Raw genomic sequence first — 57671 nt, forward strand, 5'->3', positions numbered from 1 at the left:
CTTCCCAAAACAGAATGAATATTATGGATAAATCAATTTTTCTTACAGGTACTTACATATTACATATCAGGCGATAGTAGCATTGAACTAAATGTAAATTCATGACAAAAATCGCTAATATACTGAGAGGTCAAACAAATTTTACATTTGTTATCCATTGATGAAACAAGTCTTTGCACCAGCCTGCACAATGCCGGTGCAAGGGCAATACAGGAATGGGAATCCATTCCAATATTACTAATCAGCAATACTGGAACGGATTCCCATTTCTGCCTGCATTTGTTGTTGCCAATATCTGACTAATTGTAATCAGTCAGACAACTTGCCATGCTGGCAAACATATCACTCACATATTATTTTGTCTGTGGTTTTAGAATCCCGGCCCAGGAATTAATGAGTATTAAGAACCAGGCTCATGAAGCGCCAGTCTGGCTGCAAGGCGACGGGCACTTCCGTTTCTGCATAGGCAGGACAATCGGTGAAGCCAGCTGCTTCATACAGGTGATGTGCAGCCTTCATAAAAGGTGCCGTATCAAGAAAAACCTGTTGGTAACCAAACTTGCGGGCATCAGCCAGTAATTGTTGCAACAAACTGTTCCCCAATTGCAGGCCCCGAAAATCTGGCAAGATATACAGACGTTTGATTTCAGCAGTGTCAGCGCGAAGGCGACGCAAGCCGCCCATGCCCGCCAGCTGGCCGTCAACTTCTATCAGGTAGTACACACCTTGTGGCGGACCTTCGCCACAGATTTTGTCAAGGGCAGCGGGCACATAATCAGCCAGTGGCATTCCCAGCAAATCCTCGACATCGACGGAAAAGGTTTCCTGTATGCCGCCCATCACCCAGTTCATGTATTCAATGTTGATGCGTATCAACGCCTCCCTGTGGTGCAGCACATCGACCTGAATGAAGCTTGTCTTTGTCGTTGAATTTGTCATTACCTGTCCCCCGGATAACCCAGGCAATGATAGCAGAACCACCCCTATCGGCAGTCATGCCTTGCCCGGGTTTATGGCATCAGGGAAAAGGCCCAGCCAGCGAACACGTACTACGCCTGCACATCCACGTTATTGCCGAGCTTCTGCGAGGATGAGGTTGCACTGACTGTACTGCTGCTCGTCGTGGCTTTGGCACTCTGGACCGCCTGCGTGATCTCATAGACCAGTTCCTCTGCTGCAGATACCGTACCATCCTTGTTGAGGTCTTTGGCGTCATACGTCTTGGTGCTTGACGCACCACTGGCTCCACCTGCATTACCTGCCCCTCCGGGACCACCGGCTGGTGGTGCGCCTTCTGGTGGTTTACCGCCGTGTGGCCGATCCCCTTTGTGGGATTTAATGTCAGCTTCTATGTCAGCCTGGGTGATCTTGCCGGTTTTCTGGGTATCGATTTCATCAAACTTCTTGGCGGCATCTTCTGCCGATATGCCTTTGGCTGTCAGTCCTTTGACAAATTCATCCTTGTCCAGGCTGCCATCACCATTGCTGTCAAATTTTTTAACTATTCTGGCGGAAAAGGCCGAAGGATCAAATGCCCTGGCCCCGCCTGCTCCACCGATTCCATTGACTGACATAGTAGCTCCTTGTAGATGAATATCGATGTAGATACCGATAAATTGAACATGCTTCACATGTCTTGAGTATCGGTCATGAGGTAAAAATCTGAATGAACAGAAATGTAAATCCGCGTAAAGTTGCGTATCGCAATGTAGGGGCATTGGCAATGAAGATTCTTGTTGCCACATGGTCATTGACAAGATGTCAGTGCGACCAGGAGAATGTCGCCCAGTTCATTGGGCAATACAGATGAAACGAACCCGGTATTGGTGATAAATCGTGGAAGTGAAGTATTGTTAGAAGTATCGTTAGAAGTATTGTTATGATAAGCAACTTGCAACCTCCAACGAAGGAGACTTTTACAAGTGATGCTGTAAAGTCGCGCCCGCCTTAACGGTGAACTGACTTCAGAAACAAGGAGCGCTCTTCTTTTTCTTTCACCAGTTGCGTGCGAAAATCAGCAACCAGTGCACTGAGCTCAGCCTCAGTCATACAATGGAATTGCCGCGACTGTGCTTTGAGCAGGTTTTGCTCTTCGATAAGCATGGACAGGCGCTGTCCGTTCGGACGCGGCTTGATGTCTTCATCATGTATCCAGGCAGAACGCAATGCCAGCAACTCGCTCACAAGCGCCTTTGCCTGTGCAACGATCTGTTCTTGCCGCATGACTGTTTGATCTGCTTCAAGCATGGGACTATTGTTGAAATCGACTGCGATTAATTGAGGAACAAAGTTATTCTAAGCCGATTCTTGCCTTGCGGGAAGTATCAGCGCGGGCAATATTTTATTGATGACCAAAAAATAGTCCTGATCATGTCGGCAAGGCTTGCTGTACATCATTGAACAGCTCATCGGCATTCTCTATACCGACATGCAGTCTGACCAGCCATGCAGGATCGGCCAATGTTGTCATGTGGTCAGGCATGGGGGATACGGCAACCAGGCTATGTACACCACCCCAGCTATTGCCCAGCCTGAACAGTTTCAGGCGGCCGACAAACTCTTCCACCACCGTCAACCCGGCCTGCCTGAAGCTGAAAGACAATAAGCCGCAACCAAGCCGGTAATCACGCCGCCACAAATCATGACCGACAGCACCTGGCAGCGGTGGGTAGTTGAGCTGTGCTATCGCCGCATGGTTTTGTAACAAAGCAGCAATCCGCAAGGCCGATGCGAATTGACGCTCCAGGCGCAGCGCCATGGTCGGCAAACCGCGCAGGGCAAGAAAACATTCATCGGGCGACACATAGTAGCCCAGCAATTCACAGGTTTGACGCAGGCTATGTATCAACTCAGCATTGCGCACCGTTACCGATCCCATCAACAGGTCCGAGTGGCCGCCTACATATTTGGTCAGTGCCTGCACGGAAAAATCAACACCTGCATCGAGTGGTTTAAAACCCAACGGTGTTGCCCAGGTATTGTCCATCGCCACCATCACACCATGTTGCCGGGCCACCTGTACGATGGCCGGTACATCCTGCATCTCCAGCAAATTCGAAGCCGGGCTTTCTGTCCAGACCAGACGGGTGTGCGGCTGTATCATCGCTGACAAATCCGCAGCACTGTCATACAGGGCGTACTGCACACCCCACTTGCCAAACAGTACACGCATCACCTCCAGGCTGGGGCCATAGACTGCGCGCGGCAATAACACCTGGTCACCAGCAGACAGGACGCTACTATTGACCAGTACGATAGCTGCCAGGCCGGAAGGCACCAGCACGGTCTCGCCACCACCTTCAAGCTCCGCCAGTTTGATGGCAAGGGCATGCTGGGTTGGCGTGCCGTTTTGTCCGTAGCTATAAGCATGCTCGATGCCACGATTCAAAAAGCTGGCAACATCGGGATAAAGTATTGTCGATGCATGGAACACGCCCTGCGACAAGGATGCAAAACCTTCAGGCACATCCTGCGCAGGCTGGACGAGTTGGGTGACTTGGCTGGACATGGCAGCTTTCTAGAATTGAACGTCGTCAGCAGCACATAACTGCAATGCTGTGCCAGGGCTGGCAAACTCACTCCACACCCAATTATGGTGGGCAATGATCTGCGGCGCTTCCAGCACCGGCCGGTTACGTGTGGTGTGGGCATCCTGCACCACAACGGTCTGCAAACCCAGACTGACGCAACGCCTGACATTGGTGTCTATGCAAAACTCGGTGGCGTAACCGCAGATGACAACCCTGGTGATGCCTTGCTCTGCCAGATGCTTCTCCAGTGCGGTATTGCTGAAGGCGTCGCATACCGATTTGCTGCTGACATAGTCTTGCGGCTGTGGTGCAATCGCTGCAGGAAATTCCCAGGTCTTTCCACCTGCTGCCCAGGCAGTGCCGGCTTGCTCATGCTGCACATAAATCACGTCAATACTGCTGGCACGCGCCTTCCCTATCAGTTGGCGAATTCGCTCCAGTACCGCATCACCCTGGTAAGCAACGGGCGCGGTAAAAATGGCGTTCTGAAAATCGATGATCAACAAGGCAGACTTCGTCATGTACAACTCCAGCAAAAATAGTTAATGTTGAAAGGGCAACAGCCTTGCCATGTCAAGACGTATTGTTTTGGTGCGTGTTTGGTGCCTGCTACGACAACCAGTTTTTTTTCAAGATCCCTGCCGCGCCAGCGACATCACCCTTCTTCAGTGCCTGGATAATCGCAGCATGTTCTGTCACAGATTGACGCGCCACCAGTTGATTGCCAAAGTGGGCGAGTTCTATGCGTTGCAAACGTGGCAGCAAGCCGGCCAGTAATTTTTCGATTTCTGCATTGCCGCTCTTTTCTACGATCACGGCGTGGAATTGCCGGTCCAGTCGCGCAGCCAGGTCCGCATCCTGTTGTTTGATGGCCTGTTCCAGTGCCTTGTTGAGTTTGCCCAGTTGCGCCAGATCTATTGCCGACAAGTGTGCCGCTGCCAGCTCAAGGGCCATGGATTCCAGCGCTGCCACGGCAGGGTAAAGCTGCGCAGCCTCGTCCATGTCAGCGGCGGCAACCTTGGTCCACTTGTGAAAACTGGTGATCACCAGTCCTTCATCTTCCAGCCGCCGCAAGGCTTCACGCACGGGTGTGCGTGATACCCCCAGACGCTCGGCGATGTCATGGTCACGTAGCAGTTCTTCCGGAGCAAGTTGCAGACCGATGATCCATTGCTTGATTGTGTGATAGACCTCGTCACGCGCCAATGTACGTGTCATGGCCTGTACAGTCAGAGGTATGGGCATGTCTTTATCATTCTTGCAGTATGTAATGTGTAATATACTACTGTATTAAAAAAAGATCTGCAACCAGGACATTTTCTGCCCTGGCGGTCAGGAACACCTGGATAACAGATAAGTTCAGGACTTACACAAAACCACCCCAAAAGCTTGCTGCTTAGCGTATTTCCAATTTGTCATACCCGCGCAAGCACGGCATACATTCCTGATCAACTTCTCCCGCCTCACTGTCAGCGCAGTTGGCCAACGATGGATTCCCGCTAAAAACAGGTGGGAATAACGGTTTGGAGCGCACTGTGCTCATTGCGATGCATGCATCGCCATTGCAAAAACCGCCCGAGACAATTTCGTGCAAGTCCAGAAGTTAACAGTCTGAAAGCAATCGGCCATACCTTATTTCGGCGTATGGTTGGCAAACCAGTCCAGGATAATTTGCGTGCGCTGAATCGACAAATCACGAACAACCGGCATATGCAAGGCATCATCCATAGGTTTTGCAAGTACGGTCCTGATGGGCTCGGCATATTCGACCACGCTGGCATAGTCATCCAGCTTGAAACGCCCCATGATGGGATACAGCTTGGCATATTGCGGCAGAATGAATTGGATGCAATTATCCCAGGTTGGACAATCGGGGAAGGTCTGCTGGCTAAACAGCAGGATACTGATCAAATCGTCCGGATGCTGTGTGTAGCTTTTTGCGATATTTTGATCGGAAAAATTGTAGCGCACAAAGTAAATTTGCCCATCGACGTTTTGACTGGCGCGCGGAAAACCAGGATCAGTGCCAACGATTTTCAATTCTGCCATGCCTTGCGCATCGGTCACCAATGAGGCAGGGCTGAAGGACAGGGCATTTTGCGGTACGGCGATATTTTTTATTCCAGAGGTGCCGCCAGTACCCATCGTATTGCTTGTGTACTTCACAGAATCTTCCGGCGACATCAGCGTTGCCTGGAGGCTGATATTGGCCGCAGGCTGACCAAATTTAGTGGCATATAAGCGAACCAGCGCTGTTTCGCCGTTTGGCCCCGATTTAACGCCTGGGTTCATTCTAAAGACAAACTGATCAGCCCGCAGATTATAGCCATGGATATTTTCTGCCAACCAGATAATTTGGAAAAATGCATTTTTGCCCACGAGGCCCAAGGGCATCGTCAGCACCCCCTGTTCTGCCTGCTGCAAAGTCAAACCGGGTGGCAGTAAGGAAGGATTGACTTTCACAGTCAATATGCCGCCGCTCACTGTCATCAATTCCGCCATCTGGGCCGGGTCGTTTGGCAAAGCGGCGATAGTAACCGCATTGTTCAAACTAATGCCCGTCCCCTGACTTTGATCAAAATAAACCAAAAACAGATCACCCAACGCATACAAGGCAACCCCGAAACCCTGCGCTGGGTCGTTATAGCCGGGCTTATTGGTGGCGAGCGAGTTGCCCAGATTAACGGTGATCAATACTTCCTTGCTACCATTACTATCGCTAAGCACCTGCGTGCAGAACGGGGCAAAATTACATTGTGTGTTGCTATTGGGCAGCGCAATCGGCGCCATCATGCGTGATGGCGTGTAAAACACCGGAACCGCCGTAGCCTGTGGCCCTATCGTTCCAGTTAACAGGCCAGTTGGAAACTTGGTATTAATATTCGGCGGCGGCACTGGTGACGGCGGCGGCATCAGCGTCGTCGCCAGGATAGTGCTGCGATAGGTATCGGCGTCGGCCTGCCCCAATAAAATAGTGAGCCGATTATTCACATACGATTCAGTTGGAATCCAGCCCCGGTTGGCGGGCGCGCCCTTACTATCAAGGTTCATGAAATACTGAGTCATGGGCAGTAATTTTGCGGTGATACTTGCAGGTACGCCTTTTTTCTCTAATGCCTTCAGGGTATCGGCAGTGAATAAATAGATCACTGGCGCATTATTATGCGCATTCACCACAAAATTGATGCTTAATTGTTTCGGCGATTGTTGCTGGAGCAGGCTGAGAAATTTAGATTGCGGTTTTGCCGCAGTCGTCCAACTTAAGTTGGTCAGGCTTGATTGATATACCCCGCAACCACTGCCCGAGCTTCGCGGGCCATTGATTGCCTGGGCCCACACCGCGTTATACGAGCCAGCGACATAGTCACCGCGGACAAAATCGCTGATCGACGCCGGGTTGGCGCTAACACCAGCCACTTGCAGGCTCAATCCCCATATTTCGCTGGTATTTTGCTGATCCGGGTCGAGGTCAACCAGTTTCGGTGCCGCCATCGCATACACGGCATTGACTGCTTGTCCAATCACCGGATCAACAGCAGGGTCTGTGGTTTCGTCGCCGGGACCATAGACGACCTTGGTGACAACGCAGCCTTGAAAATCAAAAATACCGGTGCCGTTCGGATTCCAGTAAAGCTGTAACTTTGCGATCTCATTGTTCGCATCGGTATAATTGTCCGGAGTATTATTCACCGTGCTCGGATCAGCCAGAAAGCCGCCGCTAAAATGCAATCTTGGGTATGTCAAATAACTCATGCCAGTTCCTCTCATTATTTTTGAACTCGGTTTTTACCTTTTAGGGCCACCGTTGGCGGCGCACATCGGGTTGCTTGGCAGTACACCCGTGTTGCAACCTTTGGTTTTCAGATTCAGTAAATTGAAAATGTGAGAAAGCCCGGCTGGCGGTAACTGAACTTTCACTGCCTCATTCAGTGACTGACCCCGACTCTTGCCATCCAGATTATGGCAACTGAAGCAATTGTACGGATTTTGAATATTGGAGACGCCATTTTGCACATAGGTTTCCATGCTATTGTTTGCGCCCGACAGCGACCCGACCTGTGCCTGCATTGAGGGCGGCAATGTCCCTCTTGCTGTCCATACATTGCCAACCAGTGAATAATTGGCCCACAATTTATTGGCGTCGCCCGCAGGCAACGCGGCCAGCATTTTTTGTATGGATAAATCCAGCGCCTGCAAATTGGCGGTACTTGGCTGTATGACGAACTTTTGGGTATCCGGGTCACAGATATAGCCAGGCGGCGGGGTGGAACCACAATTCAGGTTGTTGGGCATGGTGCCAAGAGTCGGGTCACCCCAGGGGTGCATGGTGCAAACCTGGGTGGCTTTGCCTTCGGCATAATGATTGGTAGTACAGTTGCCGCCCGTGCAGTTGGGATTATAAAAAGTCCAGTTTCCACCTAAAGGTGGTTTGGCCTCTGTGTTGGAACAATACGGCGCATTATTGCGGTGTTCAAAAGTACCCCAGATAAACTCCGGCTGGGATGGTGTCTTGCTCACGATGTGCATGCCCACCAGTCCAAGATCTACATTCTCCATACAGTTTTTATCGGGCGCCTTAACCGAGCCTTTGGTGCTATAAAAGGTCTTGCTCGCCAGTTCGTCGGGCGTCAAAATTTTCCACGCGGTTTTCAATTCCGTTGATCCGGAAGGAAACGCCAGATTCGGGTACAGATTCGGAATGTCTACCACTTTGTAACCAGCCGGATCGACCAGATCGGGCGCCAGGCTTAAACTGCACTGCGCCTGATACAAGCCACAACCCGTGATGAAGTCATAAGCTGGTTTATTGACCGACACGCCGTAAAATACCCGATTCAGCGATTTGTCGATCAATGGTTGCCCTACTCCCGCCTGCAAGGTCAGATTGGAAAAGACATAATTCTGTTTTAAGTTCTGCTTTAAGGTGGATGGCCCTTTGCAATAAGTCGGTTTGGGAACTTTTCCCCATGCAGTCGGGGTTTTGCCCGGATCAACAAAAATGCCATAGCTAGGCATAAAGGTTTCAAATTGCAGAACCTTGCTGCCCGTTGCTACCGGTTGCACCAGATATAACATGGTCTGCCACATATACTGTTGAAAACTGCAGTTATCGGTATTCTGTACATCGACTGGCAAGGACGGGTTGCTGACCCATGTGGGACTGGCATTGCAGCTTGCGCTACCTTGGGTCTGGCTCTGTTGGGCCAGGCCAATTGAAGGAAGCACGGCAATGGCGCCTGTGACGGTAATTGCCATTGCAACGACAGCGGCCGAGCTTATTGAGAGACAGCGCTGCGGGATGATTTTTTTCATGAACATTCCTTTCCTTGCGATAAAGAAACCTGCTGACAGAAGACAACCTCCTGCATATCCATTTACACCAACGCCGTATATCCAGGCCGCTCTGAGACAGTGCAGTGCAGCTCCCAACCATCGATCAACTGCCGTTTTTGATCATTCAGAAAAGAGTCAAGCATCGTGGCGCCCCCTCCCGGCATTGACGCAGGTCAGGTCTTTGTCAGCACCATTTTTTTCGACGACCAGTCATGCTGAAATGGCAGGTGATCGTTTAGTTGCTCTCTACTGAGGAAGACCGTCTCGCTGCCGGTGATAACGATATCCGGGTCAATACCAGGGGAAGCATCGGCTGCACTTTGGACAACGCCGGGTAAGCTAATAGTGGACATGGCTTCTCAAGTTTAATCGTGCGTCAAATAGGGAACGACTACGTTTAATTTCAATTTTCTTGAAACTTTTCTTGAAGCAATTGCTGGAACCTGAGGGTAGGAGGCTCCGTTAAAACTGTGATGCAAATCTCACCAATAGGATATGTGGCGAGACTCAACGACAAACTCAGGGATGAACAGGTTATGATGCAAAATACACCATTATTTATATTTAATCAATTGATTTTTTTAAAACAAATTTCAACTGCTGATTGCGTACCTTCTAGACGGCTGTGTGCCAGAGAGGGGAAAAGGCGCAACGATATCGATACGTTGAGTTGGCAGCAAATTTATTGTATCGACGTTATGGTTGGCGGACCGGGTGAACGCTCTCTTGCGGCGCCTGAAGAAGGCATTGCGGATGCAACTGAAGCAATTTCGGCAGGGCTGCATTGAAGCAAGGTATTGCGAAAAATTGACGCAGCCCTCGTCAGGCCACCATATACGTCAGGATGGCGCGCTGCACTGGCAGCAAGATCTGCTTTTGGTGATAACCAAAGAACCTGCTGCAAGTAGCCGGGTCAAAACCTATTTCACGGCCAACAGAAAATGGTGGTGTAGGCAGCAGCCATGGATGGCCCAGGCTGGCCATGTGCTCTTGTGTCAATGACCAGGCATTGTCTTCAAAACTGGCGGGCCAGCTGTCGGTGATGAGTACATCAAGCTCCATGTCATCAACCTGCTCTGTTGCCGGCAAAGCGTGGTAGCGTACCTGCCCGGAGGGGCGATGAAATTCCTGCGGACAAAAATGATGAACGGAAAAACCCAGCACCTCTGCCAGTTCATGCCATGAATGCAGGACATTGGTCAATGGTCCCCACAGACCTATCCTGAGTTTGCTGATATCACCGACCTGGTCATTGATATAGCAGGCGTCGGCCAACACTTCACAGGGATGACCAACACCTGACATGGCGTTGATCACCGGACGACTGGATGCCAGGGCAAATTCCTGCAGACGCTGGTGATTCGATTCACGCACCACATACAATTGATAATACGGGTCAAGATAGGCTGCCAGATCGCAGGCACGTTCGGATGTCTTCAACAAATTGGGCAACTCCGTAAATGCCAGCCCGAGCTCGCGAAAAGCCGCAATGAAGCTTGTGCGGGTTCGTATGCCATTACCCTCAAATGACCACGCCACAGTGCCATTGAGTGATGCGGCCGGCTGGTTTGCCAGCGCCCAGATGGCATGGATATCGTTTGCCTTGAGATCAGGGATTTGTATGAGCTTCATAGAATACGGGGCCGTGTCAGCAGCCGGGGATGAATCAAAGAGTACTATTCTACCTTGCCACATGCTCGACGATTGCTGCGATGCTGGTGAATCAACACGGCGCCACCGTCCTGGTCAAGCATGACAAGACTTGCCGACCAGGTTGATTTTTCATCTGCCCCGTTTTCGAGCGCAACGCCGTGCCGTTTCAAATGTCGCTGCAATTTACGTGTATTACCAATACTATCAAGACCAATAGAAAACGCATCAAGTTGTATGACCGCTCCTGGCAACGCGAAATCCCTTGCCTGCAAATTACCTCGGTTTCTGCCCCGCAGCCTGAGCTACTGTCGCCGACAAGGGTTCTGGTGACCTCTCCAGCAAACGACTGGCCGGACTGACGGGCATGCTCAATAGTGTGGCGCCGTGCTTAGCCGTACTGGCGTCTGTCTTGTTATCAGCACCTGCATCGAGCACCTTGCCTGCCCCGCACATCTGCTGCGCCAATTGCCTGACCTCCTGCAATTCAGTCTCGGGGGCATGCCGGCGCTCCATCGAAGTGGTGAGCTTTTCCCAGTCTTTGGCATAGGTTTGTACTTCACTGCTGTTCAAGGGGCGTTGCCGCTCGTGATTCAAAGACGGTACAGATGACGCCATGCCGGCATTATTTGCCGGTATCTCAAAATTGTCATACAACTTGGCCTTGCTACGATCAAAAACCTGTAAGTGTACAGACTCTTTAAGCTGCGCAGTCTCTATGGCCTGCAAGGTCTTGGGCAAACCGTCAAAAGCCAGTTTTTCGATCTGCGGCGGGACCCAGCGTGGGTTACCCTCTGCCTTGCCGTCTTCAAATCGCTTGAGCACACCCAGGTGACTGACTTCCGGTTGCACAGCCACTGCCCTTACTATCACGCGATACCCGGCATCCTGCAAGCTGGTTATCTGATTCAGCGCCGCCTTGGTATTGCCCAGCGTCGTGTCAAACACGATATTGCGCCTGTTTTCTATTGCCGATGCGAATAATTCACGGCCCCAGGCGCCCGCGTCTGGTTGCGTCAAGTCTGCCGCGCTTTTTTCTGTGGCCGGATTTGTTTGCCATTCACGGTATCTGGGATGCACATCACGCAACTCATCTATATCGATGGTCACTGTTTTATCCGGGCCCAATTCCCGCATGGACATGTTGGATAACTGACTTTTCCCTGCCCCGGGTTGCCCCCCCAGGAAAATGGCAACAGGCTGCTCGCTTTGCCCTACTGCGCTGGTCGTATTGAGCATGTCTCTTTCAATGAATCGCTTGAAAAGCAGATCGTGCTCATCCTGCGACAATTTCCCTTCATTGGCCATTATTGCCCCCTTGGGTTCAGGTCAGCATCTTGCCCCGCAGTTTCATGCTGTAGCTGTGCCCGGCGGACTTCCACTTCATGCTCAGCTTCTTCAACCGTCATCAGTGTCACACGTTTGCGTGCAGCAAAAAGCGCCAGCAATTCATCCTCTACCCTGACCATCAGACCCAGATCCGGTACATTCTTTTTTCGCTCGGCACTGAGTATTTCCGAGCGCAAGCTGATCAACGCACCGATCATGTCCTTCGCTTTGAGAGTTGCTTCTTCGAAACGCATTGTTTGTTCAAGATCGTTCATTTTTATATCGCCATTCAGCTTTGTTGCTCATGTTGCTTATGTTGTTTATACATGCATCGCTGCCTGTATAGCCAGATATGCATGCCAGGTCAGTGATTTTACTTTATATTTGCACAATATTTTCTAAATGTACTCTCAATGACCTGTTTCTTGCGCCAACTCACGCATTGATACGACAGTTTGCGAGCTGATTTGCGTCAACCGTGGCCATCAGGCTACACTGAATACCAGTTGAAATGCCCGGAACGGGCAAATAGCGGGGACACACACATGACATCATCAATGTGAATATAACGTGAACACACCAGCCTACACGCATCAGATCGGCAGCAAAACGTTTCACTTCCGCGATCTCAAGGACTTGATGGCCAAAGCCACGCCGGCCCGTTCCGGTGATTACCTGGCCGGTGTGGCCGCGAGTGACGCGCAGGAACGGGTGGTGGCGCAGATGTGTCTGGCCGAATTGCCGCTGACAATTTTCCTCAACGATCTGCTGGTTCCATATGAAGAAGATGAAGTCACGCGCCTGATCGTGGACAGTCACGATGCTGCAGCCTTTGTCCGCATCAGCCATCTGACGGTCGGCGATTTTCGCAACTGGCTGCTCAGCGACGAAGCCGACACAGCAACCCTGAGCGCTATCGCCATGGGCATTACGCCCGAGATGGCAGCCGCCGTCAGCAAGATCATGCGCAACCAGGACTTGATACTGGTCGCACAAAAGTGCCAGGTCACCAGCGCCTTCCGCAACACTATAGGCTTGCCCGGACGTCTGTCGAGCCGCCTGCAACCGAACCATCCGACGGACGACGCCACCGGTATCGCCGCCAGCCTGTTTGACGGCTTGCTGTATGGCTGCGGCGACGCCGTCATCGGTATCAACCCTGCTACCGACAATGTGCCGCAAGTCATCAGGCTGCTGGGCATGCTCGATGAAATCATTACGCGTTACCACATCCCCACTCAGTCTTGCGTGCTGACCCATGTCACCAACACCATTGCCGCCATTGAGCGTGGTGCGCCGGTGGACCTGGTCTTTCAATCGATTGCCGGCACTCAGGCTGCCAACCGCAGCTTTGGCATCAATCTTGACCTGCTGGCGACCGCCCAGGCTGCAGCCCTGTCGCTGGGGCGCGGTACTGTCGGCAATAATGTCATGTACTTTGAAACCGGCCAGGGCAGTGCCCTGTCTGCAGTTGCCCATCATGGCATGGACCAGCAAACCTGTGAGGCCCGCGCCTATGCCGTCGCAAGACGCTTCCAGCCACTGCTGGTCAACACCGTCGTCGGCTTCATCGGACCGGAATACCTGTACGACGGCAAGCAAATCATCCGCGCCGGTCTCGAAGATCATTTTTGCGGCAAACTCCTGGGCCTGCCCATGGGCTGCGACGTCTGCTACACCAATCATGCCGAGGCAGACCAAAACGATGTCGATGTCTTGCTGACCTTGCTTGGCGTAGCCGGCTGTAGCTTTGTCATGGGCGTACCAGGTTCTGACGACATCATGCTCAATTACCAGAGCACATCCTTCCATGATGTACTGTATGCGCGTCGCGCCCTGCAACTGGCGCCTGCCCCTGAATTTGAAGCCTGGTTGCGTCACATGCATATCCTCGCCGCAGACGCGCCGTTCAGCCTGCAGCAGGATTTGCCTGCGTTGTTCGAGCAAGCCCTGTTGCGCTTGAAATGAAATTGACATGAAATCCACATGAAGCGGACCTGGAGCTGAATCCATCATGAGCAAATCCAAGCACCCTGTCCACGCCAATCCCTGGCAAGCACTGCGCCAGTTCACTGCCGCCCGCATTGCCCTGGGCCGTGTCGGCAACAGCCTGCCCACCACACCGCAACTGGATTTCCAGCTCGCGCACGCCCGCGCCCGTGATGCCGTCCATCTGGCGCTTGATGTAGAGGCACTGGCCGGTCTCTTGCGCAAATCAGGTACAGTACACGCCCTGCAATGCCTCAAACTGCATAGCGCCGCCGCTAATCGTCACAACTACCTGCAAAGACCTGACCTGGGCCGCCAACTTGACACCCCGTCTCGCCAGCAACTGTTGGACCTGCCCGCGCCTGCTGTCCCGTATGACCTTGGCTTCGTGATTGCCGATGGCTTGTCCGCCCTGGCAATAGCGCAAAACGCCGCAGCTTTTTTAGAAACCATGCTGCGCCGCCTGCCACTTGACGAATGGCATATCGCCCCGTTCACCATCGTCAGCCAGGGTCGGGTCGCTGTTGCTGATGAAGTCGGCGAATTATTACAGGCCAGGTGTACCGTCATCCTGATCGGTGAACGCCCCGGCCTGAGTTCCCCTGACAGCATGGGCATCTACCTGACCTGGGCACCCAGGGTCGGTCTCTCCGACGCCGCCCGCAACTGCATCTCCAATGTCAGGGCTGACGGCCTGTCGTACGAGACTGCCGCCGACAAACTGCACTACCTGTTGACACAAGCCCGCCTGCGTCAATTGTCGGGAGTGGAATTAAAAGATGAGACGACAGTTGAAACAGGTATCCAGACTATGTCACAAGCAAATTTCCTGCTTGGTTCGTGGTGAGTCGCCCGAAAAGCACAGAACAGCAACGCTGTGATTGTGCACGGTCAATCTGCGTCTTGATATGATCGATACCTGGCGTCGCATCAGACAGGAAAGCTGCTTGTCCCGCAAGCAAATGATTTCTTGAAACGCAAACTGGTTACCTCATAACCGAGGTGCTCATAAAACAAATGTGCATTAAGCAGTTTTTTGTTGCTGGTGAGTTCTACCAGACCGCAGCCTTTGGCCAGCAAAGCCTGTTCGCCTGCTTCAACAAGCATACGACCTACGCCGCTACCACGTTCTTTTGCTGTAACCACCAGTGCAGACAGACGGCCAACTGGTGCCGGGCGGTGTAGCACCGGCATCATATGGATAGTCAGTAGTCCAACTACTACGCCATCCTTGACGGCGACGAGAATAAGCTCTTTTTGCATCAAGCCTTGCAACCGCTCAACAACTTCAGCAACAGATGTCGGAAACCCCAGCTCATCGAGCAATCCGGCCAATGCCAATGCGTCTTCGAGAATTGCAACGCGGATATGAATGGCTGGCCTGACTGCTTGCATAGATATCTCCGTAAGGTGTGATTACTGTCCCAACTTTAGCACATCAGCTATTGGAGATGGTCGGCCAGTTCAAACTCAATGAGCTGGTGCAGACTGCGAAGTCAGAACTCAAGGCAGTCCAGAGCCAGAACAAAAAAATGCAGCGAGCCTGCCTGCTATCCCCATGAACCGGATCATGCGTTGAACCCTGCATTGAAGGGCCAGCCAGATGAGTCTGAAGGGGCAAAGGCTGCTCAATACTGTTAGCGAAACAATGGATTTGTGGCATGCCAATACCAATTTCAGCTATAGTTTAAGGCAGACCGCATTAAGAGGAAAATCATGAACACTGTATTTGCCGCCCCCGTCTTTGACACTTCAGTCATTTATGAAGGCAAAGAACTCTTCAAGGGCAAAAGCGCCGCTGAGAACTGGGCAAAAAAACTGGGGGCAGAACTGGATTGCGCCGCGACCGTGCAGAAAATCGGCACTGGCTGGGCTATCTGCGGGAACGTTGACGGCGATGACTGCATCTGGGCGATACATGGGCAAAGGCTCAAGCGTATCAATGAACAGGGTTAACCAGTCTCTGGCGTATCACATCGCCAGCGTCTTGTTATTCAAAAACTGTCTGTAGACCGTTTTGAATTGTTCGATATTGCGATTGTCGTCCTGTATCAGCAAGTCACGCACTTCACAGTTTTGTCCATCTGTCTTGTAGACCCAGAAATCCAGTATCACCTCCGGATGTTCTTGCGAGACGATGGATACACCCTTGCCGCCACCAATGATATTGGCATACTGATAGACGATGAATCTGGCTTTCAGGATTGCCGGGTCCAGTTTCATGCCATCAAGCACCTTTGCCGCATTTTCTTCGCCTGGCTCTATCTTGTCTCGCGCATTGACATAGGTATCAAGAAACTTGCGCAAATGAATCACTTCGGGAGCTTTGTAGGATTTGCCGTATTTGGCCAGTTGCTGCGCATTGAGCACCAGCTCTTTCGTCTCTTGTGCGCGTATCACCAGCGGCAACAGGAACAGGGCAAAGAAAAAATATTTATAGACTTTCATGATGACACCTTCAAGGAAGGCGTCATTGTAAATGAGCAATCCGGGCTGACATCATGCGGGCCCGTGACTTTTACAGCTTGTTGCAATGTTTACCGCGGTCAGGCCAAAATTCCCGCCCTCCCCCGCTAAACTTTTTACATTCCCAGCGATTTGAGCAATTCTGAATTGTCGTCTTCAGCAATTGCGGCCGGTGCAGATGCTCCCTGTCCCTGGCTTGCCTGTTGCTGGTCCAGCAGCGTATCGGGGTCAGGCACATCGTGGGCTTCAAAATCATGGAGTTTAATGAACTCGGTACGATCTATCGCCAGTTCCAGATAAAAGATATTGTTCTTTTCTGTAAAGAAGGACACACGGCGCAATTCCGGTCTGTCCAGCGGTGTATCGACACTGAGCATGACCTGCTTGGTCAGTACCAGCATCTTGGGCTGATTCTGGGTGATATTGGTTTGCAGTTCGCGACGTACCTTGCCGGTAAAATCACCGACGATCTGGTTCATCAGCTCACCAAGGATATTGGCGACTTCATCCGAAGTAAACGAAGTGGCCAGCTCAGACTTGGGCATCCCCATGGTCAGCATGTATTTTTCATAAATTTCCAGCGCGGTGTCGCCGTCAAAATTGAGCACCACCAAACCAGAAAAACCACCATCAAACAGCACAAAGCAACCAATGTCCGGCTTCAGGCCTATCTTGGTGATGCGTTGTACCATGGCAGAGTAATGCACCTTGCTTTGCGTCGCGACATTCAATACGCGTATGACCGAGTTGCACAAACTGGTTAATAAATCTTCGGTACCGTATACCACTCCATCTTCTCCCGCAGCCATGGTTGACTCCTGATTATTTTGCATGATTATGACTCCGTCTCGCCCTCAGGGGCAGCAAGTAATCTCCGTTCACTGCCACAGGCAGCTGACGGCTCCCATAGTAGCCCGGTAGGTCGCAGTGAAAATGCCAGTCGACTCAAGGCCAGCTTGCTCAATACCGCATCAGCTGGTTTTGTCGGTACTGGTCCTGATGAACCAGATCAGTCTCCAAGACCAGACTCGCTTACAAATCCTGCACCGCATTAACGATCAAGGCGGTGCAACACCATCCCTTGCTTACCTGCCGGACATATCTGAGAAACGAAACAGCATGTCCCCCTATGGCACAGACCGTGCTGTCCATAGGAATAATGAAAGAATACTGAAGCATCGCCCCCCCGTCCACATGTTTCAAGCTGACTTTGCGAAATGTCACCTCTGAGCAAGGTGTTGATATTGACATAGTTGCCAAAACACAACCAATCACGAGCCAGTTGCGGTGTGCCAGGTGATATGCAGACGGCGTGTCCTGTTGTCCGTCATCTGCGGCATCCATGTACCGCACAAGATGTCGTGGAAATGAGCGATGCCGGTAGTGATTTGTGCAACAGACACGCGAAAAATATTTTATTCACATCACAAAAATTTTTGCACCAAACCAGAATCAAAACGCAGCATTGGTGGGCAATTCAAGCGATTTTGCACAAGCAGGAAGAGTTTTTTACTGAAGAGCATCACCTGTAACGCACCAACTGAATGCATTGATCCTGTTATGTTTTTTGGAAATAACGCCTATAAGAATTATTGATTTTTTTCAATGCTGCATCGCAACGTATAGTTGCTTCATCCACTTGATGCTGTGGTCAGAAATAAAAGCAGCACAGCACCAAATTCATCCATTTCTTATTTTCAGGAGTTTTTATGTCCCCGCATTTCCGTCTTTATGCAATAGTGACAGTTTTCGCATTTGCCTTGGTTGGCCTGCCTGCATTTGCCAAGGAAGCGACCAATCCATTCACAGATTCCGGATGTGAAGCCCCTTCTTACGATGCGCGTACCCTGACCGACGAAGTAGAAGGCCAGGTCAAATTCGATTTTCTGCTGGACAAACAAGGCGCGGTCGTCGATGCGAAACTCGTCACCTCCAGCGGCTTTCGCAAGATAGACAAAGAGTCCCTTCGTGCCCTGAAGGCATGTCGCTTCCAGAACGGCGCAACGGCAGGCTGGAATACCGTGGCATTTACCTGGACATTGAAGTAAACCGCCGTGCTGCGCCGACATATCCTTTGCTGGCGCAGCATGCTTTGCCCTGCAAGCAGCTTACATGAAGAGTCGGGCATCTGGGCGCACTGCTGCATCATCAGTCAGTCGTCGCTTTGACAATCACGATTATCTGGTCGCTCCCTCTGTGATGAAAGGTCCACAGATGGCGCTCAGCATGTGGATCATCCAGGTCGAAATAACATGAGCAGTCCGGATTCCAGATATAAATATCCTGCTCCCCCTGCATGCCGCCAAACACCTGGTCAAGCAAACTAAAGTAATTCGCATTGATGGTGGCATTGCCGCCAGATATTTTATCAAGCGCATCCAGGTAGAAGCTTGTGAAACTGGGATCGTCATCAGGTAATGAATAAGGATCGATGATGTTCTTGGGTATCTCGCGATCACCAAACCAGAACGGCACCCTGGGGAAATTTTTTGACTCACCACCCAGCAGTAATCTGCGCTTTTCAAGATCACAACCGGGACCTAGAAACTGCCGCGCCGACATGGTCACAGCTGTTGCCAGCAAATCCTCACGCAGGACAAAGGGTTGAAATTGCAGAGCCGCCCCGTCTGCATAACGGGGTAACAGATTCAGTGCCGCTACATGGTCAGCACACTGCTGCTCCAGTATCTGCAATGCCAGTCGAACTGCCTGCCTGTGAGCGTCCAGCATTACACAGGCACCTGCAGGAAGACGTAAAGGAATCAGTTCCAGTTCATCACTGCGTATGCCAAGCCGCTGAAACAAATCAGCAAGCTCACTGATTGGTTGCATGCCTGCTTGCTCACCCACCTGATAACTGTTTTGGTCTGCCGACATAAACCCTTAGTCGCCACTCTGCCCATGATGTCTAGTCGCCTATTGTAACAAGCCACATCTGCTTATTCCTGTTTCTCTACCTGTAAAAACACGAAGTTCACCTCTCCTTATTGATACTTAGCGTTACATAAAGATGTGTTTTTATAAAAATTAGATGTTTTTAAGTGAAGAATTTTCTTAAATTTGCAAAATAATTAACTTTCACCATACCTCATTTGACATTCATTATCATTTAACTTCTTACAAAATGGTGACATAGTTAGCACAAAATTGATATATTAAAATCCCCCCTGATGTAGATACATTGAGTTACAATCATCTGCAATACGAAACAAATGGTGTCACAGTGAATCGATTGATTTGGCGAATGTTGTCGCCTGCCAGCAAACTGCTGGAGGAGGACAGCGCAAAAAAGCATGAGCTGCCAGGAACCTGGCTGGCCAGCCTGCGCTGGGCGTGTCATTTGCGCCTGGCTGACGACAATAGCAAGCTCAAAAGCAAATGCCTGTTTTTGCTGCGCAGCGGACTCCGTCCGCGTGCCAGCCTGACCTGGTTCAACTATCTGCATCAATCCTATTTGCGCAAAGCTGCACACACCGACATCGCCCTGCTCGACGCCATACACAGACCATTTTTTGACCGCCAGATTGATACGCGCAGCCGCCTGGATTTGCTGAAGAACCATTTCCAGCTATCCGGCTCTCTGTTTGGTAAAAACCTGGCCCAGCAACTGGCACACGGCACGGAACTCGACATTGCCACCCTGCAGGGCAAAAACCAGGAAGAATTTCGTCTTTGCCTGTTCCGTGCCTGTGATTTCAAACGCGAAGGCGGCCTGACCCTGGGTCTGTTCCTGGATAACTGTCTATTGCAAAGCCTGAGTTTTTCGTTCGATCGCAGCCAGCACCGCATTGTCATGCGTGTCGGCGGCATACAGGCCTGCAAGCACAATGCACGCGAGCTGATACGCAATTGCACCAAGAGCCTGCACGGCATACAGCCACGCCTGCTGCTGATCGAAGCTCTGCGTTGCATTGCCCGTGAAATCAATTGTGCCAGCATAGAATGCATCGCCAAAAAGAACCACATCTACCAGTCATGGCGCTACCGCTTCAGCAAGTGCATACGGGCCGATTATGACAGTCTGTGGCAAAGTGCAGGTGGTCGTCAGCACAGCAACGGCAATTTCCTGCTACCACTAGCCGCTGAAGAAAAACCCTTATCAGAACGCCCTGCCAACAAGCGTAGTGAATACCGCGCCCGTGATGAGTTGACCCGTATCATGCGCGAGTCCATTGCACGCAGCCTGCCGGTGATGTAAACAGGGTCATACTCAGCAGCATCACCAGCACCTTCAGCATCTATTGTCAGCCTTGGACTCACCAACCTGCCTGGGATTACTGACTGAAATGCCCAATTGGCCGTAGTCCTGCGCATGGCAGAAAGCCGGTCCGCAAATTTCCCCTCATTTCGGCAAACAATGCCCGGCATTCAAAAAACGTGGCAGTCTCGACAATATACTGCTGGCGCTCCCCTCCCTTTATTCATCTTGTAGCCCCACCTGACACAAACTTCGACTGCCAGTAAATATCTGTGCAATAGTGCAATGACAGACTCGCGACCATACACCCACTTCATCACAGCGCCAAAGCTACACAATTTTTAACAATTTAGTATCAAGTCCTGTTTTTATTGTTTTCTAGACAGCAATATCGTGTAAACTTCAATACATTCAGACAGTTGCCCCGAGCGACAGCTCTGCACAAGCACAACCTATTGCATTACAGACGGAGACCCAGCCTGATGACAGCCTTGCAGGACAGCGGCGCTAGTAACAAGACAGTAATACAAGCTGGCCTGCTGTATTTTGTCCTGGCGGTTGCGGGCATCCTGTTGACACGTAGTGATGATAGTATTGCCATCCTTTGGTTTGCCAACGCCCTGGCAGTAGCGTATATGTCTGGGCAGACTACCAGCTTGCGCATGCAGATACTGGGGGTCTGCACAATTGCAAGCGTGACTGCCAATCTGGTGTCGGGTAACGACCTGGGGGCATCAGCCCTATATAGTTTTGCCAATGTGCTGGAAATCTTGCTGGTCGTCTACACCATAGAGACGGCAGGACTGGCCAGGCAGTTTGAACAATCAAGCAATCAGTTGCTCAAGCTGATCACGCTGGGCTTTTTCTTGCCTTGCGCCTGCAGCGCTACCCTAGCCGCGGCCCTGGCGTCCTGGTACGGGCTAGGCGAATTCAACATGATTTTTACCAAGTGGTATGTCGACACTGCGCTTGGACAAACCCTGATATTCCCGTTGATGCGCTTATGGCTGCGACCAGAACCGCGATTTTTGACTGACTGCATCAACTGGCGGCGCTTTTTGTCGGCTGCGACTACCACCCTGGCAGTTGTCGTCCTGGCAGTGACCTACCTGCCCTTTCCGCTATTGTACGTGCTGGTGACGCTGACCTTTGCCACACAAAAACTGGTGTATGAAGAAGCGCAATTGCTGCTGGTGCTGGCGGTGACCTGCCTGGGATTGCTGGCGACTCCGGCCGACATCATGCCATTGAATGTCGCTGGCAGCTGGCAAACGCTGTTCATTTACCTGCCCATCATCATCACTATCATCCCGCCGATGCTACTGGCAGCCAGCCTGAATGAAAACCGGGTCAAAGAAGCCGAACGCCTGCGTGTTGCACAAGACCTGGCCCGCAGCCAGACCAATCTGCAAGCCACGATAGACCACATGCCGGCACTGATCTGCTTTGTTGATACAGACATGGTCCTGCGCTTTGCCAACGATGCCTATTTCAAGTGGTTCCACGTTGATGGCAAGGTCTCTCTGAACAAACCTGTACGCGAAGTGATAGGTGAAGAAGTATTCCTGATCCACCTGCCATATATAGAAGCCGCCCTGCAGGGCCGGCCACAATTGTTTGAAAGAGTCATGCAAGACCAGCAGGGCGAAACCCATTACCTGCTGGCTACCTATATCCCACAATATATCGATGGCACGGTGCATGGCATGTATTCGTTCGTGACAGACATCAGCCCGCTGAAACGGTCACAGGCACAAGAAATGCGTACCCAGGCCAAGCTCAAGAGCATTTTTGAAGCTGCCGGCGAATTTGCCATCATATCAACCGATCTGCAAGGCGTCATCCGCTATTTCAGCCCCGGCGCCGAACGCATGCTCGGTTACAGCGCCCTGGAAATGGAAAACCGCCAGACCCCGCTCATCATCCATCTGCCAGAAGAAATCGAGGCACGCAGCGCCCTGCTGAGCGCCGAACTTGGCACCAACATACAGGATTTTGAAGTTCTGGCCGTCAAGGCGCGCATGGGCAAACCCCAGGCCCAGCAATGGACGTATGTAACCAAACAGGGGCAACAAGTGCCAGTTACCCTGGTGATCAGTGCCGTCCATAATGAAGACCATGAGATAGACGGCTATCTTGGCATCGCCATCGACATCAGCCGCCAGAAACAGTTGGAAGCCTCGCTGATCGCCGCCCGCGATCAGGCAGAAACAGCCAGCCGTACCAAATCCGGCTTTTTGGCCAACATGAGCCATGAGATCCGTACCCCCATGAATGCCGTACTGGGCATGAGCTATCTGCTGAGCAAGACTGACCTCACCCCGACCCAGCGCAACTACCTGGAAATGATACGCTCCTCAGGCCAGTCCCTGCTGGGCATACTCAATGACATCCTTGACATATCCAAGATAGAGGCTGGCCGCATAGAGTTGTCACCTACTCGCTTCATGTTAAAAGACATACTGAGCGCCCTGGCCAATATGATGTCCGTCAATGTAGGCGAGAAGCAACTGGAATTGTCCATGGGTGTTGATGCCGGTGTCCCCAAGGAACTGATAGGCGATGCCCTGCGTCTGCAGCAGGTATTGATCAATATCATTGGCAATGCCATCAAGTTTACCGAACGTGGTGAAGTATCACTGCTGGTGCAACAAGCCAGCAGCAATGAGGCCGGTTTAATGATACAGTTCATCATACGTGATACCGGCATAGGCATGACAACGGAGCAACAAGGCAGGCTCTTCAATGCCTTCCAGCAGGCTGATGCGTCAACTTCGCGCCGGTTTGGCGGCACCGGGCTGGGCTTGGCGATTTCCAAGCGCTTTGTCGACCTGATGGGTGGCAATATTGAAGTCAACAGCACGGCGGGTGCAGGTACAGAATTTATCGTCAGCATCCCCATGCAACCCGTACCGGAAACCGCTGACAGCCTGCCCGCCTTGCCAGGCACAGCGCAAAACGATACAGATCTGGAGAGTGCCGTGAACCACCTCACCGACCGTTCGCATAAAAAAATACTGGTCGTTGATGACAACCACACCAGCCGCAATTACATTGCCAAAACCGTGCAAGCCTGGGGCTGGCAGGCCGATACCGCCGAATCCGGTCCCGACGCCATCACCAAGATACGCCGTCAGGTCATCGAACAGGGCAAAGATACGCTTGACTACCGCGCCATCCTGGTTGACTGGCATATGCCGGTACAGGATGGCATTGCCACCATACAAGAGTTGAAAAACCTGCTGCAAGACAGCGACATCCCATTGATACTGATGAGCAGCGCCTATGACCGTAGCGCACTGGGAGTAGAGGGCCACCCGGCCGGGCCAGATGCAGTCTTGCTGAAACCGGTCACCGGTTCCAGCCTGTACGATGTCTTGCAAGAAACAGCTCGCCAGGCCCACGCCGACGCCCCTCCCACTGTAGGAGACAACGCTGCGTCACAGCGCTTTGCCGGCAAGCGTTTTTTGCTGGTGGAAGATAATTATTTCAACCAGGTCGTTGCCACCAAGGTGCTGGAACAGACCGGCGCCAGGGTAGACATCGCCAACAATGGCGCCGAAGCTGTGCAACTGCTGAAAACCTCGACCGAACAATTTGACCTGGTGTTGATGGACATACAGATGCCCGTCATGGATGGCTGGACTGCAACAGAAATCCTGCGCAAGGAACTGGCCCTCACCCTGCCCATCCTGGCCATGACCGCCGGTGTCATGACAGCAGAGCGCGAACACTGCCTGTCAGCCGGCATGGACGACGTGATCTCAAAACCCATAGACATAGACCAGATGTTGTCCGTGCTGGAATGTTATCTGCCCAAAAATGGCAAAGGTGATCAAGGCGACACAGGCAGCAAAGGCAACAGACCGGCAACGACCAGTAACGGCGACACCACTGCAACTCCGACAACCAGCGAAACAGGCCAGACCAAAGACGGTAGCGTCAGTAACGCCAGTGACATCTTTGATCCGGTTAAAATCATCGGCCTGGCAAAAGGTAATCCCACCGTCATGAAAACCCTGTTTGGCGTCATCCAGAACATGGTCAACCATGCCCGCAATGATTTCGACAAAGCCCGTCAGCACTGGCAAAACGGTGACGACCAGCAGGCTGCACGCACCCTGCACACCATGCGCGGCAGCATAGGCACGCTTGGCGCCAAAGACTTTGCCAAAGCCGCCCTGGCCCTGGAAACCGCCATCCTGGAAAAGAACCATGACCTTATCCCAGCCTTATTCGCCATGGCAGAAAACAAGCTGACCCTGACCATCACAAGCGTCAAGACCTGGTTGCAAGACCAGGAAAAAGTGGTGGGATGATATTCGCTGACCAAGGCTATAACGAGCACACTGCCTGAAAACAGCCTACCAGATGCTCACAGGCTTTTTTCAGTGGCGTATGGGCGGAATATGTGCAAGCGCGTTGCCCCGTCCATATGCTATTTTAAGCGGCAGACAAGGCGCAATATCTTTTAGCTCTTCAGCAAAGTCTTCAGTTTCTGGAAAAATCCAGCGCCATCATTACCCTCCGCTTTCTTGCTGCCGCCACCAGGCCTGGTTTGCCCGTCCATAGTTTCTTTCAGTTTTTCGCTTGTGCGAAAATAGCGGTACTCAGGCGTTTGTGCACTTGTCCATGGACAGACACCAAAATTTATCTCCATGGATTCGCGCAGCAAGCGCCCGGTCAGGCCGTCTTCTGATACCCAGTTGTCTTTATCGCCAACATAAAAAATCTTCATTCGCTGCTCGACCGGACAGTCCTCTTCGTCGTCATCATAATAATGATCCGCCTGTAACCAGGGCATTTCAAATTCCTTTGGCGGTCCGGTCTCCAGCAGCGGAGGCAGACGAGGGACACCGGTGGTCTGCAGACGGGTACGGGTTCGTTGACCATTTTCAACAAAGGCATAGCCGTAACTGCCACCCGCGTCATAGCAACAAAAAATGATGAACAGTTCTGGTTTGCCCAATTGCTCATAGAGGATGGAAACGTCTTTTTCCTGATACGCAAGAAAATCCCAGGCCAGCTCATTATTCGAGATAACGCAGACATCGTGATATTTTTCAACCAGTACATCACCGGGGTTGCGCGTATCAAACCTGGGAGACGCAGACTGGCTGATTTCCATGACAGCCTTGCCAGACAGCTGTGCCAACAATACTTCCCAGTTCGTGATTGCTGGTTGTGGACGAAAAATGATACCGGCTTGAGCAACTCCCACAACGCACTCCTTCAGGTAAATCAGTTGAAGAAAACAGATGGCGCTTCAGATTGCCATCGACAACCGTACAGCACAACAGGCTTTGACGAAAAACCACCATCACAGCGACGATCTTCAATAATGCCATGCAAGACAATTGAAAACACTCCCTGGCCAACCCAGTACAAGGCCTGTCCTTTTTCAGGAAAAACCATGCATGAAAACGTGGCGGCCATACCAGGCTTCTTTATACAAGGTATCAAGTCTTACTACTTGCTTCATTAAGTCCAACTACCTGGCAGTAGCATTCAGGGCACGAAACATACATCATTTACACTTGATCACCATCGCTCTACGGAGAGCTTGTACCATGTTTTTTCCTTTACATGCAACCCGTTCATCCACTGACAGACAGCCGGCTCAGGCCGGCCAGGATTCGCTCTGAAATGGTATAAATACCTGACCAGCCTGATGCTTGTCATCGTTGTGTACCTGGGGTTGCTATCACCCATCCTGATCAATCAGACCTGGCCACCTGTCGTTGCTGTCCTGTTATTCCTGCCGTACTTGATCACGCTATGACTGCACAATGCGGTTTTGCCTGGCATGCTCGATCCTGCGAGTCTGCGCGGCGAGCGCCGATGCGCACCGACGATATAGGGCTGGGTATTGGCCATCACAATTTTTTTGTACTGCAATGACCCGGCTTGCAATAGTTACCCGCTTGGTTGCTATTTTCTGGCGACGGAACTGAAACGGACATCGCGGGTCAAAGCTTCATGGATAGCACGATTGTCATTCATGCTCACTATAATGCTCTCATTGAAAAAACAGGATTAATCAAGCCATGATGTTCAAATCTGCTTCCATGAATATATTTGCCTTTTCCCCGGTCGCCATCGTTGCGGCCATGCTGACGGCCTGTGGCGGTGGTAGCGGCAATGGCAATGCGCCAACCTCGCCAGATAAACCAACCACGGCGATCAGCCTGTTTGCCGGTGCAGTGGATGGTAATGGCTACATTGATGGCAAGGCTGATGTGGCGAGGTTTGGACAGATCAATGGCATTGCCCTGGACCAGGCCGGCAACCTGTATGTGGCAGATGATGGCAACCATGTCATCCGCAAAATATCCGCAGCCGGTGATGTGACCACCCTGGCCGGTACAGCGGGGCAAATCGGCCTGGATGATGGCGACGGTGCGGTAGCCCGTTTTAACAACCTGCGCGGTCTGACACTTGGAACCGGTAACAATTTATACGTGGCTGACTTCTCCGTCAGAAAAATCAGCAGTACTGGCAAAGTAAGCACCTTGGATGGCAGTGGGCCTCCGGCGCAATGGAACGGGCAGGGACCGACCTTTGGCACACCATATCGAGCACAGAGCGTCGCTGCTGATATCGCGGGAAATGTGTTTGCTACCTACACCGGTTATCCCAACACAGTCGTCCAAAAAATACCGGCAACAGGGCCCGTCAGCAATTTTGCCGGCTCCCCCAACAATAGCTCGTCAACGGATGGAACAGGTACAGCTGCCAGATTGTCCAATGATGGCTATCTTGCAGCTGATAGCAGTGGCAACATCTATCTGGCCGATACGTATAACAGAAACCTGCGCAAGATCACGGCGGCAGGTGTTGTCAGTACCATCGCCGGTTCCATGTCGGTAACAAATCAGGTAGATGGACAAGGCCTTGCCGCCGGCTTTGCTGCACCAGCTTACCTGACGGTGGATACGGCCGGTGTTGTCTATATGGTTGACCAGAATCTGATTCGCAGGATTTCCGCCAGCGGCGCAACCACCACACTGGCTGGCAAAATTGGTAGCAGTGATGTGCAACTTGGCGCCCTGCCCGGTGCAGTTGGTACGCCAGCGGGCATAGCTGTCAGTGCCGACGGCAATCTGTATGTTGCCAGCCGCAATGCCATCCTGAAAATTAAACTGCCTTGAACACTGTCAGGCGTGATCATGGTTGCGTCTGATCATTGACGCCATATCCATTTACCTGTTGCAGCAAGGCTATCTGACGACTATGTCGATTCAGCATCACATGACGGACTGCTGCCCTGGATAAAACTGTCAATCACGGCAAAGCTCTTTTCTGGCTGCTCCATGTGAGGCATGTGTCCAGCCTGCGGGATCAGTTCAAAACGGGCATTGGCGAAAGCATGGGCATAGGCCAGTCCATATGCCGGAGTTACAATACGGTCGCTCTCTCCCCAGACAAACAGCGCAGGTAACTGGATTTGCCCCAGTTTGCCCAATAATTGCGGGTCATGCATATAGGGATCACCTGCCAGCTTACGCAGTGTCGCCATGTTGGCACGTTGCATAGCCTGCTGCGCGACAGAGACTGTGGACGGGTCGACATAGAATTTGTCAGGCTGGTGGAAGGCATGCTCTGCAACACCACGCGCCCCCATGGTAAACACATCAGCGATTACTTCGCCGTCGACATGAACACCTGCAGCATTCATTAAAATCAGGCTTTTGATGCGTTTTCCCATGTCACGCAATGCCATCTCGGCAGCAATCCAGCCACCTATCGATGAGCCCAGCACGATGACCTCGTACAAATCAAGTTTTTCCAGCAAAAGCAGGTAAGCTTGGGCCAGCGCCGCCACACTGTCCAGATACTCTGGGCACGTCGTGCCATTCCACCCAGGGTGCACAGGGGTGACCGTGCGTGAGCTGCTTGCCAGATGACTGACAATGCCAGCCACGGTGGCGGGTCCACCGCCGCCATGCAGTATCAGGATCGTCTGACCTGTGCCAGATTCGGTATAACTGATGGCAAGACCATTGTCCAGATCTGCCACGTAGCTTGTTGTTGCAATACTCATGTCGGATTCTCCAGTAAATTCCGGGTGCAGACGATGTGGCTATCCACAGTCACCGCATATGTTTGTTACATGGACAGTTTATTAGCACGCAGTACTATGGCGCATTATATCAACATATTTATATAAATGTGCTGATATAAATTAGTTTATAACATGTGCTACAGTAAGACCTATGCTAAATCACATACAACAATTGGGGCGCGCAGTGAAACAGGCGCAATACCGACAACATCGCGCCCTGGAAAATGCCCTGGCCGAAGCAGGTACCACCCTTGCCCAATGGGATGCATTGCGAGCCATAGACCGCACGCCGGGCGCCTCGTCCCACGACCTGGCCCTGGCAACGTTCCAGACCGACCAGGCATTCGGTACCCTGGCCAACCGCCTGGTAGCACAAGGTCTGATAGAAAGACGCGCAGGACAAGGAAGGCGCATAGAGCATTTCCTGACGACCGAAGGCGCGCAAATCCTGGCAACAGGCAACCAAATCGCCAATACCGTATTGACCAGCAAATTTGCCATACTGAATCAGGCAGAACAAAAAACCCTGCTCAAGTTACTGACGCGTATTACAGATGTGCAGGAACAGGATTTTTAATTCTTGTGTCACCAATTGTGTCACCAACGCAGATCCGTCCTGGATTGACCGTTTTATCATTGACCGCACCGCCATTGCCAACCCGTAGGGCTTAAGGCGATACATTCCTCCTTCCCCATCACCCGTACTGACATGATGCAAGCCAAGCCCATGACACACACTTCACACCAGACCAGGATACTGTGCTGGGCATTCTGCCTGCTAACTTCCCTGATGGCATCTGTCATACAAACCGTTGTCTGGCGCTGGACCGGGCTTGATCTGTTTTCTTTTTCTTATCTTGTCTTGCTACCAATTGGTGCACTCGTGATGGGTTTCATTGCCCTGAGCGGTTTTTATCTGGGCGCAACGTCTTTCAAATACCAGCCTGATCGCATCGACTTCAGTTTCTTGCTAGTCGCTGCACTGGCTTTTGCCCTGCAGATTTTTCTGGGCATGTATCTGTCGCTTTATCTTATGGGAAGGCTCCCTTTTCCTGACATGGATATACTGACTTCCTTTATTTCGTTCTATGTCACAGAGGCAAAACATACCATGCACTTCAACCGTCAGACCAGTGATACTGTCGCCGCAGGCGGTGCCGGCTGGTATCTGTTAATGGTACAAATCATGGCCCTATGTGCCGTCGCACGCACTATTTATGGTGCAACAGACAGAAGTGGCAATGCGCAATGGGAGTCGAAGTATTAAAAGGTTTCTATCTGGCTTAGCCTGGATTGTTACGACCTCACGCAGGCCGCAAGCTGCAGCACATGCTGCGCAGAAGTGCACAAGACTGACGGAACGCTCGCACTTTGGATGCCTGACCAGTCTTTATAATCACCGGCAAATCGGTGAATGGACGAGCAATCTCGCAATCACGCCATCCCTCTTACTACATGCAAATGCCTGAGTGGTTTCTGCTGCCATGCCAGCATGCTGCCGATAAACAGCGTCAAGCCAGAAAATATCAGGCCGCGCTCCAGGCCGCCAGGACCGTCAGCTATCCAGCCCACGATGGTTGGGCCGACAATCTGGCCTAAAGCAAAGACAGTAGTAAAAGCACTGATACCGGCCGACCAGGCTTCTGGCGCTGCATTGTGTCTTACCAGTGCCGTCGTCGACGCCACCACAGATAGAAACACGGCGCCGAACAGCAAACCAGAAACAAAGACAGCAGGGACTGCGCTGGTCAAGGCGGGCAGCAGTGTTGCCACGGCAACCAGGGCGGTCAAGATCGACAGCGATTGTCCGCCCTTGAAATGATCAAGCATACCAGCCCAGATACGTGACGAGGCGACCACGGCAAGCCCGAGCAAGGCGTAGAAGACAGTAATGGTCGATGCCTGCATGCCCTGTTCTTTCAGCAAAGCCACCACGAACGTCATGTAGCCGATATAACCTGCTCCAAACATGAAATACCCTGCCAGGCCAAATCCGAATGCACTGATCCTGAACGGGCTTTTGGTACCGGCATGCGCCGGTAAATCTGCAATAGCCCGGACTGGCAAAGCCATGGCAACGGTGACCAGCAGACAGATGCCGCCCATCACCAGCCATGGCCATTGCCAGGTGTGAGCGACATGTTGAGCCTGGGCATGCATCAATGTCAGCGGGACCAGCAGGGCTGACAAGGTAATGCCAAAGCCGGTGCCACCGTAGTACAAGCCAATCAGCAAACCAGCCCGTGCCGGATGCAGACCTCCCAGGCGCGATGCCAGCAGGCCGCCGGCAATAAAAATAAATGCGCTCGACATACCGGCGAGCACACGTTGCAGCAGCAGTACTTCGGCAGAGGTCACCATGCCAGAAACCAGCATGAAGATAGCGGTCAATACTGAACCGCCTATCAACAGACTCTGCGCACGAAGATATCGCATCAGCACGGGCGTCAGCAATGCCCCCAAAAAATAACCAAATGCATTGCCGGTGTTCATGCCACCAGCCAGAAGGTAGGACCATCCCAGATCAGTACGCATGGGTGGCAACAGCAAACCATACGAAAAGCGTGACAGACCAAGCGCTATCGCCGCGCCGAAAGACAGGGCCAGCGCCGTCAAAAGCGGATGACGTACTGGAAAGTGATTGAAAGCTACGGACATGACATGTCAATTCAAAAAAATGAGTCGGGATTTCCTGACAAACCGGGGAAATTTTCTAGCAATTCCCTGTCACATTTAACATGGTTTTCATTCATGCTATAAAATGAATCCACTGTTCAGATTCTATAGACAAGACAGACATGTACAAGTGTAAATTACGCATGGCTTGCATGAATTAAAATCATGAATAAATCCCTGCTAAACCTGCCTCCACTGGATGCCATCCGCGGCTTTGTTGCCGTCGCCCGACGCATGAGCATCACGCTGGCGGCCAATGACCTGTGCCTGACGCAGTCGGCAGTCAGCAGGCAGATACAGGGGTTGGAAGAACATCTGGGCACTCCGCTGCTGATACGCAAGCACCGCGCCATTGCCCTGACCGACGCGGGGGAACAGTTGCTGCAACTGGCATCTCCCTGGCTGGACAGGCTGATCGAATATAGCGAGTCCCTGCGGAAATCCGCGCAACTGCACTCTGTCACCATTACTGCATCCATCAGTGTGACAGGGTTGTGGATATTGCCAAGACTGGGCACATTTCAAGAAGCCCATCCCCATATCGACGTACGCGTGTCGGCCAATAATCGCGTACTGGATTTGAAAAAAGAAGACATAGACCTGGCTATCCGCTATGCCCGCGCGCAAGACGTGCCGGCAAATGCGATCAGACTTTTCACTGAAAAAATCATACCAGTGGCCAACAAGAAAGTCGCTGCCCGCGCTTTTAAAAACCCCAAAGCGTTGCTCAATGAAGTCTTGCTGGAACTGGATGAACGGGCCCTGCCCTGGTTACGCTGGTCCGACTGGCTAACCGCCACTGGCCTGCCTCATGCAAAACCCAAAGCCTACCTGCACCTCAATCAATACGACCAGGTCATCCATGCCGCCATTGAGGGCCACGGCGTCGCACTGGGGCGTGTTGCGCTGGTGCAGCCCATGCTCAAGGATGGCCGTCTCGTGGCATTGGGCGACAGCAGTCTTGGCAACAGCGACTACGCATATTGGCTGATGGAAGGTTCATCTTCACCGCGAGCAGAAGTACAGGTATTTCGCAATTGGATCATTGCAGAAGCAGGGCTGAATGAGCATCAACTTGAACCGGGCAATTTGACATAGCAAAACGAATGAACACCCTGACAATTTCTTTTGTCGAAACCTGAAAGCATCTCGCCTGTCGCATTACGACTGCCAGTCAACAACTTCATGCATTTGCATGGACACATGCAAAGCTGCCTCTCCTTAGCTGCATCGCGTCACATGGCGAACAATATCCGGATGATTCAGACAACTTTCATCACGACCATGATGTCAGATCCATCCCTTCATCCCCTGTGACAATCCTATTACAGATGTGAATTGCATTATTTGCAATTTCAATTAACATTAATCAAAACATCATTTAATTTCCCGTGGAAACTGTCTGTGTCATCACTATCGTCATTACAGATTCCATTTTTCTGTTTCATCTTTTTAACGGAGGCAATCAATGACAACGAGCAATAATATTTGCCTGTATGCGAACGGGCTGTTCGGACGTAATGATGACAAGGTCAATGCAGCACAATGCGCCGCATTACAGGAATCAGGGTTCACCACGGTCATCATCTGGGCCCTGCATGTGAACCAGCAAGGTAACCTGCAATTTGCTGACGACCCTGTCGTGAGAGATGGCGTATTGTCCAGCCAGTATCTGTACATGGGCAACTGGATCAACAAGCTCAAGTCCAGCGGCAGTGTCAATCGCGTATTGATCAGCCTTGGTGGCTGGGGTGTGGGGGACTTCAGCAATATGACCCATTTACTGAAAACCACACAAGGGAAGCATGAGCTGACACAGAATTTCCAGGCCATGGTCACGGCATTGCCAATAGACGGTTTTGATTTTGATATGGAAGAATGGGACAACCCCGGTATTACGAACAAAGAATATGTCAATACCATCGCCACGCTGACCAGCATGCTCAGCGGCATGGGTGGCGGCATGACAATCACATATTGCCCTTACAATCATCAGGCACACTGGCTTACAGCTCTTGAGCAGGTATACGCCAAAGCTAATGGCAGGCAACTGGTTAGCGCCTACAATCTGCAATGTTATGCAGGCGGCACAGGCAACGAACCGAGCGCGTGGGCAGAGACACTGCAGAGTGCGAAAACTACGACAGGCATCAGTGCGCCTGCCGCTTTCATCATCCCGGGCTTTGGATGTTACAACGCTGCCGACAGTTCGGGCTTGTGCCCTTCCGACGTACAGACGACGTTCGCTCAACTGGCAAACAGCACCCCTGGTATTACTGGTGGTTTCATCTGGAATTCTGGCAACATCTTTTCCAGCGAAAACTCCAATGGCTGCAACGGCTCCCCCATGACGGCAAGTGCCTATGCGACAGCAATGGGCAAAGGATTGAACGACGGCTGAACACTGCTGATGACAGTGAGCATGCATCATTGACGACACTTGGAAAATCGGGTGTCGTCATTCTTTTTCTGCATCTCAAAAAACTACCAAACTGCATATCGCCGAAAATAAAAATCAAAAAAATAATGTGTATCTGCTGACCACAAGTGAGTTTTTTTGCGACTGAATGACACGACACGCAACATGTTTCATTACCGTGCACATCACCGCCGTCGATTCGTTCGTCCGCACAGGATGACATACTGCCCAGGTTGCAGGACGACTTACTCGCAAAACAAGGGCACAAAACGGCGACACAACACAGGGAAACAACCGGGCATCCTGCAAGCATTTGAGAGTGAGCGGGCATGGACCTGGGCAACGCCATTTACCCCCACCTGACATCAATCCTCACACAATTCTGGTTTGATTCATTGAAGCCCTCTTGGTCCTGCGTTTGTCGCAGCGCAGCATCCGATTAACCGCCCAGAAACGACCTGTCAATCCGCAGAAACCGCAAAATTGTCTCTAAATTGTATTTTCGTTGTGGTTTTACAACGCTTTTAGACATTTCTTTTTCGTAATAAAAGCTTCCATTTTCCCTATGAATCATCCCTGTCAGAAACGTTTTTTGAGGTAAAAAATTGAATGTTTCCTCAAATTCAATCATTTAATGTTTTTGACACATTGTCAAATAATGTTAATAATCAGCTTCCATTACAAACAGATTACAAAAAGACACACTGGTATTAGATAAAAAATATAAACAAATAAAACACAAAGGCGAAGTAACTGTCTTGCATGCAGCATCGCATGCAAGTGGTCTTACTATTGCCCAAAGAATTCCTATGCGGCAATTTGATCAATTGTTTGCATAGTAATAAGGAAAACCTGATCGGGTGTCGCGCAGCCCGCCTGGGTAATCCATAGGTGAAGGGGAAAACCGGCTCAAACAAGCTGGTTTTTTTCAAATGACCTGTCCCGGCAGGGTGCACTGAGGGGATGGGTGACTGAGCGGTCGGTGTTACAAAAAATGACATTGACCACATTCTTCGCATTTTAAAAATCAGGGAGAGAAGTAATGAGTATCAGTTGTAACTTCAAATTATTGCCTTTGGTCGCTGTGGCCATGGCAATGGCGGCCGGCACTGCGCAAGCAGAACAATGGGTGTCGACCGAAACCAAAGCAACCAGGGTGCTGAGTACGGCAACAACACCTACCGGTGTTGTCACCATGATGCAGGCAGGTTCGCCAACACATGTGGCCGTATCACTCAAGCTGCGCAACAAGGCAGACCTGGACGCATTGACGACTGGCATCATGAGCGGCAAAAACGTCAGGACAATTTCGAATGCCGAGTTCATGTCGCGTTATGCGCCAACGGCAGCACAAGTCCAGGCCGTGGTTGATCACTTGAAAGCCAGCGGCTTTATCAACATCAAGGTAGCGGACAACCGCATGCTGGTTGAGGGTGATGGCACGGTCGCGTCGGTCAAGAGCGGTTTCAACACCGACTTGCATAGCTACGTGGTTGATGGTCGCTCTGTGCATGTGAATCTGTCAGATGCACAAGTACCTGCATCACTGTCAGACACAGTCTTGGCGGTGCACGGTCTGCAAACCATGCATCTGGCACGTACTCACCTTGTCAGGCCAAAAACCAATACCCTGGCAAGCACAGGACATAATCCGACTGAGTTCTCAGCCATCTATAACGCGACCGGCCTGCCTAGCGCCGTAAATGCCACTATCGGCATCATCACGCAAGGTAGCATGACGCAAACGATTACTGACCTGAACACTTTCACCAGCCGCGCCGGTTACCCAGCCGTGAACGTGCAAACCGTTACTGTCGGCGCTGCCAGCTCTGACACAGCCGGTGTCGGTGAGTGGAACATGGATACGCAAGATGCACTGGCTGCTGCCGGCGGTACCATCAAAAAGATGATACTGTACACAGCAACCACCTTGAACGATGCTGACCTGACTGCCACATTCAACCGCGCAGTGACAGACAATGTCGCCAAGTCCATCAACGTCTCTCTGGGTGAATGCGAGAACGATGCCAAGGCATCGGGCTTCATGGCAACGAACGACCAGATATTCCAGACTGCGGTTGCACAGGGCCAGACTTTCTCTGTCTCTTCCGGCGACTCCGGTGCGTATGAATGCGGTGGCCCAGGTACTTCACAAAGCTACCCGTCCGTATCCCCATACGTGATTTCTGTTGGCGGCAGTTTGCTTAACACCAATGGTTCGACACGGATTTCTGAATCGGTATGGTCATGCACGAGCGCATCAAGCTGCCAGCAAAGCGCCAACGGCGGCGCCGGCGGCGGACCATCCCTGACAACGAATGCACCTAGCTGGCAAATCAATTCCGGCGTTCTGGGTTCTTCTACCAAACGCGGCACGCCAGATATCTCATTTGATGCAGACCCAGCCAGTGGCGCTCTGGTGATCGTCAATGGTTCCAACCAGCAGATCGGTGGCACCAGTCTGGCAGCACCGATCTTCACCGGTTTTTGGGCACGTGTGCAATCGATGAATAACAACAGCCTGCCTTTCCCGGCTGCAGCTATTTATCAAAAAGCTGCCAGCACACCTGGCATGTTCTATGACATCACCTCCGGCAGCAACGGTGGTTATACTGCCAAAGCCGGCTGGGATTATGCCAGTGGTTATGGCAGCCTGAACATGGCTAATTTTGCAGCGGCAATGGGTTCCACACCTCCACCACCAAATGTACTGGTCAAGGATGTGCCTATCACTGGTATCAATGTAGCTACCGGTGGTAACCTGGTCTACACTTTTGCTGTACCTAGCGGCGCGACCAACCTGACATTCAAAACATCGGGTGGCACAGGTGACGCCGATCTGTACGTGCAAGTGGGTTCTGCACCGACCACATCCGCCTATCTGCAAAAGTCTGACGGTTCCACTACGACAGAAAACATCACCATTGCTGCACCAACAGCAGGTACTTACTATGTACTGTTGAATGGTTACACGGCAGCGAGCGGCGTCAGCCTGGTAGCCAGCTACCAGACCGGCACTCCTGGTAATGTATTGTCGAACGGTGTACCGGTGAATGGCATCACCCTGGCATCCGGTGCTTCGCAGGTCTACACCTTCGTTGTACCAGCCGGCCGTCCAACCCTGACCATCAAGACTTCCGGTGGTACAGGCGACGCCGATCTGTACGTGCAACTGGGTTCTGCTCCAACGACTTCTTCTTACCTGAAGAAATCCGATGGCGCCAGCACCAATGAAACCATCACCATCAATTCACCAGCAGCCGGTACTTACTATGTACTGGTCAAGGCTTACAGCGCCGTCAGCGGCGTCAGCCTGGTGGCGACAGACTAAGGTAGTACAGCCAAGCATGGATGCAGCAGCCTGAGGCATGACAGTAAAACCAAAGGCTGATGCAGGCTGATCAAAAACAAAACCCCCGGCGATTCATCTGCCGGGGGTTTTGTTCTTTGTGCATAGGCTGATGCCTGTCAGCTTGCATTCGGTTTACATCGGTCATCAATCCGCCCCCAGGTCCTGTACGAAACGGGTAGTCAGGTGCAGTTGCTCAGGTCTGACACCTAGCTGGGCACAAATGATGGTACGTAGCTGGTCGAGCACTATGTCACTATTGACGCGCGGGCGTTGCAAACGATTCAGTTCGATCACAACAAAGTCACGAAGCTTGCCCACCGTGTCCAGACCAGATGCTGCATCGTCGCGAATGCTGATATCAAAATTTCTTTCCACAGCGATGATCAATTCAACGGTATCCAGACCCATGATATGTATCAGTAACTCATCCAGCATATATTGTAATGGTCAAACCAGCACGATGTCTGTGTCAGATGCAGTCACTTCATATATCAGGCATGTTTTCCCTGGCTATGCGTCTTGCGCAGAAATCCCGGCACGTCCGCTGCCGGCATCGGCTTGGCCAGGAAATAACCTTGTATGCTGTCACACTGTACTGAACGCAAAAAATTCATCTGCTGCTCGGTCTCTACCCCTTCAGCGATGACGGAAAGGCCCAGACCGTGGCCCAGTGCAATAATGGCCGTGATGATGGCCTCATCTTCACCGTCGCCCGGAATGTCGCGTACAAAGCTGCGGTCGATTTTCAGTTCATTGATGGGGAAGCGTTTGAGGTAGGCCATTGACGAATAGCCGGTACCAAAGTCATCAATTGACAGACGCAGGCCGCGGGCACGCAATTGTGACAGCAGTTCGATATTGGTACCGACATTTTCCATCAATTGGGATTCGGTGATTTCCAGTTCCAGCCGGCTGGCGTCAATGCCGGCTGCAGCGATTTCAGCAAAAATTTCTTCGGCCAGGTTAGCGTTCTTGGTTTGTCTCGGTGACAGGTTGATCGATACCTTGAAATCGCGCAAACCCAGCTCTTCCCATACGGCGACCTGCATGCAGACGGTGCGTGTGACCCACATGCCGATCTCATTGATAAGACCGGTTTCTTCGGCGATAGGGATGAACTCCACCGGACTGACCGAGCCAAGCTGCGGATTGGTCCAGCGCAACAAGGCTTCAAACCCGACTATGCGGTTGTGACGCAGCAGCAACTTGGGCTGATAGCATAGTGATAATTCATTATTCTGTATGGCTTTTCTGAGACTGGTTTCCAGGGCCAGGCGTTTTTTTGCATGCTGGTTCATTTCCTGACGGAAGATTTCGTAAGTGTTTTTGCCTTTGGCCTTGGCAGCATACATGGCGGCATCGGCATTGCGTGTCAATGTCAGCGGGCTGAGCCTGTCATCGCCACTGCTGCTGACACCGATGCTGCCAGTGACAAAAACTTCTTGCTCGGCAATCTCGAAAGGCGCTGCCAGCGAAAGTATGACTTTTTGAGCGACGGCTTCACCAGTGCGACTACCTGCCCTGGATTGCAGGATCATGGCAAATTCGTCGCCACCGATACGGCAGACGATATCGGCATCGCGCAAGCTGTTCGACAAACGATCACCAACAGCCTTCAGCAATTGGTCACCCTGATTGTGCCCCAGCGAATCATTGACGGCCTTGAAATTGTCGAGATCGAGCAGGAGCAGTTCCAGTTGCCCTCCGAACCTGGCTACGGTCACCAGCGAATGTGCCAGGCGCTCGTTAAAAGCGTGACGGTTAGGCAAGCCGGTAACAGCATCAATATGGGCGAGGTAGGTCAGGTGCTCTTCTGCCTGCGCCACCGCCTGACGCATGCGTGCCACCATCAGGTAACCGATGCCCAGGGACGCAAAGATCACACACAGGGTGATCAGTGCATACATGCTGAAGCGGCCATACAAGGCATCCAGTGAAGCACGCATGACGACCTGTGCAATCGGCTTGCCATCGAGCTCAGCTGTCTGCACCAGGTCCAGGTAATTCCAGTGGAATTCATGGCCATTGAGCATCAGTGCCGGTGTCGGCGCCTGCAAGGCATTACCCTTGCCACGCGAATAATAGGCAAAGGCCGGTCCTGGTTCAATAAAGATGGCGGCGGCAGCGATGCTGGAAGAGGCATTCAGGGCGGCCAGGGTCTCTGTCGCCGTCTTGACATCCCGAAAAACAATGGCAGCCGTAATATTGGAGCTGACGATGCGCCCCTGCACCTGCATGTCTTCGATAAAACTCTGGCGCAAGGATAAGAACTGCACCACAATCAGCAGCACGGCGGCACACAGCATCGCCACGCATAACGCCAGCAAGGCTGAATTGGCAGATTTGCCACTCAACCCTGTCTGCTGCTCCTCCCTGATGTTCACCACCATAGCTGTTCACCCTGATCCTGTGCCTGCATGCCCTGCTCGCTCTGTCTGATGTCCCTCACCACACTTTACGCGCTAATCGCAATAATTTGGAGCTGATGGTAAAACCCGCCTGGCGGGCGCTGCTGGCATTGACTTCAAAGACAAAACGGTTATTGTCGACCGCGATGGCGATCATGGCTCCTTCATCAATCGCACGCTCACGGTCGGAAATGGTCAGTACACTCAGGCCTTCCAGTTTTTTTCTGATCTGCGCCGGACGCTGATGCTCATCGTCGTCCAGGTACAAAACCTTACAGCTTTGCAGGCTGTCTTGCTCGGCCAGCAATTTGAAACGCAATTCATGATTACCCACAGTCTTTTTCTGTAACTGTATCAAGGCATCGCTGACCGGGCCAGACTTCAATGCGCACAGGGTCAATACTTCATTGCTGGCCAGACCAGCCACCGGCCATTCAGTAAACAACATGAAATTGTAGATCAGTGCTGCTTTCAACTGGTTTTCCGGTGCTTGCTGCGCCCGTGCATGGTTCGCCATCGTGACGAACAGGCTCAGCACACCAAATAGCAAGGGCACGAATACCTTTGCCCGGACTGGTCGGAGCAGCGCTGACGTAGTCATATGCCCGCTCAAAACTTGTACGTGAGTTTGAGGCGATAACTGCGCCCGTCCTGCTGCAAGCTGTCTTGCAGATGTTCTGGTCCTCCTGGCACACTGTAATGACGGTCAAACAGGTTATACACTCCGAGCGAGATTTCAGTATGATCGAGCCATTGTGCAGAAACCAGGCTGAGATTGCACAGCGCATAACCACCGGTGTCACCACGCAAGGTCTTGCGTCTGGCAACATACTGTCCCTCGACAGCCAGTCTGGCACGCAACAGAGCGAGGGGAGAAGACAGGTTGAGCTTGGCCAGGTGCGCAGGTGAATTCACCACTTCCTGGCCTGTCATTTCGTCAGTGACACGTTGCCAGCTATAGCTGCTGCGCAGGTGTGCGCCCTCATTCCACAGACGCTGATATTCCAGCTCGACGCCACTGGCGCTGACGCGTGAGACATTCCTGAACACCAGCAAACCATCACGCTCATCGAGCTCTTGCGATATCAGGTCAGACACGGTATTGCGGTAAGCCGACAGGAGCAGGCGGCTGCTGGCAGACAATTGCTGCTCCCACGATAGTTCACGGGTCAGTATGTGTTCTGGCCTCAGCATGGGATTGATCTTTTGCCCGCCTTCTCCAGGCAAACTGTAATATAGCTCGAAAGCATTTGGCGAACGAAAGGCCTTGCCGACAATACCCTTGACAGTGGTATTGAGCCAGGGTTTATAGATCAACGCTACACGTGGACTGACGGCCCCAGAGCTAAGGCTGTTACGGTCATAGCGCAAACCGGCATTGAACAGGAGGTCATCACGCAGACTCCATTCGTCCTGCAGGTAGAGGCCGAGGCGATTGGCGCTGCGCGCATCATTGAGCAAAACCTGCGGTTGCCCTGGCTGAGCACCTGCGGACTGCAAGTATGTATTCTGGCTGAACTGTTTCAACTGTGCATCACGCTGATACTCCATGCCAGCCAGCAATTTATGCTGTTTGAAGCGGGTCGTCACCAGATTCAGTTCACCGCCCCACCAGGTCGAACTGCTGCCATCCTCATTGACCATATCAGGCGCACTATAGATATAGGTACCGGCAAAGTCATGACTGCCCCAGAACAGCCTGGTGCTCAGACGCGTCTGTCCTGACAGGGCTGTATTATAGGCAAGGGCAATATTACTCTGCCGGTCCAGGGTAGCAGAACGCGGATCGTTAAATACCTGACTATACGAGGCGGTCGGTATGCCCTTGCTACGCTCGATATGTGCTGCCGACAGAGTGAATGCACCGAGATCCGCGCGAAAGAATAATTGATCAAGCTGCTCATGATCAAGTCGGTGGGCAATACCATGATTATTATCGGGTGTATCGTACTCCGCAAAATACAGGTCACGGCCATCACGCCGGTAACTGCTGGCTGACAACAGGAACTCCGCATCACCGGCCTTGCCATCAGACGTCGTGCCGCTCCAGCCATAACTGCCACGCAGACTACGTTCACCAACACTGCCGACGCTGACACTGGCAACCGGGCCAGCCATGTCGCGTCCACGTTTGGTGATGACATTAATGACGCCAAAGAAGGCATTGGAACCATACACCGATGAACCTGGCCCGGGCACGTATTCCACCCTGTCGATCACATCGAGGTCAAGGATGAATTCACGCCCCAGAGATGCCTGGTCATACACAGAATCATTGTTGCGATTGCCATCGACCAGCAATAGAAACCGTGTATCGTAATCACCCGGCCGCAAAAAACCACGCCCGCCCAGATAACTGTAGTTGCGATCATTGCTTGCGTACAGCCCCCGTATGCTCGACAGTAATTCTGCCAGGCTGCGCCAGCCGTACAATTTGATATCGGCAGCCGTGATCACACTGACCGACGAGGGCGCATCCGCCAGCGCCTGCGGGAATTTGGATGCAGTCGATATCTGCATAGCCAGTAGTTGCTCTATCGACAAATCCGTCAGATCATCATCAGCCAGGCTGGCGGCATGTACCGTGGTGCCAGCAACGCACAGACACAACAACAAGCAGGGAGTACGCAAAGGAATGTGGAACATGATCGGTTCTTTAAAGAGTGCCAGCACCCGCACCGGGCTGCGGATGATACCTGTTGCGAGGGACTATTCATATTGCCTATGAACAAACTAGCACTCAATATTGAGGCCGTCAAACTTGTATGGCGTGAGGGCAACAGGTACTTGCTTTTATTCCTGAAAGCATAGCGGGACAAGTACAATTAATTCCTGCACGGAAATATTCACGGAAATATCTTAGTCGCCTGCCTGCGTCTGCCATGTGTCGCAAGCTGTTAAACCATCCGTTTTTGCACCGCACCGATAAACTGATTCTGTACGGGCCCCATACTGGCCCTGTACTGCTGTTTTTCGTTCATCCCAACTCACATGTAAAATGGCGCATTCAGGCTCACCACATCCAGCCTGCACAACAGGAGAACCAGATGGAACACTACGCTTCGCTGCTCGGCATCTGTGCCGCCCTGACCGTTGGCGTCATCAGCCCCGGTCCCAGTTTTGTCATGATTGCCCGCACCGCCGTTGCCGCCAGCCGCAATGAAGGTGTCGCCGCAGCCATAGGCATGGGCTGTGGCGGCGTACTGTTTGCCATTGCCGCCCTGCTGGGCCTGCAAGGCCTGCTGCTGGCCGTGCCACTGCTGTACACCGTGCTAAAAGTGGCGGGGGGCATCTATCTTGCCTTTCTCGGCTTCAAAATCTGGCGTGGTGCCAGCCTGCCCTTGCAGATTGCCGCCGCTACCGGCAACCTGACCGGCAGAAACAGCCTGTCCAAATCGTTGATACTGGGATTCACCACCCAGGTCAGCAATCCCAAGACATCCATCGTTTACGCCAGCGTGTTTGCCGCCTTCATGCCCGGCAGCCAATCCATCAGTTTTGATGTCTTGCTGATCTGCACCGTTTTTGTCATAGAAAGCAGCTGGTATGCCATTGTCGCCGTCGCCCTGTCTTCTGCACGCCCGCGTACCACCTACCTGCGCTACAAGCACTGGCTGGACCGTGTGGCAGGTGGCGTCATGATGGCACTTGGCATCAAGCTGGTGGCATCGGCGCGCTGAATTCTGAATATCTGCCCCCTCGTTTGCACGACACCATGACAGACATACGCAAAGCACTTGCCACTGACGCCACCGAGGTCCATGCCTTGCGCAAACTGGCCATTCTCAGCCAATGTGCCTGCGCTTATGATGCAGAATTGCTGAGATTGTGGACAGACGGTGAATTGAGCGAACGCTTCAGCCAGGCTGTGCAAGACAGCTTTTACGTCATCACCAGCAACGACAAGATCGTTGCAAGCGGGGCCGTTGATCTGGTCAGCGGGCAGGTTGACGCCATTTTCGTCCACCCGGCACACTTCAGACAGGGGCTGGGCAAACGCATCATGGGTTTTCTGGAACAACGCGCCCTCGATCATGGCCTGACACAGCTCAAGCTCGACGCCACCCTCAATGCTGCCGATTTTTACCGCTCCTGCGGTTTTAGCGGCGACACCGTATCCATCTACCACTCACCACGCGGGATAGAACTGGCCTGTGTGCCTATGCTGAAGGTGTTGCAGCGTAAGTGATATCGTTTGTAACGTAGTCACCTGAATGACTTGGAGGCTGTTGCGAAACTGAGATAAGCCTCTTAGGCCCGACACCCCATCTGCTTACGTAATTGCCCCAGATCACTGGCTGATATATTCTTGAGGATATCGGCGGTGACATGGCCATATTCTTCGCGCATCAAACTAAAACCTGACTTGCTACCCGGCGGCACAAACCAGACGACATAACCACAGGTGATGGGTGCTGCACTGTGCCGGGTTTCATAGTCAACCGCGATGTAAACACCCGGTTGCTGTGAATTGGCTGGATTGTCATAGACAGTAATGCGCCACAAATCGCGATTGATGAGCTTGCCTATCGTCGCCTGGTAAGCAGAAGCTCTGGCTTTCCATTCTGGGTAAGCACTGAGGCTCTTTGTGCTGCTGCCCAACATATTGTAGGCAGCCTGGTAATCACCTTTTTCCAATGCAGAAAAATAGATGACGGTCAGTTTTTTGACTTCGTTCCTGAACCTGGCTTCGTCATCACTGCTGAGTTTGGCAACACTGAATGGCTTTGCCGTAGTAGGTAAAGCGTCCACACAATTCAAGGTTTGCATCATCTTGAATGAAGCAGAGCGAGCATCGTTAATGCTGCCAGCCTTGGATTCATCAGTCTTGAAGGTGTATTTGCCAAATTGCGCTTTCTTGTCACCGCATAGAGTAGTCGCCGGTCCTTGCATCGCAGCTTGTGCCTGCGCTATCGTCATACTGGCATTGTTGCTCAAAACCAGTTCATATTCACTTGCTGAGATTTTTTTGTAAGCAAGTTCAACGGCCTGACTATAACTGGAGAACAGACACAGGCTGGCACTGATGGCTATGCTGATTTGTTTCATGGCAAATGCGCAATTTGTTTTTGATCGCGCAACAATAAAGGATAAATCAATATCCGTATAGTGATTTGATTTCAGCTTCAAGCTTCACTCCAGCGACGCCTATGGATTTGATTCGATCATGATCGTGTTTTATTTTGTTTTGCTGTCAGACCAGCTTAGCCCTTACACCCGAGCATCTTGCGCAATTTGGCCTGCTCGGCAGCAGGGATATTGGTCGGCACATCGCCTGGAGTGTTGCCATAGCCTTCACGCACAATAGTGAAATTGGACTTGCTGCCTGCAGGTAAAAACCAAGTGACAAAGCCGCAGGTGACCAGGCCTTCGCCATACTTGCTTTCATATTCGACGGTCATATGCACGCCACGCAGGGCCGACGCTGGCAGTCTTTCCGTGACAGTGACGCGCCACAGGTCACGCTCTACAGCTTTGCCGACCTGGGCCTGGTAAGCGCTGACCCTGGCTTGCCAGGCGGCATAGTTGCCCTCCTCTTTCAAACCATCGCCGAGCATGCTGTAGGCGGTTTCATAATGGGCATTTTCCAGCGCTGTCAGGTACATGGTAGTCAGCTTTCTGGCTTCTATCCTGAGCCTGACTTCATCGTCGTCACTAAGCCTGGAGACTGGCTCTGCTTTGGGGCGCACCGGTGTATCTGCTACATCGCCGACGCAATTGATCATTTGCAGCATATTGAAAGGAGCTGCCTTGCCATAGGATTTTTGACCAGAAAAAGCATCCGTATCCTGAAAGGCATAGCGGCCAAATTTTGGTTTGCGATTGCCGCACAGGGTTGCTGCCGGGTCCTGCATCATGGCTTGCGCCTGTTCCACCGTCAGGCTGACATCATTACTCAACACCAGTTCATAGTCATGACCAGCCAGTTTTTTATAGACAAGATCAGCCGCCAGACCATGGCTGGGGAGCAGGAAGAAACTGATGACAGAGAGGGCTGCAAGAAAACGTGGTGTCATGGAACTGGGCAGGCAAAGGTAGGTAAGCCCAGATGATAAGAGAGGACAGCCACGGACCAAAATGATATTTGGTGTGCATTTGTAACTTGATGCGCATCGTCAGCAAGATATCAGTTCAATTACAGCGATTCTGAAGAACAAATTTTGCGGGCAGCAACAGACCTAATCCCTTGTGACAACACCTGTGTACCGGTGCTGCCGTGACCCACACGAATTAAAACTCTTCCCAGTCCTGTCCAGTATCCGCTGGTGTTTTCGCCGCGGGTGCAGGTGTTGCGGCACGTTTTACCGGTGTCGGCGCATGCCTGATCTGTTTCGGGCCGGCAGCAGTCGGCCTGCTCGTCGCAGGTCTGTGTGGCTGCACCTTGGCTATGCCAGGTGCAGGAGCTGCAGCCAGCATGCCATTGATCTTGAACACGCTGACCACTTGCGTCAGTTTTTGCGCCTGGTCCTGCAAGGACGAGGCGGCTGCAGCAGCCTGCTCGACCAATGCAGCATTTTGCTGGGTGGCTTCGTCCATGTGGATGACAGCCTGGTTGATCTGGTCTATGCCAGACGACTGTTCATGGCTGGCCGAGCTGATTTCACTGACGACGTCAGTGACACGGGTGATGCTCTCGACCACATTGTTCATGGCCAGACCTGCCTGGTCCACCAGCCTGCTGCCAGAAGCAACCTTTTCCACCGAGTTGTCAATCAGGGTCTTGATTTCTTTGGCAGCCGACGCCGAACGTTGTGCCAGGTTGCGCACTTCGGAAGCAACCACGGCAAAGCCCCTGCCCTGCTCACCGGCACGCGCTGCCTCCACCGCTGCATTAAGCGCCAGAATATTGGTCTGGAAAGCAATGCCATCAATCACACTGATAATGGCTTCTATCTGTTTGGCAGAAGCATTGATATCAGCCATGGTATTGACCACCTGCGACACCACCGCACCACCGTCTACCGCCACCTTCGACGCAGTCTGCGCCAGCACATTGGCCTGACGTGCGTTGTCGGAATTCTGTTTGACGGTGCTGGTCAGTTCTTCCATCGATGAGGCGGTCTCTTCCAGTGCACCGGCCTGTTGTTCGGTACGCGATGACAAGTCCATATTGCCGGTAGCAATTTCTGACGATGCCGTAGCGATCGCATCAGTACTGTGACGGATTTCCGAGCAGATTTTTTCCAGGTTGGCTGACATCTCTTTTAAAGCATGCATGAGTCTGGCAATCTCATCCTTGCCACTGTCATCAATATTCAATGTCAGGTCACCGGATGCTACTGTACTGGCAACTTCGATAGCCATATTGAGTCCGTTGACAATTTTTCGCGCCAGCAGCATGGCCATCGCGGTAACAGCCAGTATGGCCAGCACACCGACAATTGACGAAGTCCAGTTGGCTTTCTTGAGTACGGCGCTGGCTTCTTCTGCACCGGAATTCCCTATTTTTACGTTGTATTGCTGATGCTCATGCAAGGCTTCCAGTGCTTTCTGCACTACCGCTGCCTGGGTAATCAGCAGGTCTTTTGCTTCATCCAACTTGCCTTCGGCCCCCAGGGCCATCACCTTGGTGCGTACCGCATCATAGGTGGCAAAGGTACTGCGATCAGCGGCCAGCAGCTCACGGTCTTTTTGGTCTGCTATGTATTCTTTTTCGTACTTGTCGAGAGCCTGTAAAAACTTGGTTCGCGCAGCATCAATACGTGCAGGATACGTGGCACGACGTGTTTCATCATTGTCTGACAGGTAGGTGAGTGTGGCTACCCGCATGGTGCTCATCGCGGTGATGCTGTCATCTATTGCCAGCAGGCTGGGGATAACATTGACGTTGGTAAAATTGGCGGCATCAAATACTTTGCTGATCTGTGTCAGGCCAAGACCAATCAGGAAAATCAGTACGCCGGTAACAAAGGCAATCAGGATATACAGTCTTTTGGCAATGCTCATGTTGTCCCCTGCAATGGTTTTCTGGCGATGGACTACAGCCAGCCACAATCCATCTTCAATTATTAATTTTTTGGTGAAAAGCTGCGCCTGTCCTGATAAACCCGGTGCCTGCGCGTCAACCAGACGTGGCGCATATAGTGATGACATATCAGTAGTGCAATGACACTTCAATTTACAGCAGAATTACTGTAAGTAAACCCGCCAGTCTGCCTGTCAGCCTGAAGTTTGCAAAATTTGACATGCATTAATGATTGTAGTTGCAACACTGCACTATGCAAGCCCGGGGCTGGGCTTTATGGGTAGCTTATTGTGACTTTATGTATCACCCATGTATCAGGCATGTATCAAGCTTGTTCCGGTTCATTCAGGTATATGTCAGCCATCAACATCCCTTCCTGCAGTTCCGGCACCTGTGCCAACAGATTGCCATCAGGGCGCAATATGACGGTGCAGCCATGAGCCGATGTGTCACCGACGTGACCAGTGACATCAGATGACATCAGATGACATCGCCCAGCAATGCGTCTCACGCACCCTTTGTACAAGATTGTCCAAATACCTGATATGTATTGCAGCGCTTGCTATAGAGTATTCATGCTGTAGCAGAAACGAACTCAGCAGGCGAGCACCAGCACGAAGATTATTTTCTTGATCTTGCCAAGGCCGGCTCTATTTCTTTCTGCAGGGATTTTGCATAGCTGCAAGCCGGGTCATCTATCCCGAATTTGCAGGATTTACTCAATTTTTTCAATGCCAGAGGCAAGTTCTTTGATACACCCAGCCCCCTGGTCAGGTGTAATGCCGACATGGTACAAGCCCACGGATCATCCAGCTCGCAGGCACGGTCATAAGTCCTGGAGGCACATTGCAGAACGGTCTTGTCATGCGGTTTTTCTGTCGTCAATCCTGCTGCATGATTGGTGCAGCCAGAGATGACGCCAAGCTTGCAAGAGCGTTGATACAAGGCTTCATATGCCTGATCAGGCGCGCCATTTTTCTGCATGCTGTAAGCCAGGACATAACACATGTCCCCCCGGTCAGATCCGCACTGGGTCAGGCATTGTTGCGGATTCAAGGTGCAGGATTCAAGTTCAAAGTAATTCTGCCTTTGACTGGAGGGGATGAGTTTATCCGGACAGACTTTTGCTTCTGCCAGCCAGTCATCCTTTTTTAAAACAATATTTGCAACCTCCTGGATAGCTGCGGGTACCGATCCGTGACCTGCAGCACCTGTACTCGTCACAAAAGCGGATAACACCACGAGAATCAGTATCGAGGTGATTTTGAAAGGAATTTGAATGAGCATATTTTTTTAATAAACTTACCTGCCTGCTTCGGTAGTACTTGCTTCTGCGAGCCCGCTACAAATAGACACTACCGGCCCGGTCATCACCACCTCAAAATCCGGCGAGATGCTGATATCAATCTGGCCGCCACGCATATGCACAGTCAATGCAGCATCGACCAAACCCAGTTTGTAAACGACTGCGGCAGCGGCGCAACTGCTGCTGCCGGATGCATAGGTGTAGCCCGCACCACGTTCCCAGATTTCCAGTTGCAGGTTTTGCCTGTCTATCACCCTGGCGAATTGTACGTTGCTGCGATTGGGGAAAAGTGCATAATTCTCCAGCAATGGCCCCAGTCGTCTTGCCAGAGCCTCTGTCGGCGCTTCATCTGCAACATCACTCAGCACTACGCAATGCGGATTACCTATGGTAGCGCAGGAAATTGCCAGTTTTTCACCGGCAAGAACAATCTCTTCCAGCAGTACTTCACGCGGCGGGCCATTGACGGGGATGTCGCTGGAATGAAAGCTGACCTTGCCCATCGCCACCCTGACCAGTTGACGTTCGGGAAAAACCTGTGCCTGTACGATGCCGCCTCTGGTCTTGATGGTGAAGGCGGCGGTGGACACCAGGCCGTGATCATACAGGTACTGGCAAAATATGCGCAAACCATTGCCACTCTTTTCTGCCTCGCTGCCATCGGGATTGATAATCCGCAAACCAAAGTCAGCATCGTCTGCTGGATACGGGCCGAGCAATACACCATCGCTGCCTATGCCCATACGAAAATCGCACAGTCGGCGAATTTCATCCGTTGTCGGTTGTCCCTGCCCTGCTGGTACAACGATATAGGCATTACCCAGCGCCTGGTATTTGGAGAAACGGATTCGCATGAACATGAAAATAGTGTTTTGTTGAGCATAACGATACCGCAATACGCGGGCACATGCTACACACCCGCTCCGGGCCAACAAAAAAACAGGTATTCGTTGATACTTGCCGATCCGGTATGGAGCAAACTGTCGATGTTGTTTATTTATTTGCGGCGAAAACTGAAGCTGGGAAAGTATGGCGCGAAGAATGCGATCATGGTAATGAATCAAAAACACTCATAAGCAGAAAAGCGCAGAATTACGAGCAATTCTGCGCTTTTCTTTTCCACACAATCCTGACGAAAAACCTGACTGTCAGGGCAAACCCGGTTCACTTACCTGGTGATTATTTCGCAGATGGTGTCGCTGTTTTCGTCACTGCACCTGTTGCGCCTGCTGTCGCGGTTTTTTCTCCATCAACTTTTACTTCTTTTTTTGCATGCTTGACATGCCTTGCATGCTTCTCATGTTTTTCTGCCGTTGCCATGACCGGTTTGGTTTCCGTTGTGACGGTTGTTGCAGCAGGTTTGATTGTTGGTGCAGCAGCTACCGGCTTGGCAGTCGGATTTGCCGTAGCAGCCATTGCAGTAGTTGTAGCAGTATTTGCGGCAGTTGCGGGGCTGGTCACGGCCGAAGTTGTCACCGCTGCAGCTTTGGTGGCAGCAGTTGTGGTAGCTGCCTCAACTTTCGCTTCTACTTTTGCCTCAGTCTTTTGAGTAACTCCAGGCGTTGTCGGTGTTTGCTGCGCAAAAGCGCCGCCAGCCAGAACTGTTGTTGCAATCAGGGCAGTGATGATTTTGTTCATGATGTTGATCCTATTCTTTATAAAATGTGAGCGGTGTTATGTATTGTTTTTTGTGGCAGCCTTAACTGCCACTTTATCGTTGCTGAATGACTGTAATCTGTTGCAACTTATTTCGATGCTGCTGAAGCGGATGCAGATGCCGGCTTGGCGTGTTTTTCATGCTTTGCTGCTTTTTCGGTTTTTGCATCTGCCGGTGCAGATACGGCAGAAGCAGTTGCAGATGCGACCTTGGCAACCGGCGCCTTGACTTCTGCAACCGGGGCAGACTTGGCGACACTGGCTGCTGCGGCAGCAGTGGCTGGTTTGGCTGGTGTTGATGCGCCTGGAGTTTGGGCGAAAGCACTGCCAGCCAAAACGGTGGTCGCGATGAATGCAGAAATGATTTTGTTCATGATATGAGTCCTGTTCTTTATTTAAAAATTGGAGCGTGTATTTGCTACAGTATTTCCTGCACGGCAGCCTCAGCTGCCGTTTTCACCTATATCTGTTTATTTCGATGCTGCCGGTGCAGATGCAGTTGCTGAAGAATTGCCCTCTTTCTTCGCATGTTTATGATGTTTGCCTTTGACTTTTTTCTCTGCTGCCTTGTCTGTTACAGGGGCTGTTGTTGTCGCCGCGGTCGTTTTTGTGTCTGCTACCGGAGCCTTCACTTCAGCGGCTGGTGCAGATTTGGCGACGCTGGCTGCAGCGGCAGCACTGGCTGGTTTGGCTGGGGTGCTGGCTGGTGTCTGTGCAAAAGCGCTACCCATCACAACGGTGGCAGCAACGAGAGCGGTGATGATTTTTTTCATGATGTTTTCCTATTCCTGTCTGAGTTGATTGTTTGCTTGTTTTGCGTTTCGTAGTCAGCCTACGTAAGCCAAAAACGCCGTCAGCGAAGATAGGGTTGACTGAAAAAAGACAGATTCTCGCTGTTAGTATTGCGGTTCTAAACGGCAGCAAAGATGTCAACCATATGCGGGATCTGTGCGTTATGCGCGCATGGGTGCGAGAGAAAAAGGCAGGATGAAAATATCCTGTCGCCAGTGGTCGACTGACTACTTTGCATCTCTGCCTCGTCCCAAGTGCAATGCAGCCTGACTGACAAGTCCTATATTCAAATCACGGATCAGGCGCAGCTTGTCAGCATGGATTGACTGTAAGCTGAAGTGAGGTAATTCATCTGTCGCAATTGACTTCAGTGCACAAATGATAAGTTTTTCGCGAATTTGCCGGTAGTGCGCCAGGTGCTGGCAATCGATTCACTCCTGAGCCCCATTTTCGGGTATATTCCTTCGTCTTCGCTAACACTGCCCTGCCAGGATGATTCCTCATCGTAAAAATCTTGATGGTTTTGCCATTTCGCTCATGCTTTTACTCTGCCTGTGCTGGGGTTTGCAGCAGGTGGCGGTGAAACTGGCGATACCTGTCATTGGGGCCAGCATGCAATTGGGGTTGCGATCTGGCCTGGCGGCAGCGCTGGTTTTGCTGTTGATATTTATTAAAAAAATTCCAATTTCTTTGCGTGACCGGCATGTCTTGCCGGGCATTGCAGCCGGCATCCTGTTTGCCCTGGAGTTTTTGTGTGTATCACTGGGGCTGAAATACACAACGGCCTCACATATGTCAGTATTTTTGTATACCGCCCCGATTTTTACCGTTCTGGGCCTGCACTGGCTGATCCCGGCAGAGCGTTTGCAGGCCGCTCAATGGCTGGGGATATTGTCAGCCTTTGCTGGCGTCGCCATCGCTTTTTCCGGGGCGTTTGTCCAAAGCCCACACGAGCTGGGCGAGATGCTCATTGGTGATGGCCTGGGTGTGCTCGGAGCAATACTGTGGGCGGCCACGACGATTACCGTGCGCAAATCCAGCCTGTCTGAAGCAGAACCGACAACCACCCTGTTTTATCAGTTGGCGGTAGGTGCATTGATATTGCTGGCTTTTGTTTTTTTACGCGGCGAAAACCTGCCCACGCAGTGGGACAGGACCAGTATCATCAGCCTGTTTTTCCAGGCTGTGATCGTGGCTTTTGCCAGTTTTCTGACCTGGTTCTGGCTGATGCGGCGCTACCTGGTGTCGCGTCTGTCTGTATTTTCTTTCCTGACACCCTTGTTCGGCGTGGCCGCTGGTGTCATCCTTATGCACGATCCCATCAGCCCGCGTTTTGCGCTGGGTGCGATACTGGTCTGTGGTGGTATTGTATTGGTGAATTTCCGTCGGACATAAAGCATGCGTCTTGTTTATTCCCTGGTATGGGGTCTGTCCCTGCCTTTTGCCCTGTTTCGTCTTTGGTGGCGTGGCCGCAAAGAACCTGGCTATCGCGAGCATATCGCTGAGCGCCTGGGGTTTTACCCTGCCTACGCCAAAACACCAACCATATGGGTGCATGCCGTATCAGCCGGTGAAACCCGTGCGGCCGAACCACTGGTACGTGCGCTGCTGGCACGCTGCCCCGAACACACAATTTTGCTGACACACATGACAGCAACAGGGCGTGAAACGGGCGGCAAACTGTTTGCCGATGTCGGCCCGCGTCTGCAACAGGCTTTTTTGCCATATGACATCAACTGGATGATCATACGCTTCCTGCGTCATTTTTCACCACAATTGTGTGTATTGATAGAAACTGAAGTCTGGCCCAACCTGATTGCCCAGTGTGAAGTGCATGCCATCCCCGTGACCCTGGTGAATGCCCGCCTGTCAGAAAAGTCCCTGCGCAAGGCGCAACGTCTGGCGTCACTGATCCTGCCTGCGGCCAGGGCAATATCCTGTGTAGCGGCACAGTCAACCCCTGATGCAATGCGCCTGCATGAATTGGGCATAGAAAAACCCGGTGTCACCGGCAATATGAAATTTGATGTAACACCACCGCTCCTGATGGGCGAGCGCGGTGCCGCCCTGCGCCGCAGTTTTGGTGAGCGCCAGGTGATCTTGTGCGCCAGTACCCGCGATGGTGAAGAAGAACTGATACTGCAAGCCTTTGTCGAGCAGGTGCCTTTGCTGCAGACCAATCCCTTGCTGATCATCACGCCACGCCATCCCCAACGTTTTGATCATGTTGCGGGCCTGCTGGAGTCACATGGGATCAAATACTTGCGCCGCACCGCGCTTAACCATGAAGAAATCGCCCCTATTGCCAGCGAGGTGCAGGTCATACTGGGCGACAGCATGGGTGAAATGTATATGTATTATGCTGCCTGTGACATCGCCTTTGTCGGTGGCAGCCTGGTTGCACTGGGCGGACATAATCTGATTGAAGCCTGTGCCATGGCCAAACCGGTATTGACGGGTACCCATACCTTCAATTTTTCTGAAATCACTGACCAGGCCATCGCCAGCGGTGCAGCTTTCCGTGTTGATGGCGCCTTGAGTCTGTTTCAGCAGGCGCACGCCTTGCTGGCAGATCAAAGACAATGCCAGCGCATGGGCGAAGCGGCACATGCCTTCTTCCTCCAGCACCAGGGAGCAACGGCGCGCACCATGCAGATGCTGGAAGCCTATCTGTAATTCTTGTTGCCGTTTCTTTATAAGCGGGTGCTGCTGTCTTTTGGGCTGACGCTGTCAAGTATCTGTAAGGCGGCTTCAAAGTCAAAAGCCTGCAATAGCTGCCTGAACTGCCCTGCCTGAGCACCAAGCAGATGCTGCAAACCGAATTTGTGCATCTGGTAGTAATCGAGCGCCTCGCTGTCAGAATCCTCCAGGTATTGCCGTAACTGTACGAGCACTTCTGCCACTGGCAACGAGTCAGTGGTGTTGACAGCTTCTACCTGCTCAGCCTGTGCCTTGCTTGCCTGCTCTTGCAAGGCATGTTGCAGGACTGAGATCAGTTCGCTGGTGGCATCTTCAAATTTCTGCAGCAAGCTCAGGTCTTCAGTGCCATTTTCTATCGCCAGCTCCAGTTCGGTCGCCACTGCGGCCAGATTCACTGCGCCGATATTGCCGGCTGCACCGCGCATGGTATGCGCCTCTCTCTCTGCCGAAGCACGGTCAGCCTCATCCAGGTGACGGCGTATCTTGGCAGGCGTGCTGGCCGTGCTTTCTACAAATATCTGCAACAGGCGAAGGTACAGGTCGAGGTTCTGACTGCAACGGCGCAAGGCAGGTGCGGTATCAACGCCAGGAATGCGCAAATCTATTGGCGTCTCCATGACTTCTGGCGCTAGTGGCCTGCTGGCCTTTGGTTTTTCTGTTACTGGTATGCTGCCGGTTGGCATGTCAAGCTGGTATCCGGGCATGCGGCGGGCACTCCAGCGACCCAGTGCCTCAAAAAAGCTGGTGGGGTCTATGGGTTTGGCGATATGGTCATTCATACCAGTGTCGAGGCAGCGCTGCTTTTCTTCATTCATGGCATGCGCCGTCATGGCAATGATGGGCAGGTCCAGCCATTCCGGATAGGAGCGGATGACGGTCGTGGCGGCATAACCATCCATTTCCGGCATCTGTAAATCCATCAGGACAATGTCATAAGGATTATCGCGATTCAGTTTATCGATGGCAATACGACCATTGTCAGCCACATCAACAATAATTCCGGCTTCGCTCATCAGTTCAGCGGCGATTTGCTGATTGATGTGATTGTCTTCCACCAGCAAGACACGCAAACCCTCAAAGCGTTTATCCGTTTGTTGTTCATCGCTTGCATGGATGGTGGCTTCCCGTGTCTGTGCAGTGATGCGTATCAGGTTTTCCATCAGGCCGGCCATGCTGATGGGCTTGGGCAAATAGGCTATCGGTGCATAGGCCCGTCCTAACATGGTGGCTTCATCAAAATTCATGGTAGTCAGCATCATGACGTCGGGTGCCTCCTTGCCCATGCTGGTAGCGATGACGTCCATCGTTGCCGCGCCGTTCATGTCGGGCATCTGTGCATCTAACAGTAAGAGGTCATACGGTGTATTGTGCACCCTGGCTTCACTGATCATATGCAAGGCCAGCTTGCCGCTATTGGCAGCATTGGCTGTCATGCCCAGTTGCTGACAAAGTTTTTGCAGGTGCTGACGGGCGATATCATGATCATCGACAATCAAGACCTTGAGATTCTGTATCTGTGCCGGCAATATCATCTGGTCCGCAGAACTGGCAAAGGCAAACCAGCAATTGAAATGGAAGGTGCTGCCAACGCCAACCTGACTTTCCACCCAGATTTCACCTCCCATCAATTCCACCAAGTGGCGCGATATGGTCAACCCCAGGCCAGTGCCACCATATTTGCGGGTGGTGGAACTGTCAGCCTGCGTAAAAGCTTCGAACAGATGTTCCTGCTGCTCTGCCGTCATGCCCACACCCGTATCCTGCACAGTAAACTGCAGTTGTACCTTGTCGATTTCCGCCTGTATCTGCTTGACAAAAATGATGACAGAACCCTGTTCAGTGAATTTGATGGCATTGTTGACCAGATTGGTGATGATCTGCCCAAGACGCAAAGGGTCGCCACGCATGCTGCGCGGTACGTGAGCGTCAATGTCGAATACCAGTTCTATGTCTTTTTCAGCGACCTTGTGACTGACGATGGTCGCAACATCATCAATGACTTCCGCCAGCACGAATTCTGCCGATTCTATATCCAGTTTGCCGGCCTCGATCTTGGAGAAATCCAGGATGTCGTTGACCACGCCCAGCAGAGAAGTGCCGGCACTATGGATTTTATCGATGTAGTCACGCTGCTTTAAAGTCAGGCGAGTCTTCTTGGCCAGGTGGGACAGACCAATGATGGCGTTCATCGGCGTGCGTATCTCATGGCTCATATTGGCCAGGAAATAAGATTTGGCCACCGTGGCCTGCTCCGCCTGCTCCTTGGCTTCGCGCAGCTCGTCTTTTTGCAGGTAGGTTTCTGTTTCATCTATCCAGAAGCCGTTCCAGACCCAGTCACCATTGACACGCTTGGGTGCCACAGTTTGCGAACGCAGCCAGCGCACTCGTCCATCGACCAGCACACGCTGATGGAAATTGCTGGACAGACGGTTATCCACCGCACGGTTGAGACTGGCTTCCGCACCAGCCTTGTCTTCTTCCAGTGTGGTGCGCCAGCGAGCTTCTTTATCAGCCAACAATTCTGCCGCCGGCACACCGATGACGTTTTTGACGTTTTCACTGACATAGGCATATTCCCTTTGCCCGTCCGGTCTTTCACGGTACTGGTAGACCGATAGCGGCAGTACATCCGTCAGATCAGTCAGGCGCTTGCGTTCACGGTCCGCCTCGGCAGTCCTTTGCCTGACCAATTCTTCCAGCAGAGCTTGCTGATCAGAATAACGCTGTACACGCCAGCGATACACCAGGTAGATAGCCAGCAGCAGCACCAGGCTGACACTGAGCCTGAACCACCACTCCATCCAGAATGGCGGCGTGATGGTAATCAGCAGGCTGGCACCGCCCTCAGTCCATTCACCATCCTTGGTTGCCGCCCTGGTCCTGAAGATGTATTCACCAGGTTCAAGATTGGTATAGTTGGCCGCCCTGTGTGCACCATCTATCCTGACCCAGTCTTCATCAAAGCCATCCAGCTTGTAGGCATAGCGGTAGTGGGCAGGATCGGTAAAATTGAGGGCGGCAAATTCTATCGATATCACACTGTGCCGGTAAGACAGGGTGATCGATTTGGCATCAGAAATATTGCCATCCATTTTCACGCCCGGAGGTAACTTGCTGCCACGCACCGACTGATTGAAAATCAGGAAGTCGGTAATCGTCGTCATAGGTGAACTGGCATTGTCGCGTATGGTTTCAGGATGAAACCATGCCAGCCCCTGGAAGCCACCAAAATACAGCGCGCCATCGTTGTCCTGGTAGCCTGCGCCGACAGTATAGGTACCATCAATCAGACCATCATCGGCGGAGTATTTCTTGACGGTTTTACGGTCCGGTCCCAGCTTGTACAAGCCACTGTCAGTGCTGATCCATAGATTGCCGGCCTTGTCTTCGGCAAAGGCAGCAGTGGCGTCATTGCCCAGGGCCCCACCATAACGGATAAAACTGATCTTGCCATTGGCACCCAGCACCATCTGGTTGAGACCGCTGGCCGTACCTACCCAGAGCACACCTGACCTGTCTTCATATACCGCATACACACGGCTGTGGCTAAGACTGTTGGGATTGTCGGGTTCATTGCGATAGTGTTCAAAGCGGCCGGTGCGCATATCCAGTTTATCGAGGCCGCCAAAGGTTCCCACCCACAACTGGTCGTGCCTGTCGAACAGCAGCGAAACCACCCGGCCATGACTGATGCCATACTGGTCTTTGGGGTCATGCATGTAGCGCCGGAACTTGCCACTGTCAGCATCGAGAACATTGAGGCCGTCATCAGTCGCCACCCACAGTTTGCCGGCGCGGCTGGCATCCTGACTTTTATCAAAGGCCAGGGAATGCA

At 52.0% G+C, this 57671-nt stretch carries 52 protein-coding genes (1 of these 52 running past the window's edge); 18 read left to right on the forward strand and 34 right to left on the reverse strand.

All coding sequences use genetic code 11. The annotated features are described in order from the left end of the window. Window positions 1-390: 390 nt before the first annotated feature. The 9 genes from LZ463_RS00005 to LZ463_RS00045 form a co-directional block, all read right to left on the reverse strand. Window positions 391-939 (reverse strand): GNAT family N-acetyltransferase, encoded by a 549-nt coding sequence (locus LZ463_RS00005; protein WP_241452215.1) that lies wholly within the window; start codon window positions 937-939, stop codon window positions 391-393. Window positions 940-1049: 110 nt separating this feature from the next. Then, window positions 1050-1574 (reverse strand): EF-hand domain-containing protein, encoded by a 525-nt coding sequence (locus LZ463_RS00010; protein WP_241452224.1) that lies wholly within the window; start codon window positions 1572-1574, stop codon window positions 1050-1052. Window positions 1575-1947: 373 nt separating this feature from the next. Beyond that, window positions 1948-2247: a hypothetical protein gene (locus LZ463_RS00015; RefSeq protein WP_241452226.1), complete on the reverse strand. Its 300-nt coding sequence runs from the start codon at window positions 2245-2247 to the stop codon at window positions 1948-1950. 121 nt (window positions 2248-2368) lie between these two features. Continuing rightward, the gene (locus LZ463_RS00020; protein ID WP_241452242.1) at window positions 2369-3508 is read right to left on the reverse strand and encodes a trans-sulfuration enzyme family protein; all 1140 of its coding nucleotides are present in this window, start codon (window positions 3506-3508) and stop codon (window positions 2369-2371) included. A gap of 9 nt (window positions 3509-3517) precedes the next feature. Next, entirely contained in the window at window positions 3518-4051 is a 534-nt protein-coding gene (locus LZ463_RS00025) for an isochorismatase family protein (protein WP_241452258.1), read from the reverse strand. A gap of 88 nt (window positions 4052-4139) precedes the next feature. After that, window positions 4140-4775, reverse strand: coding sequence for a GntR family transcriptional regulator (locus LZ463_RS00030; protein ID WP_241452267.1), 636 nt, complete (start codon window positions 4773-4775; stop codon window positions 4140-4142). A 387-nt stretch (window positions 4776-5162) separates the two neighbouring features. Continuing rightward, a complete protein-coding gene (locus tag LZ463_RS00035) occupies window positions 5163-6959 on the reverse strand; it encodes a hypothetical protein (protein ID WP_241452276.1) in 1797 nt (598 codons plus the stop codon). Window positions 6960-7316: 357 nt separating this feature from the next. After that, window positions 7317-8843: a hypothetical protein gene (locus LZ463_RS00040; protein WP_241452278.1), complete on the reverse strand. Its 1527-nt coding sequence runs from the start codon at window positions 8841-8843 to the stop codon at window positions 7317-7319. Between the two features lie 194 nt (window positions 8844-9037). Further along, window positions 9038-9217, reverse strand: coding sequence for a hypothetical protein (locus LZ463_RS00045; protein ID WP_241452287.1), 180 nt, complete (start codon window positions 9215-9217; stop codon window positions 9038-9040). A gap of 120 nt (window positions 9218-9337) precedes the next feature. On the opposite strand from LZ463_RS00045, the gene LZ463_RS00050 reads away from it, so the two are divergent. Next, on the forward strand, window positions 9338-9652 hold the full coding sequence (locus LZ463_RS00050; RefSeq protein ID WP_241452305.1) for a hypothetical protein: 315 nt from the start codon (window positions 9338-9340) through the stop codon (window positions 9650-9652). Window positions 9653-9686: 34 nt separating this feature from the next. Here LZ463_RS00050 and LZ463_RS00055 read toward each other — a convergent pair whose 3' ends face one another. The 3 genes from LZ463_RS00055 to LZ463_RS00065 all read right to left on the reverse strand — a co-directional run bounded on the left by LZ463_RS00055 (window position 9687) and on the right by LZ463_RS00065 (window position 12118). Further along, window positions 9687-10496, reverse strand: a complete 810-nt coding sequence (locus LZ463_RS00055) for an ornithine carbamoyltransferase (RefSeq protein ID WP_241452315.1) — start codon at window positions 10494-10496, stop codon at window positions 9687-9689. A 294-nt stretch (window positions 10497-10790) separates the two neighbouring features. Beyond that, on the reverse strand, window positions 10791-11753 hold the full coding sequence (locus LZ463_RS00060; protein WP_241452317.1) for a zeta toxin family protein: 963 nt from the start codon (window positions 11751-11753) through the stop codon (window positions 10791-10793). 68 nt (window positions 11754-11821) lie between these two features. After that, window positions 11822-12118 (reverse strand): hypothetical protein, encoded by a 297-nt coding sequence (locus tag LZ463_RS00065; protein ID WP_241452320.1) that lies wholly within the window; start codon window positions 12116-12118, stop codon window positions 11822-11824. Between the two features lie 295 nt (window positions 12119-12413). Here LZ463_RS00065 and LZ463_RS00070 point away from each other — a divergent pair, with 295 nt between their 5' ends. Together LZ463_RS00070 and eutC are read left to right on the forward strand one after the other, a co-directional pair. Continuing rightward, a complete protein-coding gene (locus LZ463_RS00070; protein WP_241452322.1) occupies window positions 12414-13811 on the forward strand; it encodes an ethanolamine ammonia-lyase subunit EutB in 1398 nt (465 codons plus the stop codon). Window positions 13812-13857: 46 nt separating this feature from the next. After that, window positions 13858-14679 (forward strand): ethanolamine ammonia-lyase subunit EutC, encoded by an 822-nt coding sequence (gene eutC / locus LZ463_RS00075; RefSeq protein WP_241452324.1) that lies wholly within the window; start codon window positions 13858-13860, stop codon window positions 14677-14679. An 83-nt stretch (window positions 14680-14762) separates the two neighbouring features. On the opposite strand, the gene LZ463_RS00080 is transcribed toward eutC, so the two are convergent. Continuing rightward, window positions 14763-15227, reverse strand: coding sequence for a GNAT family N-acetyltransferase (locus LZ463_RS00080; protein WP_241452340.1), 465 nt, complete (start codon window positions 15225-15227; stop codon window positions 14763-14765). Between the two features lie 321 nt (window positions 15228-15548). On the opposite strand from LZ463_RS00080, the gene LZ463_RS00085 reads away from it, so the two are divergent. After that, window positions 15549-15788, forward strand: a complete 240-nt coding sequence (locus tag LZ463_RS00085; RefSeq protein ID WP_241452342.1) for a hypothetical protein — start codon at window positions 15549-15551, stop codon at window positions 15786-15788. A gap of 15 nt (window positions 15789-15803) precedes the next feature. Here the strand turns inward: LZ463_RS00085 and LZ463_RS00090 are convergent, their stop codons facing one another. Continuing rightward, complete coding sequence (locus LZ463_RS00090) at window positions 15804-16280, reverse strand: hypothetical protein (RefSeq protein ID WP_241452345.1); 477 nt, start codon at window positions 16278-16280, stop codon at window positions 15804-15806. A 134-nt stretch (window positions 16281-16414) separates the two neighbouring features. Next, a complete protein-coding gene (locus tag LZ463_RS00095; protein ID WP_241454255.1) occupies window positions 16415-17107 on the reverse strand; it encodes a DUF3334 family protein in 693 nt (230 codons plus the stop codon). A gap of 900 nt (window positions 17108-18007) precedes the next feature. Between LZ463_RS00095 and LZ463_RS00100 the strand changes: the two genes are divergently transcribed. After that, window positions 18008-18346: an energy transducer TonB gene (locus tag LZ463_RS00100; RefSeq protein WP_241452347.1), complete on the forward strand. Its 339-nt coding sequence runs from the start codon at window positions 18008-18010 to the stop codon at window positions 18344-18346. Window positions 18347-18446: 100 nt separating this feature from the next. Here LZ463_RS00100 and LZ463_RS00105 read toward each other — a convergent pair whose 3' ends face one another. After that, window positions 18447-19130: a hypothetical protein gene (locus tag LZ463_RS00105; protein ID WP_241452349.1), complete on the reverse strand. Its 684-nt coding sequence runs from the start codon at window positions 19128-19130 to the stop codon at window positions 18447-18449. Between the two features lie 412 nt (window positions 19131-19542). Here LZ463_RS00105 and LZ463_RS00110 point away from each other — a divergent pair, with 412 nt between their 5' ends. Both LZ463_RS00110 and LZ463_RS00115 read left to right on the forward strand, forming a co-directional pair. Then, entirely contained in the window at window positions 19543-20496 is a 954-nt protein-coding gene (locus tag LZ463_RS00110; RefSeq protein WP_241452371.1) for a VirK/YbjX family protein, read from the forward strand. A 482-nt stretch (window positions 20497-20978) separates the two neighbouring features. Continuing rightward, window positions 20979-24815 (forward strand): response regulator, encoded by a 3837-nt coding sequence (locus LZ463_RS00115; protein ID WP_241452388.1) that lies wholly within the window; start codon window positions 20979-20981, stop codon window positions 24813-24815. Window positions 24816-24967: 152 nt separating this feature from the next. On the opposite strand, the gene LZ463_RS00120 is transcribed toward LZ463_RS00115, so the two are convergent. The 3 genes from LZ463_RS00120 to LZ463_RS00130 all read right to left on the reverse strand — a co-directional run bounded on the left by LZ463_RS00120 (window position 24968) and on the right by LZ463_RS00130 (window position 26373). Next, window positions 24968-25717, reverse strand: a complete 750-nt coding sequence (locus LZ463_RS00120) for a hypothetical protein (protein ID WP_241452390.1) — start codon at window positions 25715-25717, stop codon at window positions 24968-24970. A 20-nt stretch (window positions 25718-25737) separates the two neighbouring features. Further along, window positions 25738-25932, reverse strand: a complete 195-nt coding sequence (locus LZ463_RS00125) for a hypothetical protein (protein WP_241452392.1) — start codon at window positions 25930-25932, stop codon at window positions 25738-25740. A 285-nt stretch (window positions 25933-26217) separates the two neighbouring features. Continuing rightward, window positions 26218-26373 carry a hypothetical protein gene (locus tag LZ463_RS00130; RefSeq protein WP_241452394.1) on the reverse strand — a complete coding sequence of 52 codons (156 nt, stop codon included), beginning with the start codon at window positions 26371-26373 and terminating at the stop codon, window positions 26218-26220. 170 nt (window positions 26374-26543) lie between these two features. On the opposite strand from LZ463_RS00130, the gene LZ463_RS00135 reads away from it, so the two are divergent. Beyond that, window positions 26544-27647, forward strand: a complete 1104-nt coding sequence (locus LZ463_RS00135) for an NHL repeat-containing protein (protein ID WP_241452396.1) — start codon at window positions 26544-26546, stop codon at window positions 27645-27647. Window positions 27648-27727: 80 nt separating this feature from the next. Here LZ463_RS00135 and LZ463_RS00140 read toward each other — a convergent pair whose 3' ends face one another. Then, a complete protein-coding gene (locus LZ463_RS00140; protein ID WP_241452405.1) occupies window positions 27728-28540 on the reverse strand; it encodes an alpha/beta fold hydrolase in 813 nt (270 codons plus the stop codon). Between the two features lie 172 nt (window positions 28541-28712). Between LZ463_RS00140 and LZ463_RS00145 the strand changes: the two genes are divergently transcribed. Continuing rightward, a complete protein-coding gene (locus LZ463_RS00145) occupies window positions 28713-29138 on the forward strand; it encodes a MarR family winged helix-turn-helix transcriptional regulator (protein ID WP_241452417.1) in 426 nt (141 codons plus the stop codon). A 150-nt stretch (window positions 29139-29288) separates the two neighbouring features. After that, window positions 29289-29828 carry a hypothetical protein gene (locus LZ463_RS00150; RefSeq protein ID WP_241452419.1) on the forward strand — a complete coding sequence of 180 codons (540 nt, stop codon included), beginning with the start codon at window positions 29289-29291 and terminating at the stop codon, window positions 29826-29828. Between the two features lie 167 nt (window positions 29829-29995). On the opposite strand, the gene LZ463_RS00155 is transcribed toward LZ463_RS00150, so the two are convergent. Then, complete coding sequence (locus LZ463_RS00155; RefSeq protein WP_241452421.1) at window positions 29996-31219, reverse strand: YbfB/YjiJ family MFS transporter; 1224 nt, start codon at window positions 31217-31219, stop codon at window positions 29996-29998. A gap of 183 nt (window positions 31220-31402) precedes the next feature. Here LZ463_RS00155 and LZ463_RS00160 point away from each other — a divergent pair, with 183 nt between their 5' ends. The 3 genes from LZ463_RS00160 to LZ463_RS00170 all read left to right on the forward strand — a co-directional run bounded on the left by LZ463_RS00160 (window position 31403) and on the right by LZ463_RS00170 (window position 36987). After that, the gene (locus LZ463_RS00160; protein WP_241452429.1) at window positions 31403-32335 is read left to right on the forward strand and encodes a LysR substrate-binding domain-containing protein; all 933 of its coding nucleotides are present in this window, start codon (window positions 31403-31405) and stop codon (window positions 32333-32335) included. A gap of 370 nt (window positions 32336-32705) precedes the next feature. Next, window positions 32706-33638: a glycosyl hydrolase family 18 protein gene (locus tag LZ463_RS00165; RefSeq protein ID WP_241452439.1), complete on the forward strand. Its 933-nt coding sequence runs from the start codon at window positions 32706-32708 to the stop codon at window positions 33636-33638. Between the two features lie 1060 nt (window positions 33639-34698). Continuing rightward, a complete protein-coding gene (locus tag LZ463_RS00170; protein WP_241452461.1) occupies window positions 34699-36987 on the forward strand; it encodes a pre-peptidase C-terminal domain-containing protein in 2289 nt (762 codons plus the stop codon). A gap of 165 nt (window positions 36988-37152) precedes the next feature. Here the strand turns inward: LZ463_RS00170 and LZ463_RS00175 are convergent, their stop codons facing one another. The 4 genes from LZ463_RS00175 to LZ463_RS00190 all read right to left on the reverse strand — a co-directional run bounded on the left by LZ463_RS00175 (window position 37153) and on the right by LZ463_RS00190 (window position 42062). Then, window positions 37153-37416, reverse strand: a complete 264-nt coding sequence (locus tag LZ463_RS00175; protein ID WP_241452463.1) for an acyl carrier protein — start codon at window positions 37414-37416, stop codon at window positions 37153-37155. Window positions 37417-37499: 83 nt separating this feature from the next. After that, window positions 37500-39362 carry a putative bifunctional diguanylate cyclase/phosphodiesterase gene (locus LZ463_RS00180; protein ID WP_241452465.1) on the reverse strand — a complete coding sequence of 621 codons (1863 nt, stop codon included), beginning with the start codon at window positions 39360-39362 and terminating at the stop codon, window positions 37500-37502. A gap of 91 nt (window positions 39363-39453) precedes the next feature. Then, on the reverse strand, window positions 39454-40017 hold the full coding sequence (locus LZ463_RS00185; protein ID WP_241452467.1) for a YfiR family protein: 564 nt from the start codon (window positions 40015-40017) through the stop codon (window positions 39454-39456). A gap of 8 nt (window positions 40018-40025) precedes the next feature. Then, a complete protein-coding gene (locus LZ463_RS00190) occupies window positions 40026-42062 on the reverse strand; it encodes a TonB-dependent receptor plug domain-containing protein (protein WP_241452475.1) in 2037 nt (678 codons plus the stop codon). A gap of 401 nt (window positions 42063-42463) precedes the next feature. Here LZ463_RS00190 and LZ463_RS00195 point away from each other — a divergent pair, with 401 nt between their 5' ends. Further along, a complete protein-coding gene (locus tag LZ463_RS00195; protein WP_241452491.1) occupies window positions 42464-43096 on the forward strand; it encodes a LysE family translocator in 633 nt (210 codons plus the stop codon). 35 nt (window positions 43097-43131) lie between these two features. Further along, window positions 43132-43605 carry a GNAT family N-acetyltransferase gene (locus LZ463_RS00200; protein ID WP_241452500.1) on the forward strand — a complete coding sequence of 158 codons (474 nt, stop codon included), beginning with the start codon at window positions 43132-43134 and terminating at the stop codon, window positions 43603-43605. A 62-nt stretch (window positions 43606-43667) separates the two neighbouring features. Here LZ463_RS00200 and LZ463_RS00205 read toward each other — a convergent pair whose 3' ends face one another. The 6 genes from LZ463_RS00205 to dapF form a co-directional block, all read right to left on the reverse strand. Continuing rightward, window positions 43668-44465 (reverse strand): DUF4019 domain-containing protein, encoded by a 798-nt coding sequence (locus LZ463_RS00205; protein WP_241452502.1) that lies wholly within the window; start codon window positions 44463-44465, stop codon window positions 43668-43670. Between the two features lie 155 nt (window positions 44466-44620). Continuing rightward, window positions 44621-45433: a DUF4019 domain-containing protein gene (locus LZ463_RS00210; protein WP_241452504.1), complete on the reverse strand. Its 813-nt coding sequence runs from the start codon at window positions 45431-45433 to the stop codon at window positions 44621-44623. Window positions 45434-45647: 214 nt separating this feature from the next. After that, the gene (locus LZ463_RS28990) at window positions 45648-47510 is read right to left on the reverse strand and encodes a methyl-accepting chemotaxis protein (protein WP_277623914.1); all 1863 of its coding nucleotides are present in this window, start codon (window positions 47508-47510) and stop codon (window positions 45648-45650) included. A gap of 197 nt (window positions 47511-47707) precedes the next feature. Next, window positions 47708-47863 carry a hypothetical protein gene (locus LZ463_RS00225; protein WP_241452507.1) on the reverse strand — a complete coding sequence of 52 codons (156 nt, stop codon included), beginning with the start codon at window positions 47861-47863 and terminating at the stop codon, window positions 47708-47710. Between the two features lie 140 nt (window positions 47864-48003). Continuing rightward, window positions 48004-48669, reverse strand: a complete 666-nt coding sequence (locus LZ463_RS00230) for an SEL1-like repeat protein (protein WP_241452516.1) — start codon at window positions 48667-48669, stop codon at window positions 48004-48006. Between the two features lie 15 nt (window positions 48670-48684). Beyond that, window positions 48685-49548, reverse strand: coding sequence for a diaminopimelate epimerase (gene dapF / locus LZ463_RS00235; protein WP_241452533.1), 864 nt, complete (start codon window positions 49546-49548; stop codon window positions 48685-48687). A gap of 110 nt (window positions 49549-49658) precedes the next feature. Here dapF and LZ463_RS00240 point away from each other — a divergent pair, with 110 nt between their 5' ends. Further along, window positions 49659-50237 carry a hypothetical protein gene (locus LZ463_RS00240; RefSeq protein ID WP_241452535.1) on the forward strand — a complete coding sequence of 193 codons (579 nt, stop codon included), beginning with the start codon at window positions 49659-49661 and terminating at the stop codon, window positions 50235-50237. Window positions 50238-50433: 196 nt separating this feature from the next. On the opposite strand, the gene LZ463_RS00245 is transcribed toward LZ463_RS00240, so the two are convergent. After that, window positions 50434-50718, reverse strand: a complete 285-nt coding sequence (locus LZ463_RS00245; RefSeq protein ID WP_241452537.1) for a cell envelope biogenesis protein TolA — start codon at window positions 50716-50718, stop codon at window positions 50434-50436. Between the two features lie 96 nt (window positions 50719-50814). Next, window positions 50815-51117, reverse strand: coding sequence for a cell envelope biogenesis protein TolA (locus LZ463_RS00250; RefSeq protein ID WP_241452539.1), 303 nt, complete (start codon window positions 51115-51117; stop codon window positions 50815-50817). 511 nt (window positions 51118-51628) lie between these two features. On the opposite strand from LZ463_RS00250, the gene LZ463_RS00255 reads away from it, so the two are divergent. After that, window positions 51629-52531, forward strand: coding sequence for a DMT family transporter (locus tag LZ463_RS00255; protein ID WP_241452569.1), 903 nt, complete (start codon window positions 51629-51631; stop codon window positions 52529-52531). Window positions 52532-52534: 3 nt separating this feature from the next. Continuing rightward, the gene (waaA, locus tag LZ463_RS00260; RefSeq protein ID WP_241452578.1) at window positions 52535-53812 is read left to right on the forward strand and encodes a lipid IV(A) 3-deoxy-D-manno-octulosonic acid transferase; all 1278 of its coding nucleotides are present in this window, start codon (window positions 52535-52537) and stop codon (window positions 53810-53812) included. 17 nt (window positions 53813-53829) lie between these two features. On the opposite strand, the gene LZ463_RS00265 is transcribed toward waaA, so the two are convergent. Then, window positions 53830-57671, reverse strand: the 3' portion of a protein-coding gene (locus LZ463_RS00265; protein ID WP_241452586.1) for a hybrid sensor histidine kinase/response regulator. The gene runs 1366 nt beyond the window's last position; 3842 of the gene's 5208 nt are visible here — the last part of the coding sequence; the start codon falls outside the window, past its right edge; the stop codon is at window positions 53830-53832.

It is taken from the genome of Undibacterium paludis, assembly GCF_022568815.1.
In the GTDB taxonomy this organism is placed as follows: Bacteria; Pseudomonadota; Gammaproteobacteria; order Burkholderiales; family Burkholderiaceae_D; genus Undibacterium.

Coding starts and splice junctions, on each gene's coding strand:
- LZ463_RS00005 (WP_241452215.1), bottom strand. CDS start 939: ATGACAAATTCAACGACAAAGACAAGCTTCATTCAGGTCGATGTGCTG.
- LZ463_RS00010 (WP_241452224.1), bottom strand. CDS start 1,574: ATGTCAGTCAATGGAATCGGTGGAGCAGGCGGGGCCAGGGCATTTGAT.
- LZ463_RS00015 (WP_241452226.1), bottom strand. CDS start 2,247: ATGCTTGAAGCAGATCAAACAGTCATGCGGCAAGAACAGATCGTTGCA.
- LZ463_RS00020 (WP_241452242.1), bottom strand. CDS start 3,508: ATGTCCAGCCAAGTCACCCAACTCGTCCAGCCTGCGCAGGATGTGCCT.
- LZ463_RS00025 (WP_241452258.1), bottom strand. CDS start 4,051: ATGACGAAGTCTGCCTTGTTGATCATCGATTTTCAGAACGCCATTTTT.
- LZ463_RS00030 (WP_241452267.1), bottom strand. CDS start 4,775: ATGCCCATACCTCTGACTGTACAGGCCATGACACGTACATTGGCGCGT.
- LZ463_RS00040 (WP_241452278.1), bottom strand. CDS start 8,843: ATGAAAAAAATCATCCCGCAGCGCTGTCTCTCAATAAGCTCGGCCGCT.
- LZ463_RS00045 (WP_241452287.1), bottom strand. CDS start 9,217: ATGTCCACTATTAGCTTACCCGGCGTTGTCCAAAGTGCAGCCGATGCT.
- LZ463_RS00050 (WP_241452305.1), top strand. CDS start 9,338: ATGCAAATCTCACCAATAGGATATGTGGCGAGACTCAACGACAAACTC.
- LZ463_RS00055 (WP_241452315.1), bottom strand. CDS start 10,496: ATGAAGCTCATACAAATCCCTGATCTCAAGGCAAACGATATCCATGCC.
- LZ463_RS00060 (WP_241452317.1), bottom strand. CDS start 11,753: ATGCTCAATACGACCAGCGCAGTAGGGCAAAGCGAGCAGCCTGTTGCC.
- LZ463_RS00065 (WP_241452320.1), bottom strand. CDS start 12,118: ATGAACGATCTTGAACAAACAATGCGTTTCGAAGAAGCAACTCTCAAA.
- eutC (WP_241452324.1), top strand. CDS start 13,858: ATGAGCAAATCCAAGCACCCTGTCCACGCCAATCCCTGGCAAGCACTG.
- LZ463_RS00080 (WP_241452340.1), bottom strand. CDS start 15,227: ATGCAAGCAGTCAGGCCAGCCATTCATATCCGCGTTGCAATTCTCGAA.
- LZ463_RS00085 (WP_241452342.1), top strand. CDS start 15,549: ATGAACACTGTATTTGCCGCCCCCGTCTTTGACACTTCAGTCATTTAT.
- LZ463_RS00090 (WP_241452345.1), bottom strand. CDS start 16,280: ATGAAAGTCTATAAATATTTTTTCTTTGCCCTGTTCCTGTTGCCGCTG.
- LZ463_RS00095 (WP_241454255.1), bottom strand. CDS start 17,107: ATGGCTGCGGGAGAAGATGGAGTGGTATACGGTACCGAAGATTTATTA.
- LZ463_RS00100 (WP_241452347.1), top strand. CDS start 18,008: ATGTCCCCGCATTTCCGTCTTTATGCAATAGTGACAGTTTTCGCATTT.
- LZ463_RS00105 (WP_241452349.1), bottom strand. CDS start 19,130: ATGCAACCAATCAGTGAGCTTGCTGATTTGTTTCAGCGGCTTGGCATA.
- LZ463_RS00110 (WP_241452371.1), top strand. CDS start 19,543: ATGTTGTCGCCTGCCAGCAAACTGCTGGAGGAGGACAGCGCAAAAAAG.
- LZ463_RS00115 (WP_241452388.1), top strand. CDS start 20,979: ATGACAGCCTTGCAGGACAGCGGCGCTAGTAACAAGACAGTAATACAA.
- LZ463_RS00125 (WP_241452392.1), bottom strand. CDS start 25,932: ATGGCCGCCACGTTTTCATGCATGGTTTTTCCTGAAAAAGGACAGGCC.
- LZ463_RS00130 (WP_241452394.1), bottom strand. CDS start 26,373: ATGGCCAATACCCAGCCCTATATCGTCGGTGCGCATCGGCGCTCGCCG.
- LZ463_RS00135 (WP_241452396.1), top strand. CDS start 26,544: ATGATGTTCAAATCTGCTTCCATGAATATATTTGCCTTTTCCCCGGTC.
- LZ463_RS00140 (WP_241452405.1), bottom strand. CDS start 28,540: ATGAGTATTGCAACAACAAGCTACGTGGCAGATCTGGACAATGGTCTT.
- LZ463_RS00145 (WP_241452417.1), top strand. CDS start 28,713: ATGCTAAATCACATACAACAATTGGGGCGCGCAGTGAAACAGGCGCAA.
- LZ463_RS00150 (WP_241452419.1), top strand. CDS start 29,289: ATGACACACACTTCACACCAGACCAGGATACTGTGCTGGGCATTCTGC.
- LZ463_RS00155 (WP_241452421.1), bottom strand. CDS start 31,219: ATGTCCGTAGCTTTCAATCACTTTCCAGTACGTCATCCGCTTTTGACG.
- LZ463_RS00160 (WP_241452429.1), top strand. CDS start 31,403: ATGAATAAATCCCTGCTAAACCTGCCTCCACTGGATGCCATCCGCGGC.
- LZ463_RS00165 (WP_241452439.1), top strand. CDS start 32,706: ATGACAACGAGCAATAATATTTGCCTGTATGCGAACGGGCTGTTCGGA.
- LZ463_RS00170 (WP_241452461.1), top strand. CDS start 34,699: ATGAGTATCAGTTGTAACTTCAAATTATTGCCTTTGGTCGCTGTGGCC.
- LZ463_RS00175 (WP_241452463.1), bottom strand. CDS start 37,416: ATGGGTCTGGATACCGTTGAATTGATCATCGCTGTGGAAAGAAATTTT.
- LZ463_RS00185 (WP_241452467.1), bottom strand. CDS start 40,017: ATGACTACGTCAGCGCTGCTCCGACCAGTCCGGGCAAAGGTATTCGTG.
- LZ463_RS00190 (WP_241452475.1), bottom strand. CDS start 42,062: ATGTTCCACATTCCTTTGCGTACTCCCTGCTTGTTGTTGTGTCTGTGC.
- LZ463_RS00195 (WP_241452491.1), top strand. CDS start 42,464: ATGGAACACTACGCTTCGCTGCTCGGCATCTGTGCCGCCCTGACCGTT.
- LZ463_RS00200 (WP_241452500.1), top strand. CDS start 43,132: ATGACAGACATACGCAAAGCACTTGCCACTGACGCCACCGAGGTCCAT.
- LZ463_RS00205 (WP_241452502.1), bottom strand. CDS start 44,465: ATGAAACAAATCAGCATAGCCATCAGTGCCAGCCTGTGTCTGTTCTCC.
- LZ463_RS00210 (WP_241452504.1), bottom strand. CDS start 45,433: ATGACACCACGTTTTCTTGCAGCCCTCTCTGTCATCAGTTTCTTCCTG.
- LZ463_RS28990 (WP_277623914.1), bottom strand. CDS start 47,510: ATGTCATCACTATATGCGCCACGTCTGGTTGACGCGCAGGCACCGGGT.
- LZ463_RS00225 (WP_241452507.1), bottom strand. CDS start 47,863: ATGTCATCTGATGTCACTGGTCACGTCGGTGACACATCGGCTCATGGC.
- LZ463_RS00230 (WP_241452516.1), bottom strand. CDS start 48,669: ATGCTCATTCAAATTCCTTTCAAAATCACCTCGATACTGATTCTCGTG.
- dapF (WP_241452533.1), bottom strand. CDS start 49,548: ATGTTCATGCGAATCCGTTTCTCCAAATACCAGGCGCTGGGTAATGCC.
- LZ463_RS00240 (WP_241452535.1), top strand. CDS start 49,659: ATGGAGCAAACTGTCGATGTTGTTTATTTATTTGCGGCGAAAACTGAA.
- LZ463_RS00245 (WP_241452537.1), bottom strand. CDS start 50,718: ATGAACAAAATCATTTCTGCATTCATCGCGACCACCGTTTTGGCTGGC.
- LZ463_RS00250 (WP_241452539.1), bottom strand. CDS start 51,117: ATGAAAAAAATCATCACCGCTCTCGTTGCTGCCACCGTTGTGATGGGT.
- LZ463_RS00255 (WP_241452569.1), top strand. CDS start 51,629: ATGATTCCTCATCGTAAAAATCTTGATGGTTTTGCCATTTCGCTCATG.
- waaA (WP_241452578.1), top strand. CDS start 52,535: ATGCGTCTTGTTTATTCCCTGGTATGGGGTCTGTCCCTGCCTTTTGCC.